The following is a 55,687-nucleotide window of genomic DNA, read 5'->3' on the forward strand; positions in this document are numbered from 1 at the left end:
CCGGGCGGCAAATCGCTGCAGGGCGAGGCGCTGGCGAAATTCGAGGACGAGCGCAAGCGCATCGATACGCTGCTGAACAACCAGACTTCGGATCAGGTGGCGAGCAAGTAATCCCGGCCTGCGCGTCGTCTTGCCCGCCAGACGAAAAATGGCGGCCGAAGCCGCCATTTCTCATTCATCCGGCAGGCCTGTTTACGCCGCTTCGCTCACCGTCTGCCGCGTCCTGAACTGCAGCCGGTCTGAACCGCTCGTCACCTTCACCGTCGATCCATCCGGCACCTGGCCGGACAGGATCTGTTCGGCCAGCGGATCCTGCACGAACTTCTGGATCACCCGCTTCAGCGGCCTAGCGCCGTAGACCGGATCGTAACCCTTGTTCGCCAGCCAATGGCGGGCTTCCTCGTCGAGATCGATAACGATCTTGCGTTCGGAGAGCAACGCCACCAGCCGGTTCAGCTGGATATCGACGATCGCGCCCATCTCCTCACGCTTCAGGCGATGGAAGAGGATGATCTCGTCGATGCGGTTCAGGAATTCCGGCCGGAAATGCCCGCGCACGACCTCCATCACCTGCTCCCGCACCGTGTCGCTGTCGTCGCCGTCCTTCAGCTGCGTCAGATATTCGGCGCCGAGGTTGGAGGTCATGATGATCATCGTGTTGCGGAAATCGACCGTCCGGCCCTGGCCGTCCGTCAGGCGTCCGTCATCCAGCACCTGCAGCAGGATGTTGAAGACGTCGGGATGCGCCTTTTCGATCTCGTCGAACAACACGACCTGATAAGGCCGGCGGCGGACCGCTTCCGTCAGCGCTCCGCCTTCATCATAACCGACATAGCCGGGAGGCGCGCCGATCAGCCGGGCAACGGAGTGTTTCTCCATATATTCCGACATGTCCATCCGCACCATCGCCGTTTCGTCGTCGAAGAGGAAGCGGGCGAGCGCCTTGGTGAGCTCCGTCTTGCCGACACCGGTCGGGCCGAGGAAAATGAACGAGCCGATCGGCCGGTTCGGATCCTGCAGCCCGGCGCGGGCGCGCCGCACCGCCCGCGACACGGCTTGCACCGCATCGCCCTGGCCGATCACCGATTTCGCCAGTTCGTCTTCCATCCGCAGCAGCTTGTCGCGTTCGCCCTCCAGCATTCTGTCGACCGGAATGCCGGTCCAACGGGAAACGACATGGGCGATGTTGTCGGGGATCACCACCTCCTGCACCATCGCGCCGCGTTCGCCATCCTGCTTTTCGGCGTCGACCAGCTGCTTTTCCAAATCCGGGATGACACCGTAGGTCAGTTCGCCGGCACGCTGGAATTCACCCTTGCGCTGGGCGATCGCCAGTTCGTTGCGGGCATCGTCGAGCTGCTTCTTGAGATCGGCGGCAAGGCCGAGTTTCTGCTTTTCCGCCTGCCAGCGGGCCGTCAGCGCATCGGCCTCCTCTTCGAGGCCGGTCAATTCGGTCTCCAGCCGCTTCAGCCGGTCGGCCGAGGCGACGTCGGTTTCCTTCTTCAGCGCCTCGCGCTCGATCTTCAGCTGAATGATGCGGCGATCGAGTTCGTCGAGCTCCTCCGGCTTGGAGTCAACCTGCATGCGCAGCCGTGCCGCCGCCTCGTCCATCAGGTCGATTGCCTTGTCGGGCAGGAAACGGTCGGTGATATAGCGGTTGGAAAGCGTCGCAGCCGCCACTAGCGCCGCATCGGCGATGCGCACCTTGTGATGCTGCTCGTATTTTTCCTTCAGGCCGCGCAGGATCGAGATCGTGTCTTCGACCGTCGGTTCGTCGACGACGACAGGCTGGAAGCGACGGGCAAGCGCCGGATCCTTCTCGACATGTTTGCGATATTCGTCGAGCGTGGTCGCGCCGACGCAATGCAGCTCGCCGCGGGCAAGGGCGGGTTTCAGGAGGTTGGAGGCGTCCATCGCCCCATCGGCCTTGCCGGCGCCGACCAGCGTGTGCATCTCATCGATGAACAGGATGATCTCGCCGTTCTCAGCCTGGACCTCGTTGAGCACCGCCTTCAACCGCTCCTCGAATTCGCCGCGGTATTTCGCGCCCGCAATCAGGGCGCCCATGTCGAGCGCCATCAGCTTCTTGTCCTTGAGCGATTCCGGCACGTCCCCATTGACGATGCGTAGCGCCAGCCCCTCGACGATGGCCGTCTTGCCGACACCGGGTTCGCCGATCAGCACCGGATTGTTCTTGGTGCGGCGGGACAGCACCTGGATGGTGCGGCGGATTTCGTCGTCGCGGCCGATCACCGGGTCGAGCTTGCCTTCGCGGGCTTCGCCGGTGAGATCACGTGCGTATTTCTTCAGCGAATCGAAACCCTGCTCGGCGTTGGACGAATCAGCCGTCCGGCCTTTGCGGATATCGTTGATGACCTGGTTCAGGCCCTGAGCCGTTACGCCGGAATACTTCAGCGTCGAAAAAGTCGAGGCCGAGGATTCGATTGCCAGCGCCTGCAGCAGACGCTCGACGGTGACGAAACTGTCGCCGGCCTTCTTCGCCGCCTCTTCTGCGGTTGAAAGTACCTTGGCGAGCGGTTGCGCCAGATAGATGTTGCCGTTGCCGCCGGAGATTTTCGGCAGTTTGGCTAGCGCCGCATCATTGGCGAGGCGGGCAGCCTTGGCATCGCCGCCGGCGCGCTCGATCAGCGACGCCGCCATGCCCTGGTCGTCGTCGAGCAGGACTTTCAGCACATGTTCGGGCGTGAATTGCTGGTGGCCCTGCGCCAGCGCATAGGTCTGCGCCGACTGGATGAAGCCACGCACCCGCTCGGAATATTTCTCGATATTCATATTCTACCTCCATGGATCGCCCTGCCCTGACGAGGCACAGACCGATGATTGAGATCGGCCCCCTGAAAAGGCAGGCCGCGCTTGGCCCATCTCTGATTTGGGCGAAGCAGTCGAGGAGAATATGGTAGCCTGTTCTGCGAGTTTAAAGAGCCGATAAAACGAAAATCCCCGGCACGAGGCCGGGGATTTTCGGTGCAATTCTAGCAGATGGCATGAGCCTCACGCTTCCCCCGAAGAAGAAGCGAAATCCTCATTCCGATGCGGCGTCGGCCAGCACCGGCGCTTCGCCGGAGGCACCCTCGCCCTCGGCGGCGGCTTCGCCCTCGGCGCCCCGACGCGGGCGGCGGGGACGGCTGCCGGTGCTGCGGCGGCGCGGCTGGCGCTCGCGCGGCTGGCCGGCGGAGCCTTCTTCATCCATCGCGACTTCGGCCGGGATGCCTTCGATCTCCGGCTGCGGGCCGGTTCCGTCGATGACCTCGGCCTGGGGCGCCACCGGCGCCGGGGCGGGAGCCGGCTGAGGCTGGGGCTGCGACTCAGGTCGCGGCCGCGGCTGATGCTGCCGGCTCTGCGGCGGCTGGACGACGACGACATCATCACCGTCATTGTCGTTGTTATCGATCTCGTCGCCGTCGCGGTCTGCGGCGTCATTGTATTCGCCGCGATCGTCGCGCTGGAAGCGTTCCTGCATCTGCGCCTGGGCGCTGGCGATGATACGATTGTAATGTTCGGCGTGCTGGAGATAGTTCTCGGCAATCACGCGGTCGCCGGAGCTTTGAGCATCGCGGGCGAGTTGCGCGTATTTTTCGGCGATATGCTGGGCAGTCCCGCGAATCTTCACATCGGGGCCGGAGCTGTCATAGGTCCGGGTCAGCGGATTGCCGCCCTTGCGGTTGAAATTGTTGTTATTGTTATTTCCACCGCCGCCGTTGTTATTATTGTTGTTACCACGCCCTCGACCGCGCTTGTTCTGCTGTCCTGGCCTCATAGATCGTTCACCTGAATTCTCTGTTTGTGATGGATACATGGCACCAACCGCCATGACCGGAAAACCGGGTCAGGACCTTTGTGCCGCGAGCATACTGCGCCTTTGCGCCGACCTGCCGCTTGGTTCTCAAGTCAGTTTGACTGATTCACGCGTTGGGTCGTGTTCAACCGTTGAAACTCTCGTTTAAAAGAGCGGACCCCCGAGGCAAACCAAGTACCGAACGAATCTCGTTCATTCCTATCTGCCCAACACGTGTCCGCAACCTATATTGCTTCCCTGGGAAATCCAAGCCTTTTCTTCGCAATAACAATAATGTCCCGTTCAGTGCAGCAATTATCGCCTGTCACGCGAGCGCGAACACGAGCACCCTGTCGTTCTGACCATAATCTTTTACGGATTTGAGGCACTTGAAGCCTTTCGCTTCAAAGATCGCCGTCACATCGTTTCGCTGATCGTAACCGATTTCCAGCCCGACGACCCCATCGGGCCTCATGAACCTTGCCGCATCCTTGGCGATAGCGCGGTAGGCGTCAAGCCCATCCGGACCGCCATCCAGCGCCGCGACCGGATCAAATTTCGTCACTTCGGGGGCGAGATCGTGAATGACATTGGAAGCAATATAGGGCGGATTTGAGACAATCGCGTGAAACGAACCCTGGATGCTCTCAAACCATCTCGACTGCACGGCCTGAAAACGCCCCTGCAACCCGTTGCTTTCCGCATTCGATCTTGCTGTGCGAAGTGCATCCGCCGATATGTCGCTGCCGACACCCGACGCATCGGGACATTCGCTCAAAAGCGCAAGGCATATCGCCCCGGTCCCGGTTCCTATGTCAAGGATATGGAGAGGGCCTTGTGTCTTTGCAAGGTCGTTGAGACAGGCAAGCACCGTATCGACCAGGATTTCCGTATCCGGTCGCGGCTCCAGCGTTTCCGCCGAGAGGGCAAGCGGCAGGCCGTAGAACTCCCGTTCGCCGAGAATGCGATGCACCGGCTCATGGCCGAGCCGCCGCTCGAGCGCCTTGGACACCACCTCGGCCTGCTCCGGCGAAAGACTTTCGGCCGATCGCGTCAACAGCTCGGTCGACGATAACTTCAGAAGGCCCGCGACAAGCAGCCGGGCATCGGTCGCCGGATCGACGATACCAGCTTCGGTGAAGCGGCGGCGCGCTTCGGCAAGCGTATCGGCGACCGTCGGCCTCATTGCTGTTCGCCGAGCTGCGCCAGCTGGCTTGCCTGATAGTCGGCCATCAGCGCATCCACCACTTCCTCGATCTCGCCTTCCATCATCCGGTCGAGCTTGTAGAGCGTCAGATTGATGCGATGATCGGTGATCCGCCCCTGCGGGAAATTATAGGTGCGGATGCGTTCCGAGCGATCGCCGGAGCCGACCTGGCTCTTGCGGTCGGCCGAGCGCTCGCTGTCGGCCCTCTGCCGCTCGGCGTCATAGAGCCTGGAGCGCAGCACCTGCATCGCCTTGGCGCGGTTCTGGTGCTGCGATTTTTCCGAGCTGGTGACGACGATGCCGCTCGGCAGATGGGTGATTCGCACCGCCGAGTCCGTCGTATTGACGTGCTGGCCGCCCGCACCCGAAGAGCGCATCGTATCGATGCGGATATCCTCCGGCCGGATTTCGATGTCGATCTCCTCGGCCTCCGGCAGCACCGCAACCGTTGCCGCCGACGTATGAATGCGCCCGCCGGCCTCGGTCTCAGGCACGCGCTGCACGCGATGCACGCCGGATTCGAATTTCAGCTTGGCGAAGACGCCCCGGCCGGTGATCGTGGCGATGATTTCCTTGTAGCCGCCGGCTTCGCCCTCGCTTGCCGAGAGCACTTCCACCTTCCAGCCTTTCTCCGCCGCGAAACGCTCATACATGCGGAAGAGATCGCCGGCAAAAAGGGCTGCTTCCGATCCGCCCGTACCGGCGCGGATTTCGAGGATCGCGCTCTTTTCGTCCGCCGCGTCCTTCGGCAAAAGCAGGATCTGCATCTCCTGCTCGAGCGCGTCGATCTGCTCTTTCACCTCAGGCAGCTCCAGCTCGGCAAGGTCGCGCATCTCGCGATCAACCGTCTTGTCCTCGAGCAGCGTTTCGAGATCGGCAAGCTCGGCATTCGCCTTCTCATAGGCGCGGATCTTGGTCACGACGGGCTGCAGCTCGGAATATTCGGATGCGAGCTTCACATAGACGTCGGCGGCCGGGCCGGCCGACATGCGCGCTTCGATCTCGCCGAAGCGGCGTTCCAGCTCGCGCATCTTTTCAACGGGAAGCTTCGCCACCCTTCACTCCGATTCTTCTTAACGTCTGCCTAAAGGGGAATATTGTGGCTCTCGGCGAAGCGGGCAAGCACCTCGCGCATCGGCACCATGGCGTGGACATCGTCCAGCACCTCATTCATCGCCGTTGCCAGCGCCCCGACATCGAGCCCGAGCAGCATCGCCTTCACCGGCCCGATCGAGGCCGGCGACATCGAGATCGAACGGAAACCGATGCCGAGCAGCGCCATGGCCGAGATGGGTTTGCTGGCGAGTTCGCCGCAAAGCGTCACCGGCGTCTTGTTCCGGTCGGCGCCGCGCACGATATCGCGCAGGATGCGCAAAAACGGTTTGCCGAGCGGGTCGAACCGATCCGAGACCCGCGCGTTGCCGCGATCGACCGCCATCGAGAACTGGAAAAGGTCGTTCGAACCGACCGAGACGAAATCGACCGCCTCCATCAACTCATCGAGCTGCCAGAGCAGAGCAGGCACCTCGAGCATCGCGCCGAATTGCAGCTTGCGCGGCAGCCCATGGCCGAAGCGCGAGAGATGCTGCACTTCCCTCTGCAGCAGTTCGCGCACCATCTTCAGCTCGGAAACCTCGGTCACCATCGGCACCATCAGCTTCAGCTCGGTGTCGGCCGATGCCTTCAGGAGGGCGCGCAACTGGGTGCGCAACAGTCCCGGCCGGTCGAGCGACAGCCGGATGGCGCGCCAGCCGAGTGCGGGATTTTCTTCCTCATGGCCACGGAAATACGGCACGACCTTGTCGCCGCCGATATCGAGCGTACGGAAGGTGACGGTACGGCCCGCCGCCTGTTTGATCACATTGCGATAGAACTGCTCCTGCTCGTCCGCCTTCGGCATGGTGGAGGCGATCATGAACTGCAGTTCTGTGCGGAACAGACCGATGCCCTCGGCGCCCGATTCCGAAAGCTGCGGCAGGTCGACCAGCAGCCCGGCATTCATCATCAGCGCGATCCGCTGCCCATCCTTGGTCACCGGCTCGACGGCGCGCAACGCCCGGAACTGCTCCTGCCGCCTGGCGCGGAAGCGAACCTTTTCCTCGTAGGAACGCCGGTGATCGGCCATCGGCCTGAGATGCACATGCCCCTCATCGGCGTCGATGATCACGGCATCGCCGTTCTCGGCGAGCGCCACGACGCCGGCAGCCTGGCCGATGACCGGAATACCCATGGCGCGCGCAACGATCACCACATGGCTCGTCACGGCGCCTTCTTCCAGCACCAGCCCGCGCACATTGGCACGCGGATAATCGAGCAGCTCGGCCGCCCCCATGGCGCGCGCCAGGATGACCGCGTCGTTGGGGAAACCTTCGGCGGTCGTCCGTCCGGTATACCCGGTCAATTGTCTGAGCAGCCGGTTCGCCAGATCCTCGAAATCATGCATGCGTTCGCGCAGATAAGGGTCGGTCAACCGCATCATCCGCGCCTTGGTGTCGCTCTGCACCTTCTCGACCGCCGCTTCCGCCGTCAGACCGTTGCGGATCGCCTCCTCGAGCTTGCGCACCCAGCCCTGGTCATGCGCGAACATGCGATAGGTTTCGAGCACCTCGCGGTGTTCGCCCTCCATCGACACGTCGCGGCGCGACAGCATGTCGTCGATCGAGATCCTCAGCGAGCCCATGGCTTCGGCGAGCCGCCGGATTTCCTTCTCGGCATCTTCGTTGAGCAGATTGGTGACGACGATGCGCGGCTCGTGCAGCACGACGTAACCAAGGCCGATGCCGTCATTATAGGTGTCGCCGTCGACGGTCACCGAGCGCGTCAGGTCGAGTTCGAGGCCCGGCTTGGTGATCTTTTTCAGCTCGCCGGTGGCGATCATCTCGGCGAGCACCATCGCCGTCGTTTCGAGCGCTTCCAGCTCTTCCTCGCGATAGTTGCGGCTCGCCTTGTTCTGCACGACGAGAACGCCAAGCGACCGCCCGGTCCTGAGGATCGGCACGCCGAGGAAGGAATGGTAGATTTCTTCACCGGTTTCCGGCAGGTAGCGGAAGGCAGGATGCGACTGCGCGTCGGAAAGGTTCAGCGGCTGGGCCGAAGCGGCGATCGTGCCGACGAGACCCTGCCCCATCTTCAGTTGCGCCAGGTGCACGGCCTCACGGTTGAGGCCTTCGGTCGCATAGAGTTCGAGCACGCCGTCGGCGCGCAGCACGTAAACGGAGCAGACCTCGGCCACCATGTTGCCGGCGATCTGGCGGACGATCCGGTCAAGACGATCCTGCGGCTCCAGCGGCTCCGCCATCAACTCGCGCAGCCGCCTGAGCAGCACGCGCGGACCGCCGGAAAGGTCTCTCATGGCGTCTCAAGCTCCCGAAACAACGCACTCAGTCCCGGCGGGCCGGCCCGCGTCTCCTCAACCTGAAGGGGCAGGCCGCCCACTGGGAATCAATTCTTATCCAGACCGTAGCAGGAATGCAAAGTCCTGACAGCGAGTTCTGCATAAGGACCGTCGATCAGGATGGAAATCTTGATCTCGGAGGTCGTGATCGCCTTGATGTTGATGCCTTTTTCGGCAAGTGCACGAAATGCGGTAGCGGCAACGCCGGCGTGGCTGCGCATGCCGATGCCGATGACCGACACTTTCACCAGTCCCGATTCGTTCTGCACGACATCGTAGCCGATCTTCTCCTTATGGTCGCCGAGCACCTTGATCGCCTTGTCGACGTCGCCCGATGGCACGGTGAAGGTCATGTCCGTCTTCGACCCGTCCTCGGAAATATTCTGGACGATCATGTCGACATTGATATGAGATTCGGCGAGCGGCCCGAAAATCGCCGCGGAAACGCCCGGCCGGTCGGCAAGACGGCGAAGCGAGATCTGAGCCTCATCCTTGGCATAGGCGATGCCGGTGACTACTTCCTGTTCCACGATTTCATCCTCGTCACAAATCAGCGTTCCGGGCGGGTTTAGCAGATCGCCCATGCCCGGAGCATCGGGATCTTCGAAAGACGAGCGCACGAAGGTACGCACCTTGTGCACCATGGCAAGCTCGACCGAGCGCACCTGCAGCACCTTGGCGCCGAGCGAGGCCATTTCGAGCATTTCCTCGAAGGCGATCTTCTTCAGCCTGCGCGCCTTCGGCACGATGCGCGGATCGGTCGTGTAGACGCCATCGACGTCGGTATAGATATCGCAGCGATCCGCCTTGACGGCTGCCGCGATCGCAACGGCCGAGGTATCCGATCCACCGCGTCCGAGCGTCGCGAGGCGGTTGTCGGGTCCCAGCCCCTGGAAGCCGGCGATGACGGCGACTTGGCCCTCGCCCATCCGCTTGACGATGTCGGAACCGTCGATCTCCAGGATGCGCGCCGCGCCATGCGCGTTATCGGTGCGGATCGGGATCTGCCATCCCTGCCAGGAGCGCGCATTGATATCCATCGCCTGCAAGGCGATCGCCAGCAGTCCCGAGGTTACCTGCTCGCCGGAAGCGACCACCGCGTCATATTCGCGCGCATCGTAAAACGGCGAATTGGCGCCGATCACCTTCGGCATGCCCTGCACCCAGCCGACGAGCTCATTGGTCTTGCCGGACATGGCCGACACGACGACCGCCACCTCGTGGCCGGCATCGACTTCGCGTTTCACATGGCGGGCGACGTTCTTGATGCGGTCCAGGTCAGCGACGGACGTGCCGCCGAATTTCATTACGATGCGTGCCATATGCCTCTACCACGACTGGCGCCGGGAAAGCGGAAGACCGGACCCGGCATCACGAAAGCTCTGGGGCAGACCGCGTGGCCAGAGAGCCGGCTCCCGACTTCTGGAACCGCTCTAAAGGCCCGGGTCCCCAAGGCCCCAAGTTGCGGCGTCTCTTAGCGAGTTTGGCGGGGGGAGGCAAGCGCGCGCGATAAAAGCGGTTGGCGAGCGGCTTCACACCGATCGGTCCCCTGGTCTGCGCCCCTTGACTTATGCCCCCGATCGTCCGACTTCACCTGTTACGAACGCAAGGAGTGGACGATGAAGGAAGGCGCCAGAAGCACGATCGACCAGGGCGAAGTGGACCGCTTCTCGGCGATGGCGGCGGAATGGTGGAGCCCGACCGGCAAATTCCGGCCGCTGCACAAGTTCAATCCCGTCCGCCTCGCCTATATAAGAGACAAGGCCTGCGAGAATTTCGGCCGTGATCCGAAAAGTGCGCGCCCGCTGGAAGGTCTGCGCGTCCTCGATATCGGCTGTGGCGGCGGTCTGTTGTCCGAACCGGTCGCCCGCATGGGCGCTTCCGTCACCGGCGCCGATCCGTCCGAAAAGAACATCGGCATCGCCTCGACCCATGCCAAGGCCTCAGGCGTTTCGGTCGACTACCGCGCCGTCACCGCCGAGGAGCTGGCGGACGCCGGCGAAACCTTCGACATCGTTCTGAACATGGAAGTGGTCGAACACGTCGCCGACGTCGAGTTCTTCATGACGACCTGCGCAAAAATGGTCCGCCCCGGCGGCCTGATTTTCGTCGCCACCATCAACCGCACGATGAAGGCGGCAGCGCTTGCCATCTTCGCCGCCGAAAACATCTTACGCTGGCTGCCGCGCGGCACCCACCAGTATGAAAAACTGGTGCGCCCGGAAGAGCTAGAAAAGCCATTGACGGCAAGCGGCCTGGAAATCACCGATCGCACCGGCGTCTTCTTCAATCCGCTGTCGAACCAGTGGAACCTGTCCAAGGATATGGACGTCAATTATATGCTGCTGGCCAAGCGCGGGGCGTAGAGCAAGTCCTTACGCCCGCAAAATTGTGATAAGGTGATCCGGTCATCCGAAGGGAAAACCGATGGGCGAAGCCGCAAAAGTTACCGTTACCCTTGAGCCTCGTCTCGAAGAATATGTGCGCGACGAGGTCGCCCGCGGCGCCTATAAATCGAGCAGCGACTATATCGAAAGTGTGCTCCGCGAGCGCTACGATGATGATCGACGCGTTCACGAACTGGAAGACGAGTTACAAAAGGGCATCGCCGATCTGGAAGCGGGACAGGTCATGTCCCTCGACGAGGCGTTCGACAGTGTCTATGCGGAACTTGGTCTGGACAAGCTCCGCGCTCGATGAGGGTTGTTTTTTCGCGAGCTGCCCGCGCCGATCTGCTCACAATTGGTCGATATATTTTTGAACAAAATCCGGCACGCGCTTTGCCATTCATGGAGGAATTGCGCTCCGCATGCATAGAGATTGCAGACATGCCGCATGCCTTTGTCGAACTCCGGTTACCACGGCTGACAGGAGTTCGGAGACGTCCTTTCGGAAACTACCTTATCTTCTATCGAATTGAAGATTCGACCGTGCAGGTGATGCGTATCCTGCATGGCGCACGCGATTACGCGCGCATCCTTCGACGGATGACTTGACGGCTTAATTCACATCCTCGGGCAACACGGGAATGGCAGCAATCTCGATGCCCTCTTCGAGCAGCGCCTGCGCCTCGTCGGCCGTCGCCTGACCGATAATGCCGCGGGCATCCGCCTCGCCATAATGGATCTTGCGGGCTTCCTCGGGAAACTGCGTGCCGACATCCTCGGAATTGGCCTTGACCGCGGCGACCGCTTGCTTGAGCTTTTGCAGCGCCTCCTGGCGCATGGCGTCCATCGCCAGCGTCTGCCTCTCGTCCTTCTTGCGCGCCGTCGACACCGAGGGCGCCATCAAAAGCTTGGAAACGGCGGCGGAATGACAGACCGGGCAGGTCAGGAAACCGGTCGCCACCTGACGATCGAAATCGGCGCTTTCGGAGAACCAGCCTTCGAATTCATGGGCATTGTCGCAAGAGAGGGAATAGCGGATCAAGCGGCGACGCCTCCGGCGACTGCCCCCGCAATCTTCTCGACCGAGAATTCCCGGCCGTTCCTGAGGTTCGGGATCTTGTCATGCGCGGCCTTGACCGCGGCGGGATCGATTTCGGCAACGATGACCGCCTCGCCGGTGGCGCCGGCCGATGCCAGCACCGTGCCCCAGGGATCGACGATCATCGAATGGCCGAAGGTCTCGCGCCCATCCTCGTGCCGGCCGGCCTGCGCGGCGGCGATGACGAAGACGCCGTTCTCGATCGCGCGCGCCCTGAGCAATATCTCCCAATGCGCCTCGCCGGTCTGCCTGGTGAAGGCGGCAGGAACCGTCATCACCTCGGCGCCGGCAACCGCCTGAGCGCGGAACAGCGCGGGAAACCGCACGTCGTAGCAGATGGCAAAGCCCATTTCGGCAAAAGGCAGCGACAGGACGCGCGCCTCCGAGCCGGCCGTATAGGCGGCACTTTCACGCCAACTCTCGCCATTGTCGAGGTCGACATCGAACATATGGATCTTGTCGTAGCGGTTGAGAATCCTGCCGTCGGGACCGAACAGGAAACCGCGATTGGCAATCTTGCCATCGGCAAGCGCAATCGCCGTCGAGCCGACATGCATGTGGATGGCCAATTCCCCGGCAAGCTCGGAGCCGGTCCTGACGATGATGTCATGCGCCTCATCGGCAAGCACGGCGCGCGCCGCCGCACGATCACGCTGCAGCATGCCGGTCATCTCGGGCGTCTGCACATAGGTCGCGCCCTGGGCAGCCGCTTCGCGCACCAGTGCCGCCATGGCGGCGGCATTCTTCACCGGATCGACCCCGGAGCACATCTGGACGGCGGCGGCCTTGAAGCTCATCAGTTCGCCCTCAGGCCGCCAGCATCGGATCGAGCTTGCCGGCCCGATCGAGCGCGAAAAGATCGTCGCAGCCGCCGACATGGTCGGCGCCGATGAAGATCTGCGGAAAGGTGGTACGGCCGTTCGACTTGCCGATCATTTCCTGGCGAAGGTCCGGTGAGTAGGTGGCGTCGTGCTCGACATAGTCGACGCCCTTTTCTTCGAGAAGGGACTTGGCGCGGGTGCAATAGCCGCAGAACTGCCGTGTATAGATGGTGACGGGTACCATAATCTCTCCAGACCGATGCCGGGGTATTTCTGTCATATAGGCTCGGAGAGAGCCCTTGCAAAGGTCAAAACCGTTATCTCGGCGGCGCCTGCCTTGCGCAGCGTCCGGCTTGCCGCGGCGACCGTCGCCCCTGTCGTATAGACATCGTCGACGAGGACGATGCGCTTGCCGAAAATGTTGTTTTCGCAACCCTTGGCAATGGCGAAAGCGCCCCTGACATTGTCCTCGCGCGCCTTCGCGCCAAGGCCGACCTGCTGGCTGGTGCGCTTGACGCGCACAAGCGTGGCGGCAAGCAGCGGCTTGCCCGAAAGCCTTGCCATATGGCGGGCGAGCTCGGCTGCCTGGTTGAATTTGCGCGCCAGCATGCGGGTACGGTGCAGCGGCACCGGGATCAGCGCATCGCAGCTTTCGACCGTCCCGTCGGAAGCGCGCAGCATCCAGGCGGCCATCATCGGCGCCAGATCGGTGCGATCGCGATATTTCAGCCCGTGAACGAGATCGCGAACCGCGTGATCATGGGTCGCAGCCGAGCGCAGTCGATCGAAGGGCGGCGGGTCGGCGATCGCCTCGGCGCTGAGTATGCCGGCGCCGAGATCGTGCGAGAAGGGAATGCCGAGCACTTCGCAATAGGGCCGTTCGATGAAACGGATGCCGGACCAGCACTTTGCACAGAGCCCGCGATGACCGCTGGTGGAAATACCGCAGACGGAACAGGTGGGCGGATAGAGAAAATCGGCAAGCGCCGAAAACGGCCGCAAGAGCTGCGTCCGCAAGAATTCTGCGGGTCTTTCGAAATGGATCGGTCCCATGCAAAGGAGATTAGCCTGTTCTCCTCCAAAGGAAAATCGCCTTGCTGCCGCTACGGCGCGGGACTAAGGACATCGTCATGGAAACGATCTTCGACAAGACCCTGATCGCCGCGCATCGCCATCGCGCGCTTGCCAATAACGACCCGAAAGCCGCCTTTCTGCTCGACATCGCCGCCGAGGAAATGGCCGAGAGGCTTGCCGTCGTCGAGCGGCGCTTCGAAACAGCCGTCGAACTGCATGGCGCGACTGGGGTGGCCGCCCGCGCCGCATTGGCGACAGGCAAGGTCGGCACGATGATCCGCGTCGAGAGCGAAAAGGCCTATGCGGGCCCGGGCGAAACCTTGATCGAGGCGCCGCTCGAGGACGTACCGCTCGAACCGCAATCGGCCAATCTCATCCTTGCGCCACTCAGCCTGCATCTGACCAACGATACACCGGGCGTTTTCATTCAGATCCGCCGCGCTCTGAAGCCGGACGGCCTGTTCCTGGCTGCGATCCCCGGCGCCGGCACGCTGCAGGAATTGCGCGACGTGCTGCTGGCCGCCGAGGTCGAGATGACCGGCGGCGCCAGCCCGCGCGTCATTCCCTTCGCCGATGTGCGCGATATCGGCAGCCTCATGCAGCGCGCCGGCTTCACGCTGCCGGTGATCGACGCGGAAAACTACACGGTACGCTATGATTCGCTGTTTCCGCTGATACGGGATCTGAGAGCCATGGGCATGAGCAATCCGCTTGCCGCCCGCGGCCGGGTGCCGCTAACGCGCGCCTTCTTCCTGCGCGCGGCAGAGATCTATGCCGAGCGCTATTCCGATCCCGACGGACGCATCCGAGCGACCTTCTCGATCATCTATGTCTCCGGATGGGCGCCGCACGAGAGCCAGCAAAAGCCACTCAGACCGGGTTCGGCCAAGGCACGCCTTGCCGATGCGCTGAAGGTGGACGAGCACAAGCTCAGGCAATAGAACACGATGCCGAAAACTGTGAGCGGTTTTCGGACAACATCACGATGCAACTCTTTAAAGCATGTCGCACAAAACTGTGCAGCGGTTTTCCCAGGCAAAGCGCGAAGCGCTTTTGCCGCAACATGCGCAAAAACAAAGAGCTAGAGCGCGAGGAGCAAATCTGAAGGATCGCGACCCGCTTTAGTTGAACCGCCTGCCGCTTCAGTTGACGGTTATATTGTTGTTGATCACGTTGAAAACATTCTGCAGGGCGCCGGTGAAGAAGCCGAGACCGGAGACGAGCGCGGTGCAAATGATGGCGGCGATCAAGCCGTATTCGACCGCCGTCGCACCTTTATTATCTGCAAGAAATGCTTTCAAAAGACGCATTACCCCAACCCTTAGCGCGAACCGACAGCAACGAGCATTCCACGGCCATCAGGCGATGGCCGGCATTCAGCAACCGGCGCCGACGCCGTAACCCTGGACGACGCAAACCGAGCCGGGTGTATCCTGGAGGACGCTGCGGCGGATCGTATAACGCTTGCCGCTTTCGTTCTTCGGGATCGATCCCGTCGTCATCGTATCGAATTCCGCCGGCGCGCTCGCAAAGACGCTCTTCTTCGAGGAATCCGCAAGCATCGGCGTCAGGATAAGCGTCAGGGCGACCACCGCCGTGCCGAACAGAAGGGCGATATTGAGCGCACCCGTCCTGCGCGAGGCAGACGAAACCCGTTCCTTTTCCCGGACAGCTTTCCAGAAATCATCGTCCATGACGTCAAGCCTTTTAATACACGCACGCCAGATGCTTGATTGAGGCCGATCTTTGGCAGAAGGTGTTAAACGATCCATTAATATCCACAGCCGAAAACACCGCGGCTTGATAATAATCAGGTAACGCTAATACATATCATCGGGTGCAATGGTTCCCGTTGAAACGACCTATGCTCAAAATTGAGGGCATGAGGTTCGGGTTACTTGTCCCGCAGCCGCGTGGCCAGGAAATCGATGAGTGCCCGAGCGGCCATTGGAAGGTGCCTTCGGGACACATAAAGCGCATGGATGCCGAGCGTGGTCGGCTCCCAATCGGGCAAGACCACCACGAGCTTGTTCGCCTCAACTATAGGATCGGCAGCAAACCGCGGCAGCATTGCGATGCCGAGATCGGACAGCGCCGCGCACCTGAGGGCGAGAGCGTCATTGGTTTGGAAGCCTCCCATCACCTGCACGACAACCTGTGCTTCATGACGTTTGAGAGTCCATTCCGTTCCGCCGAGGTGTGTGTAGGTGAGACACCTATGGGCGTTCAGATCCTCTGGTCTGGTCGGTATTCCGTACGCCGTCAGATAACGCGGCGAAGCGTAGAGCCGCGACGGGCACTGTCCCAGGCGTTTTGCGATCAGCGACGGGTCAAGGTGGTTGGCGATCCGGATCGCCACATCGATGCGGTCTTGCACAAGGTCGACGGTACGATCTGTAATCTGCAGATCGATCCTGATGCGCGGATAGAGGTCCGCAAAATTTGAAAGGAGCGGGATAAGCTGTACCTCCGCCAGGATGCTTGGCGCCGTCACCCGGAGCAGACCGTGAGGGGTATCGGCACGGCTTGCGACCTCCGTCACTGCGTCGGCGACACGCACTATTTCCCTGCATAATTCGAGAACGCGTTCTCCGGCAGACGTCAAGCTGAGCTGTCGCGTCGTGCGGTGAAGCAGCCGCGTGCCGGACCAGTCTTCCATAGAGGCGATGTAGCGCGATGCCATCGCCCTGGACATGCCCAGTTCTTCAGCCGCGGCGGAGGCGCTCCCTCGCTCGACTGTCTTTAGGAGGACTTGTGCCGCGACCACCCGATCCATTTATTCGCTCGATCCATGCAACATTCTGTGGCGCATGTTGGCCTTTATCTTCGATTTTCGCAACATTACATTCGTCTCAACAAAAGGACGTGACATGAAAACCCACATTGAGCTTCAGTACTATTTCGACCCCTTCTGCGGCTGGTGCTATGCAAGCGCCCCTGCGCTCGCCGGTCTTGCCGAGAATTTCTCGGGTCAACTTAGGATGCTTCCCTCCGGCCTATTCGTCGGAGGCAGGCCGATCTCCTCAATCGCCGACCATGCCTGGCGCAACGATCAGAGAATTCAGGCTCTGACGGGGCAGCGTTTCTCCGAAGACTACCTCCAGAACGTCCTACTGGCACCGAACGGCGTTTTCGACTCGGGACCTGCGACGCGCGCCCTCACTGCACTTGGGGAACATGATGCGATGCTCGAGCCTCGTTTCCTGCACGCCATCCAAATCGCCCGCTATCTCAAGGGGCGCGACACTTCCAACCTTCAGGAGGTGGCGACGGTCGCCGTTCAGGTCGCTGCCGAGCATGACATCGAACTGACTGCCGAGACCTTCGCCGAGCGGCTGCGGAACGACTCCGCTCTTGGGGAGCGCACACTGGAGCGGATGGAAGATACGCAGCGTCAGATGAACATCCTCGGCATTCGCGGGGTCCCACAGCTTGTCGCCCTCATCAACGGCGAGGCCCGCGTCCTCAGCGGCGAAGCCCTGTATCACGGTCCGGCGCATCTCATCGCAGCGCTCGACGAGCTCTGTGCAGACGCATGAAACATCAATCCCAACGAGGAGTAATAGCATGAAAATCGCTCTTATCGGAGCTTCCGGTCAGGCCGGCTCCCGCATCCTGTCCGAATTGTCAGCGCGCGGCCATACCGTCACCGCGATTGCCCGAGATCCCTCTAAAGTCGCATCTCTCCCGAACATCACCGCCGCCTCAGGCGACATCGAGGCACCTGAAGCTCTGGCGGGGATTCTGGAAGGGCATGATGCAGTCATCAGCTCGGTGCATTTCTCCGCCAGCGATCCGGACAAGCTGCTTGGCGCAGTCAAGGCCTCCGGCGTTCGTCGCTACTATGTGGTGGGCGGGGCAGGCAGCCTCGAAGTCGCTCCGGGCGTCCTCCTCGTCAACACGCCCGAGTTCCCGGCGATCTACAAATCTGAAGCGCAGGGCGGCGTCGACTACCTGAACAAGCTCAAGGCTGAAAACGACCTCGACTGGACCTTCTTGTCGCCTTCGGCCGCATTCGTCCCCGGCGAACGGACCGGCACCTTCCGTCTCGGCAAGGACGAACTCCTGACGAACGAAAACGGCAGCAGCATTTCCTTCGAGGACTTCGCCGTTGCCCTCGCTGACGAGATCGAAGCCCCGGCCCATGTCAGGCAGCGTTTCACCGTCGGCTACTAGAACAGGATGATTTTAGGTCGGGTCGGCCTAAAATCTGAATCCTGTTCTACATTAAAGAGTTAGAGCATGATGTCGTCCGAAAACCGCTTACACTTTTCGGCATCATGCTCTAATCCGATCCTCCAAATCTGAACCCCTCATCGCAGCGTGGCCGGCATCCCCACGGTGTCGGCTGCCGCCGGCCCCTTCGCCTTCAGGGCAGGATCGGCTCACCCCACAACCAAGTGAATAAAAAATGATCAACAGACGCACCACCCTCAAGGCGATCGCCGTAACAGCTGCTGTCCTGCTTCCCCTTGCCACATCAGGCGCCGCGCAGCAGGAGAAGTCTGCCCTGTCATGGACGGCGTTCAAAGCCGGCGAAGCGGGTTTCCTGCGCGCTCCAGTCCTTGTAACCGGCAAGACGGAAGCCGTGCTCATTGACTCGAGCTTCAGTTTTTCGGACGGCAAGGTCGTCGCCGATGCCATCAAGGCCAGCGGCAAGCACCTGACGACCATCTATATCACCACCAACGATCCCGACTACTACTTCGGCCTCGCACCCGTCCATCAGGCCTTTCCGGATGCTCGAATCCTCGCTGCTCCCGACACAGTTGCGCTGATGCGGAACAATGCCGAAGGCAAGATCAAGGCTTGGTCGCCTGTTCTGGGCGACAACGGTCCGAAGTCGGTCTCCGATCTCATTTTCCCGGAAGCAAGCGACATCGACACGCTGTCCGTCGATGGCGAGAAGCTGGAAATCGTCACCGCGCCGGGTGTCAAGGATCGCGGCCGCTATATCTGGGTTCCGTCGCTCGATGCCGTGTTCGGCGGCGTGGCGGTCTTCGGCGGCATGTATCCCTGGGTAGCCGATCTTCCCACGGTCGAGGAACGAAAGGCTTGGCGCGCGGCGCTTGACGACATCCTCGCCCGCAAGCCCAAGATCGTCGTACCGGGTCACGGCACGACCACGTGGCCGACGAATGTTTCCGGCGTCAGCTTCACCCGCGATTACCTGATCGCATTTGACGCCGAAGCAGCCAAGGCCGCGGACTCCAAAGCATTGATCGCAGCCATGAAGAAACTCTACCCCAATGCCGCTATGCCGATTTCCCTGGAACTGGGTGCGAAAGTCACCAAGGGCGAAATGACCTGGGGTCAGTAAGAAGAACGACGATACTCGCGGCTATCTAGGCCGCGAGTTTTGTCGCCTCGGCGCGCATGTCGCGGAAATTTCCTTGGTCGTCAACGCTTTGCTTCTATCGAGACACGCTTCGCCACGATTCAGCCTGTCAAAGTAGATCTTGTAGCATCGGGATCAACGGCTCGTCAGCCGGCGGCATCGGGTAATCGCGCAGCGCCTGCGGGCGCACCCATTTCAATGCCTGGCCCTCTTGGCCCTGCGGAATGCCTTCATAACGCCGGCAGATATAGAGCGGCATCAAAAGGTGGAAGGTTTCGTAGGAATGGCTGGCGAAGGTCAGCGGTGCCAGGCAGGCGATCTTGGTCTTGATGCCGAGCTCTTCCTCAAGCTCGCGCACCAGCGTTTCCTCCGGCGTCTCGCCGGGTTCGACCTTGCCGCCGGGAAACTCCCACAATCCGGCAAGCGACTTTCCCTCGGGGCGCTGTGCCAGGAGGATACGCCCATCGGCATCGATCAGCGCGCAGGCAGCGACCAGCAATATCTTCCGGCCTGCCTCGCTCATCGCGGCTCCTTCTGCCAATAGCAATAATGATAGGCGTCGCGAAAACCGAGCCGTTCATAGAGTGCGATGGCCGGACGGTTGGACAGCTTCACCTGCAGCCAGGCCGAACGGGCGCTGCGCATGCGCGCCCAGCGCAGCGCCGAAGTCAGGATCTCGGTGCCGAGCCCCTCGCGCCGCCGCGTTTCGGAGACCGAAAGCGACATGATGCCGGCAAGATCGTTGTCCTGGACGCAGAGCACGGTCGCCAGCGGCCCGTCCGCCGCATTCTCGATCATGAACAGGCCGGACGGCGGTTTGATCGCCGAAATGATTTCAGCAAGCGCCGGCTTCAAGCTGAGTGGCGCCCGCTCGACGGCGAGATTGGCGTCGACGAAACGGCCGACATCATGGGTCGGCAGGTGATCGAGCGTATCCGGCAGCTCGGCCTCGGCCAGGTCGCAGGTCATCACCACCGTCTCGTCGAATTGCTTCCAGTTCTGCGCACGGAGAAGATCGATCAGTACCGGCGAGGCAAGCGGCGTCTGGCGGACCACGGCGGTGCGGCCATAGGCTTCGAATTTCCGGCTTGCCTTTTCCAGGCGTATTTCGACGTCGCGATAATCCGAGGGATCGAGCGGCACGATCGAATTCAGCCGGTTGGACGGGTGGCCGGCCGTCAGCCGCACCTGCCAGCTGCCGTCATATTGGACGGATGCCGCCGGCCAGGCACGAAAGCCGACGGCCTCCAGCCTGCGCACCAGCGGCAGATTCTGTGAAGAGATGGATGTCTGCACCAATGAACGATCAGCTCCGATAGTCGCCATTGATCGCAACATATTCCTTGGTGAGGTCGCAGGTCCAGACGGTTGCCGTGCCGGTGCCGAGACCGATCTCGACTTTGACGGGGATATCCTGCGCTTTCATGACGTTCGTGGCCGCTGCCTCGGAATAATCCGGGTCACGCTCGCCATTGACGGCGACCCTGACATCGCCGAACCAGATGGCGAGCCGGTCGCGGTCGGCCATCTCGCCGGATTTGCCGACGGCCATGACGATGCGGCCCCAATTGGCGTCTTCGCCGGCGGCCGCCGTCTTGACCAGCGGCGAATTGGCGATCGACAGCCCGATACGCTTGGCGGCGGCATCGCTCTCGGCGCCCGTCACGGTGATTTCGAGCATCTTGGTGGCGCCCTCGCCGTCGCGCACCACCTGCAGCGACAGATCCTTCAGCACCGCGTTGAGCGCGGCCCGGAAGGCGGCAAGGCGCGGGTCGTCGGCGCGTTCGATCCGGGCCTGGCCGTCCTCGGCCGCAGCCCCCGTCGCAAACAGCATCAGCGTATCGGATGTGGAGGTGTCGCTGTCGACGGTCATGGAATTGAAGGTCGGCCCGACGCCATCCGACAGCAGCGCCTGCAGCGCGGCGGGCGCAATATCGGCATCGGTGACGACGAAGGACAGCATCGTCGCCATATCGGGCGCGATCATGCCGGCGCCCTTGGCAATGCCGTTGATCGTCACTGCAACGCCGCCGATCTCGGCGCTGCGGGTCGAAACCTTGGGATAGGTGTCGGTCGTCATGATCGCCTTGGCAGCCTCGAACCAGAAGTCGCTGGTGGCTTCGGTCTGCATCCGGTCGAGCACGCCGGCGAATTTGGTGGCGTCGAGCGGCTCGCCGATGACGCCGGTCGAGGCCAGGTAGACCTCGTTTTCGCCGCAGCCGACAGCTGATGCTGCCGACTTCGCCGTCAGCTCGGTCGCCTGGCGGCCCTTCAGGCCGGTAAAGGCATTGGCATTGCCCGAGTTGACGACGACCGCACGCGCGCTGCCATGCGGCAGATTGGCCCGGCAGAAATCCACCGGCGCCGACGGGCACTTCGAGCGGGTGAAGACGCCCGCAACGGCCGCCGGCTTGTCGAAGACCATCAGCAGCACATCGGTTCGGTTCTTGTACTTGATGCCGGCGGAAGCCGTTGCCATGCGCACGCCGCGCAGCGGCGGCATCGAGACGAAGGATTTCGGGGCGAGCGGAGAGACGGAACCGGACATGATGAAACCTGCCAATGGGCATTTCCAGGCGAAATCGGAAACGGTTCGCCGTCCGGAAATGCGACAACAACAACGATATTACAGCGCCGCGCGTCTTTTCAGACGCGCAAAGGACGCTGTAACACTTTAAAATTGCTGCATAATTTTGCCCTCAAATCGATTCCGATTTAAGGAATTATGCAGTAAAGGGCCCGGAAAAACCGGGCCCTGATGTGACTATTACTGCTTCGACGCCGGCGCGACGGGCTCACTGCCCGGCTCCGGCTGCTTGTTGGCTTGTTCGTAACCCTTGCGCAGCGTCTCGTCGCTGATTTCGATCTTGGCCGAGGCCTTCGCCTTGTTCAGAAGTTCAAGATACTTGTCGCGCATGACGAGCTGACGAACCTGATCCTGCACCTGCTCGAAGGGCGGCGGCGGGGCGTCACGCTTATCTTCGACCTTGATGACGTGATAGCCGAAATCGGTTTTAACCGGAGTCTTGGAATAGGTGCCCTTTTCAAGCGCGAAGGCCGCGTCCTCGAATTCCTTGACCATGCGGCCGCGCGAGAAATAGCCGAGGTCGCCGCCCTCGGACTTGTTCGGGTCGGTGGACTTTTCCTTGGCAAGTTCGGCGAAATCCTTGCCGGCGTCGAGCTGCTTGATGATGTCCTTGGCTTCGTCCTCGGTCTTGACGAGGATATGGCGGGCGTGGACTTCCTCCTGCTTCGGCAGCGCGGCGACTTCCTTGTCGTAGCGAGCCTTGACTTCTTCAGGCGTCACGATGTCGACGACATGCTTCTTGAAGTAGGCGTTGTGCAGCTCGCGGTCGGTGAGATACTGCATGCGCTTCTTGAATTCGTCGGTCTGATCGAGCTTCTCGGCCGCAGCATCGGCGGCAAGGAGCTTCACGTCGATGGCGGCGGAAAGGGCTGCGACCTTCTTCTGATCGTCGGGAAGCTGCGCCAGCTGCGGGTCGAGATTGGCGACGGCAAGGTCGAGTTCCGACTGGTGAATCTCCAGATTGCCGACCTTGGCGATGACGGCGTCATCGGCATAGGCCGGGGCCTGGAGCGCAACAAAAGTTGCAAACGCCAGAACGGCAAGTTTGTTGGTGCTCAACATGAAATACCCTTCACAGTTACATCGCCGCTTTCAGCATCGCCTGAATCGGCTCAAAATAGCCATCAACACCGGATTGTGGCCTTTCTGTATCCGCCAAATCCGTTGACATCATTCGACCCCCCTCTTATCTGTCACGCAACCTCGCGTCCAGAACAGTTTCCGGGCGTTTTAGCCGCGCGCCTGATTTTCGGCTGGGCCGCGAACAACAAACGCCGGGGAAGAATATTGAGAAAGGACCAGTCATATGGTCAGCTTTGGCGGTATAGCCCGCAAGTTATTTGGGTCCTCCAATGACCGCCGCGTGCGGTCCTTCCAGCCGAACGTCGCTGCCATCAACTCTATCGAAGAGAAGACCAAGGCCCTGACGGACGAGCAGCTGGCGGCAAAGACCGTCGAGTTTCGCGCTTTGCTCGCCGAGGGCAAGACGCTCGACGACATCCTGATCCCGGCCTTCGCGGTCGTGCGCGAAGCCTCGCGCCGCGTTCTCGGCCTGCGGCCTTTTGACGTACAGCTGGTCGGCGGCATGATCCTGCATTCGAATGCGATTGCCGAGATGAAGACCGGCGAAGGCAAGACCCTCGTCGCGACCCTGCCGGTCTACCTGAACGCGCTTTCCGGCAAGGGCGTGCACGTCGTCACCGTCAACGATTACCTCGCCCAGCGCGATGCCGCGACCATGGGTCGCGTCTACGGCTTCCTCGGCATGACCACCGGCGTCATCGTCCACGGCCTGTCGGACGAGGAACGCCACGCGGCCTATGCCTGCGACATCACCTACGCCACCAACAACGAACTCGGCTTCGATTATCTGCGCGATAACATGAAGTACGAGAAGAACCAGATGGTCCAGCGCGGCCACAACTTCGCGATCGTCGACGAAGTGGACTCAATCCTCGTCGATGAGGCGCGCACGCCGCTGATCATCTCCGGTCCGCTCGACGACCGCTCCGAACTCTACAATACGATCGACGCCTTCATTCCGCTGCTCGTCCCCAGCGATTACGAAATCGACGAGAAGCAGCGCTCGGCCAACTTCTCCGAAGAGGGCACCGAGAAGCTGGAAAACCTGCTCCGCCAGGCCGGACTCTTGAAGGGCAATGCGCTCTACGACATCGAGAACGTCGCGATCGTCCACCACGTCAACAACGCGCTGAAGGCCCACAAGCTCTTCCAGCGCGACAAGGACTATATCGTCCGCAATGACGAAGTCGTCATCATCGACGAGTTCACCGGCCGCATGATGCCGGGCCGCCGTTATTCGGAAGGCCAGCACCAGGCGCTCGAAGCCAAGGAAAAGGTTCAGATCCAGCCGGAAAACCAGACGCTGGCCTCGATCACCTTCCAGAATTATTTCCGCATGTACGCCAAGCTCGCCGGCATGACCGGTACGGCGCAGACGGAAGCGGAAGAATTCGCCAATATCTACAATCTCGACGTCATCGAGGTCCCGACCAACCTACCGATCAAGCGCCTCGACGAGGACGACGAGGTTTACCGGACCTTCGACGAAAAGTTCAAGGCGATCATCGAGGAGATCCTCGACGCCCATAAACGCGGCCAGCCGGTGCTGGTCGGCACCACCTCGATCGAAAAATCCGAACTGCTCGCCGAGCGCCTGCGCAAGCAGGGCTTCGACGACTTCCAGGTGCTGAACGCCCGCTATCATGAGCAGGAAGCCTATATCGTCGCCCAGGCCGGCGTGCCGGGGGCCATCACCATCGCCACCAATATGGCCGGCCGCGGTACCGACATCCAGCTCGGCGGCAACCTCGACATGCGCATCGAGCGCGAACTCGGCGAAGTCGAAGCCGGTCCGGAACGGGAAGCCCGGATCCAGGCAATCGTCGAGGAGATCAAGGAACTCAAGCAGAAGGCGCTTGCCGCCGGCGGTCTCTACGTCATCGCCACCGAACGCCATGAAAGCCGCCGCATCGACAACCAGCTGCGAGGCCGTTCCGGCCGTCAGGGCGACCCCGGCCGCTCGAAATTCTACCTCTCGCTTCAGGACGACCTGATGCGCATCTTCGGCTCCGACCGCATGGACAGCATGCTAACCAAGCTCGGCCTCAAGGAGGGCGAGGCGATCGTCCATCCCTGGATCAACAAGGCCCTGGAGCGCGCCCAGAAGAAGGTCGAAGCCCGAAATTTCGATATCCGCAAGAACCTCCTGAAGTATGACGACGTTCTCAACGATCAGCGCAAGGTGATCTTCGAGCAGCGCCTCGAACTGATGGAATCGACCAATATTTCCGAGACCGTTTCCGACATGCGCCGTGAGGTGATCGAGGATCTGGTCGAAAAGCATATCCCCGAGCGCGCCTACGCCGAGCAATGGGATGCCGCCGGCCTGAAGACCGGTGCCTTGAACATCCTCAATCTCGATCTGCCGATCGAGGACTGGGTGAAGGAAGAAGGCATCGGCGAAGACGATATCCGCGAGCGCCTGACGCAAGCCACCAACGCCGCCTTCACCGAAAAGGCCGAGCGATTCGGCGACGACATCATGCATTATGTCGAACGCTCGATCGTCATGCAGACGCTCGATCATCTCTGGCGCGAGCACATCGTCAATCTCGACCATCTGCGCTCGGTCATCGGCTTCCGCGGCTATGCTCAGCGCGATCCGCTGCAGGAATACAAGTCGGAAGCCTTCGAGCTGTTCACCGGCCTCCTCAACAATCTGCGTGAGGCCGTCACCGCCCAGCTGATGCGCGTCGAACTCGTGCAGCAGGCGCCGGCCGAACCGGAGCCGCCGCTGATGCAGGCCCATCACCTCGATCCGACCACCGGCGAGGACGATTTCGCCCCGGCGGTCTACCAGGCATCGGAAGTCATCGTTTCGCCGGAGAATCGCAATCCGGATGACCCGGCCACCTGGGGCAAAATCGGCCGCAACGAGATCTGCCCCTGCGGTTCCGGCAAGAAATACAAGCATTGCCACGGCGCCTTCGAGCAGGTCTGAGGCAAGCCGCAAAGATCGTGAAAATGCCGCCTTCGGGCGGCATTTTCTTTTCCGCGACCGCGCTGGAAAACCGCACTATCAGCGTCGGTGACAAGCCCGATCCGGAACCGTTTCTTAACCCTGTTCTGTCAAGACTTCGGGACGATTTGCCTGACCTTCAGAGTTTTGCGTGTTCATCATGGCGGTCATAGAAACAGCGGAAAAGATGCTGCCCGCGGGTCTGCGCCCGATCGGCGGCCGTGCGCTGCGCATGCTTGCGGCCGTGCTCACCGAACGTGGTGAGAAGGCGGCCGCTCAGCGCATGGCACTGACGGCCTTTTCGATCCGCACCCTCAGTGCAGCCCTCGCCTTCATCTCGCAGATCGTGCTCGCCCGGCTGATGGGCGAATATGAATACGGCATCTTCGTTTTCGTCTGGGTGCTGGTCGTCGTCTTCGGCGATCTTTCATGCCTTGGGTTCCACACGGCGATCATCCGCTTTCTGCCGCAATACCGGGCAGCCGGCGCCTTCGAGGAAATCCGCGGCCTCACCGGCACGGCGCGCATCTTCGCGCTGCTTTCCGGCACGGCGGTGCTCGCCGCCGGCATGCTCGGGCTGCATTTCTTCGGCCACATGATCCAGGTCTATTATCTCGTCCCGCTCTTCCTCGGCCTGCTCGCCATGCCGATGATCGCGCTCGGCGACATTCTGGAAGGCACGTCGCGGGCAAACCACTGGCCGGTCATGGCGCTTGGCCCGGTCTATATCGTCCGGCCGATCCTGATCATCCTCTTCATGCTGATCGCCATTGCCATCGGCGCCGAGCATACGGCCGTCACCGCGATGCAGGCAGCGCTCGCCGCGACCTTCGTCACCGCGCTCGGCCAGTATGCCGCAACGCTCTATCGCCTTCGCCGGCATTATGACAAAGGCCCGCACAAGGTCGATTTCCTCGCCTGGATCAGCGTCGCCTTTCCGATTTTCCTGATCGAGGGCGTCAGCTTCCTGCTCACCAATTCCGATGTCGTCGTCGTCGGCATCTTCCTCGAGCCGCACGACGTCGCCATCTACTTCGCCGCCGCCAAGACGATGGCGCTGGTGCATTTCATCAATTTCTCTGTCAAGGCCGCCTCCGGCCCGCGCTTTTCCTCGATCATCGCCGAAGGCGACCATGCGCAGCTGGCGGCCGCCGCCATCGACGCTGCCCGCTGGACCTTCTGGCCCGCACTCGGCGTCGGCCTTGTCGTGCTTGCCGCCGGCCATCTTCTGCTGTCGCTTTTCGGCGGCGCCTTTACATCGGGTTATGCGATCATGGCGATCCTGCTCGCCGGCATCCTCGCCAAATCGCTGGTCGGCCCGGCCGAAACGCTGCTGATGATGGCCGGCAAGCAAAACCTCTGCGTCGCGCTCTACGCCGGCGCGCTGGCGGCCAATATCGGCCTCAACCTTACTTTGATCCCGCATTACGGCATCGAGGGCACCGCAATCGCCACGGCTTCGGCCATGGCGGTCGAGGCGATCCTGCTGCATCTTGCCGTGCGCCGCACGCTCGGCATCGTCCTTTTTGCCTTCGCCAGCCCCTCCGCGGCAACGCCAGAAATGAGAGTTCGATAAATGGTGCGTATTCCTCCCATTACCGAAAGCACCGACAGCATTGCCAACCGCATGGTGCATGATCTCGCCGCGCTGCATTTCGAAGCGCCCCGGGCCGAGGCCCGCGCCGAGATCGGCCGGCCGGGGCGCGAACTCTGCGTCTATCCCGGCAAGCTCGGCTATGACCTTCAGGAAGAACTCGACTTCCTCTCCAACCGGGCGATGGAGCCGAACGTCTTCTTCTCCGGCCGCTTCCTCGCGCCCGCAATGCCGCGGCTCGAAGACCGGCAGGTGAACTTCGCCCTGATCCGCGACCACAATGCCGGCCGCAGCCGCATGCGCTTTCTGATGCCGTTTTCGGTCGACAAGCCGGGTTTTGCCGTCGGCCCGTCGATCATCCGCGGCTGGTCGAACAGCTTCGGACCGCTCGGCACGCCGCTTGTCGACAGCGAGGATGCCGCCGAGACCCTCGACAATCTCTTCGAGGGTCTGACCGCGCGCGACCTCAATCTGCCCGGCATCGTGGTCCTGCCGGATCTGAGGCTCAACGGTATCTTCGTGCGCATGGTCAAGGCGGTGGCGCTCAGCCGCAACCTCCCCGTCACCGTCACCAATCCCTATTTGCGCCCGATGCTGCAGAGCGACGAAGAGGCGCCGGCCTATCTCGGCCGCACCATCTCTTCCTCGCACATGCGCGAAATGCGCCGCCAGTGGCGTCTGCTGGAGGAACAGGGAACGACGGTTTATGCCGTCGCCCGCCAGCCCCGCGAAATCCACATCCGCTTCGAGGAATTCCTGGCGATGGAAGCCGGCGGCTGGAAGGGCAAGCGGCGCAGCGCCCTCGTCACCGATCGCTATCATACCGCCTTCGCCCGCGAAGCGGTGTCCAACCTTGCCGCCGTCGATGCCGTGCGAATCCACACGATCGACCTTAACGGCAAGGCGATCGCCGCCATCGTCGTGCTGATGATGGGTGGCGAGGCCTATACCTGGAAGACCGCCTATGACGAGAACTATGCGCGCTTTTCGCCGGGCAAGCTGCTGATGAGCGAACTCACCGAATGGCATCTCGACGACGCCAATATCGTCCGCTCCGATTCCTGCGCCGTCTCGGACCATCCGATCATGAGCCGCTTCTGGCAGGAGCGCGAGGAGATGGGAACGCTGGTGATCGGCCTGACGCAGAACAGCGACCGCGATATGCGCCAGGTCTCAGCCCAGCTCCATATGTACCGCAGCACCCGCAACATGGCGAAGATGCTGCGCGAGAAGATCATGTCGCTCGCCGGCCGGAGCGGCTAACTTTCCGCCGCCGCCTTCTCCCGCAGCAGTCGGCGGATCACCTTGCCGGTGGTCGTCAGCGGCAAGGCATCGATGAATTCCACCTCGCGCGGATATTCGTGCATCGAAAGCCGCGTCTTCACCCATTCTCTGATGTCGGCGGCCAGCGCCTCGCTTGGCTGATGGCCTGGCGACAGCACGATATAGGCCTTGACGATCTCGGTGCGCACGGCATCGGGTTTGCCGACGGCGGCGGCAAGCTGCACGGCGGGGTGACCGATCAGGCAATCCTCGATTTCGGCCGGGCCGATGCGGTATCCCGACGAGGTGATGACGTCGTCGTCGCGGCCTTCGAAAGTGACGTAGCCATCGGCATCCTGCCGGCCGATATCGCCGGTGAGCAGCCAGCCTTTGGCGAATTTTCGCGCCGTCGCCGCCGCATCGTCCCAATAGCCGAGGAACATGACGGGATCGGGACTGGCGATGGCGATCTGCCCCGGTTCGCCGGCTGGTAATTCGTCGCCCGCCTCATTGACGATCGCAACACGATGCCCCGGCACCGCCCGACCGATGGCGCCGGCCTTGGAGACGCCATAGGCAGCGCTCGACGAGAGCACGAAATTGCACTCCGTCTGGCCGTAGAATTCATTGACGGTGATACCGAGCGTGCGCTGCGCCCATTCATAGGTCTCGCGGCCGAGCGCTTCTCCGGCCGAGCCGATGGTGCGCAGCACCAGATCGTATTTCGAGCGCGGATCGGCAACCGATCGCATCAGCCTTAGTGCCGTCGGCGGAATGAAAGCGTTGCGCACCTTCATCTCCGCCATGATGCGGTAGGCCATGTCGGCATCGAATTTCTGCGCCGGCGACGAGACGACGGGAACGCCGAGCAGAAGAGCCGGCAGCAGCGCGTTGAGCAGACCGCCGGCCCAGGCCCAGTCGGACGGCGTCCAGACCTTGTCGCCCGCTTTCGGAAAACCCTCATGGGCAAACTGCATGCCGGGAATATGGCCGGGCAGGACACGGTGGCCATGCAGCGCCCCCTTCGGCGGCCCCGTCGTTCCCGAGGTGAAGATCATCAACGCCGGATCGTCCGGGCCAGTCTCCACGACCTCGAAGACCGGGGAATGGCCGTCCACCAGTTCGCCGAAGCCGGCCGCATCGGCACTCGCCCCGTCGATGCTGACGATATGTTTCAGCATCGGCAGGCGCTCGCGGATCCGGCGAATGCGTTCGAGACCGAAGCCATTGGTGACGACGGCGACCACACCTGCCGCCTTCAGCCGGTATTCCAACGCATCGACGCCGAAGAGCAGCGCCAGCGGCAGCCCGATCGCGCCGGTCTTGTAGATCGCCACATGCGCAATCACCGTCTCGAAGGATTGGGGCAAGAGTAGCGCGACCCGATCGCCACGGTTCATGCCACGCGACACCAGCGCATTTGCAAAGGCCGAGGAGCGGTCGGCGAGCGCGCGATAGGTCAGACTGCGGTGATCGCCATCCGGGCTGAAATGTTCGAGGCAGATGCGCTCCGGCGCCCTCGCCGCCCAGTCGTCGCTGACGGCGCGGCCGATATTGAAATCCTCGGGAATCCGCCACGAGAAATCGCGATAGAGATCGTCGTAACGATTGTGGGACGGCAGTATCATAGTCGAAGTCCAATGAAATGCTGCACCAGCTAACACCTTGTGCTGCAATTGCGCAAGCGACCGGTCCGGAAGGTGATGACAGACCCGGCTTCAAAACCCATCACGCATTGTTGTGCGCATGGCAGAACCAATTCTTCGCCGGACGCCCTGCGACTTTGCCGGTTTCCGCGCTAGATCATGGAAATCGCCGGGCCAGTGGGTCATGGAATCCATCACGGAGTCGTTTCATGGAATATGCTAAATTTGGGAAGACCGGCCTGGAAGTCTCAAAAATTTGCCTGGGCTGCATGACCTTCGGCGATCCCGGCCGCGGCAATCACGCCTGGAGCCTGCGGGAAGAAGAAAGCCGGGCGATGATCCGCCAGGCGATCGACCTCGGCATCAATTTCCTCGACACCGCCAATACCTATTCCAACGGCTCCTCGGAGGAGATCGTCGGCCGCGCCATCAAAGATTTCGCCAAGCGCGAGGACATCGTGCTGGCGACGAAGGTGTTCAACCGCATGCGGCCGGGCCCGAATGGCGCCGGCCTGTCGCGCAAGGCGATCTTCGACGAGATCGACAACAGCCTGCGCCGCCTCGGCACAGACTATGTCGACCTCTACCAGATCCACCGCTTCGACTACACGACGCCGATCGAGGAAACGCTGGAAGCGCTGCACGACGTCGTCAAAGCGGGCAAGGCGCGCTATATCGGCGCCTCCTCGATGTATGCCTGGCAATTCGCCAAGTCGCTCTACGTCTCCAGGCTGAACGGCTGGACCGAGTTCGTCAGCATGCAGAACCATCTGAACCTGCTCTACCGCGAGGAAGAGCGTGAAATGCTGCCGCTCTGCGAAGATCAGAAGATCGCCGTCATCCCCTGGAGCCCGCTTGCCCGCGGCCGCCTGACCCGCGATTGGGACGAGGCGACGGCGCGCAGCGAAACCGACGAATTCGGCAAGACGCTGTACACGCAGTCCGTCGACGCCGACCGCAGGATCGTCGAGGCCGTGGCCGAGATCGCCAAGGCCCGCGGCATCTCCCGCGCTGAGGTCGCAACCGCCTGGATCCTGCAGAAGAGTGCCGTGACCGCCCCGATCATCGGCGCTTCCAAACCGAACCACCTCAGCGACGCGGTTGCCTCGCTCTCGGTCAAGCTCACCACGGAAGAAGTAGCCGCCCTGGAAGCACCCTATATCCCGCACGCCGTCGCCGGCTTCAAATAACCGCCGGCGAGTTTTCCTCTCCGCCCACGCGGAGACGGATATCGAAACGCATCGTCCCGAACTATGCCCGGCAGCCGGGATCGAGCTTGCGGCGCATAGTCACTAGAAATTGCTCGGCAAGCGCCCGGTCCTCGACCGCACGGGCCAGGATGACGGCGCCCATCATCGAGGAGAGCGTGGTGGCGGCATTGGCGCGGCGCTCCTCTTCGCTCTTGCCGGGAACGATATCGGCAAGCGTCTCGACCAGCACGGAGAGCCCGTCGCTGAAGACGGCGCGCACCGCACCGCGGCTACGGCTGACCTCCTGGATCAGCGTCGCGAAGACACAGCTGCCGCCCGGATCGTCGACCGTGCGCCAATGGATATAATGGTCGAGAAGCGATTCCAGCGGCCGGTCGGGAGAATTGGCGATGTGCTCCTTCCAGCGCGTTTCGACCTTGTCGATCAGCTTACGGCTGACCTCGAGCGCCAACTCGTCCTTCGAAGCGAAATGCCCGTAGAAACCGCCATGCGTCAGCCCTGCCGCCTTCATGATGTCGGCGACGCCAACCCCGTCGAAACCGTTCTCGCGAAAGAGCACACCGGCAACGCTCAGGATCTTTTCACGGTTTTCGGCAAATTTCTCGCGGCTGACCCGCATTTCTCATCTCCAGAAATAGTCGCTTGACAAAATATATGACGTCCATCATGAATACGCAAGAAATATGATGACCATCATGTAAATCATTCCCGAACCTGAATCCGAACGGAATCTCGCTCATGGTATCCACAGCGCTCGCCACCACTCTTGCCCGGCGCAACATCCACTACGGCTGGGTCGTCGTTGCCGCAACCTTCCTCACCATGCTGGTCACAGCCGGCGCCATGGGCGCACCAGGCGTGCTGATCAAGCCGCTGCAGGACGAGTTCGGCTGGGAGACCTCGCAGATTTCCTCGGCCCTTGCGATCCGCCTGATCCTTTTCGGTTTCATGGGCCCGTTCGCCGCCGCCTTCATGAATTATTTCGGTGTGCGCAAGGTCATCGTCTTCGCCCTGGCGCTGATCGGCGCCGGCTTTATCGGTTCGCTGTTCATGACCACGCTGTGGCAGTTGCTGGTGCTCTGGGGCATCGTCGTCGGCTTCGGCACCGGTCTGACGGCGATGGTGCTCGCCGCAACGATCTCCACCCGCTGGTTCACCAAACATCGCGGCCTCGTCGTCGGCATGCTCTCGGCGAGTTCGGCCACCGGCCAGCTCGTCTTTCTGCCGCTGATGGCCGAGCTGACGGAGCGCTACGGCTGGCGCTCCACGGTATTTTTCGTCTGCGCCATGATCATGGTCGCAGCTCTCGCCGTGCTCGCCTTCATGCGCGACCGGCCGGCCGACCTCAACCTGCCCGCCCTCGGCGAAACACAGGTCACGCCGCCGCCGGCCAGCACCTCGCTCGGCGTCGCGCTGATGACGCCGATCACCGTGCTCAAGGAAATCTCCAGGACCTCCACCTTCTGGATCCTGTTTGCCACCTTTTTCATCTGCGGCCTCAGCACCAATGGCCTGATCCAGACCCACTTCGTCACCCTCTGCGGCGATTTCGGCATCGTGCCGGTGGCCGCGGCCAGCGTGCTCGCCGTCATGGGCATCTTCGATTTCTTCGGCACCATCGGCTCCGGCTGGCTGTCCGACCGCTTCGACAATCGCTGGCTGCTGTTCTGGTATTACGGCCTGCGCGGCCTGTCGCTGCTCTACCTGCCCTTCAGCGATTTCAGCTTTTACGGCCTCTCGATCTTCGCCGTCTTCTATGGCCTCGACTGGATCGCCACCGTGCCGCCGACCGTCAAGATCGCCGCCGACCGCTTCGGCCGCGAAAAGGTCGGCCTCGTCTTCGGCTGGGTTTTTGCCGGCCATCAGCTGGGTGCCGCAACCGCCGCCTATGGCGCCGGCCTGTCGCGCACGGAACTTTCGAGCTACCTGCCCGCCTTCTTCATCGCCGGCGCCTTCTGCCTGCTGGCCTCGATCCTGGCGATCACCCTGAAGAAGTCCGGCCTGAGCAATCCCGCACCTGCGGCTGCCCATTGATATCGCAAGCCTCCGGCCTCGAAACGAGGCCGGATCTCTCTACCGGATCAGTCTGATAACTTCGCTTGCCCGTCTTGCGCGTGCGGGCGCTCGCATGTTAGACAGCCGCCCGTTCACTCCGTTGCCCCATTGGCGGAATTGGTAGACGCGCTCGACTCAAAATCGAGTTTCGAAAGAAGTGCTGGTTCGACTCCGGCATGGGGCACCAGCCTACAAGGCTAAACAGCTTTAGTTCACTGAAAAAATTGAGCAAATTCGTCCTCCGGGTACTGCGAACGGTACTGAGCGGGGACCAGAGGCCAGCGGCAGAACGATGCCCCATATGAGGGGCTACACGACCACCTCGATATGCTCGGCGAGGGATTTATCTTGTACCGACGTCCACTGAGTAACATCGCGTTCCATCACGAAAAGTAAGCGTCTTTCCCTCTCAGGTCTGTAAATGTTGGGCTTTGTGAAGACAGAGGCGGCCTCAGTTGCCTCTATCAATGCGTCGAGGTGATGTATCGCAGCGTATTCTAGGGCGGCGTCCTTAAGGTCGCCCGTCCCGTTCAACTCGAAGAATTTTTCAGGCAAATCGCTGACGCCTTTGACTATCTTGACGTTTGAATAATTTACGTCTCTGACAGCAAACCTCGTTGCTCCAAGTAGGTTGGCAATTTTCTGAGCGAACGTCGTCACCCGGTTAATTCTGAGGAGCCTGCTACCAAATTTGGCGTGGCGAAGACTTCGTTCGGTCTTACGCGCGTCAGACGAAGTGCATATCACCAGGGAGTTGAATCCAGAATTCGAAATCATCCCGAGAGATTCTTTTGGCGATACTAAGTGGATCATCCCTAGACCTTCGCGGACGTCCACCGCTTCTTCATTCTCGATGGTGTGGTAGAAGTGGAGCGGATTGAGACGGATGCTTCCTTGCAGCCAAAACTCAAGAGCCGCGTTGTCCGTGAATTTGTAGGCAACATCGTCGTCCGCATGCGGAGGAGCTTTGGCCGGCGTCAGGCTAACGCATTTATCAACATTGGTTTCCTCGTCGAGGTCTAACACATAGTCGAAGAGCGCTCCGGCCACACGGAGTAGATTCCTATCGCTGAAGATTGCATTCTCTCCCCAAATCGCGATCATTTTTAGAAGAAGGGATCGACCCTGGTTCGAAAGTTTGAAACCGCCGTTCGCAACAAATTCTACCGTCATGAGAACTGCCTGCTGTGCCCCTAAATGTTAGTCAGTAACGCCAAGCGTAAGGTCCAATCCCCGAGATTGCCATCCCTGATGCGCCCATCTGGTTGGTAAGTTTCGGCTTTAGACGCCGTCGAGTTGCAGAAGGCGTTGCCAAGTTCATGGCCAACCCGACCGAGAAGGCAGCGAAGTACCGTGGCAAACCAGAGAACACCAACTGCAACGAGCTGGTCGCAGAGTTGCTCAAAGCCGACAAGAGCTGGACTGGCGTTCAACAGGCGACGGGCGTAAGTCGCATGACGGGGGCTAAGGTTGCCAACAGGCTGCGGGAGGGGGCTTGAGTGGCGGTGCCCCCCTAGGCGACGAATAGGTTTCCTCTAGGACCAGAGCCGTCCCGACCGGCAGTTAACCCGCGACGTTGACAAGGTAAGTCACAAATGCGGCACATGAGCCGAGCATAAAGATGGCCTCTGCTTCCTCGACCATCGTTTCTTTGTCTCCAACCATAGGGTGCCGGATGCCGTTCGCGTCGCTAGTGTAGCCATAGATGTTGCTGAACCCACTTTTAAGGGCGGGGTGCATGGGGTGTTTTTTGCCTATCTCTGTCAGCGCTTTCTGAAGGCTAGCCTCTCCTGTAAGCGACCGCGCCACCGACTCGACAGCATGAATGCTTTCTCTAACACTGTCCGCGTATTCGCCCGCTGTGAGAGACGAGCCCGCCTTCAGTAGATGGATCCGCGCACCTCCGAGTCCTGGACGGCTCATAGCGTCCAGAGCGGTATATATAGCTTCCCCCTCCTCCTCCGAGGAGATTGGGACCACTGACCCGTCTAACAACCGATATGCGCAACGCTCTTCTTCCATGAGGCGGACAAAGCCATCGGCTAGCATCGGGTCGTTGCAATTCCGGGCAAGCCACTCCACGAGGCCTAATACCTCGTCGTAGCGTCCATTTCGAATACGGGTCTCATGGCGTCCACTAGGTGTTCCAACCGGTTACCAAGGTCATCGACGAAACGTCCCAGTCGCTTCACCGAATAGTCGCGATGCAGCCGTTTCCAGGTGGTGCCTAGGCTGGTGCGCAGCAGTTGGCTGCTTTGCTCGTGCTCTACATGACTGTACACGGTATCCCAGAGACGCGCCCGCAAGACATCAGACACTACTTTGAGCGCCATTTGCGACGGCAGGGGCTGGAGACCTTCCGCTTGTTCGAAGGAAATTTGAGACCTGTCAAAAAGAGTCATGATGCACCAACAGGAAAGAGGTCACCAAAGATGAAAGAGGTTACCGATTCGTACAACTCACGGCGACCGCGCACTTCGAGCAAGCCCCAGTCCCACCCGTGCGTCTACAATTTCAGGGCTGATATTGTTAAGCTGATCACGCTTATTGCTAAGGCCCCCCAACTCAGCCAGGGCTTAAAGAGCATCTCCATCTCGATATTCGCTTCGCGGCGAAGAAGGAGTTTACCCTCGTCAGTGAGATAATACCTGCCGTGAGGATTGCTCCACGACCAGTATTGATCATCATACACAGGCTCTTCCGAGATAGGCCTCTGCGGAATTGGCACTCTCCAAGCCCTTGCCCGCTCGATAGCGTTCCGCGTCTCGATTTCATCGATTTGAGCGTAAACGAACTCTCTGCGAGTGTCATAATCGAAATAGGCCCTGTCCCAAGCGTCGGTCCCGCGCCCCAGCTTCTGCTCCTGGACTTTGCTCCGGAATTCGTTTTCCGCGTCCTCTAGATCAAATCGCAACTGCGCGAGCCGATAACGATCATCACGCCTTCGTAGTATTTCGGCGACGAGCCCCATCTACCCTCCGAGACCTTCGTGACTTCTATCTAGCGGCGCGATCATCCAACGCAATAATTAGAGCTTTCATGAACTCGACCCGACGCTGGGAAAGGCAATCTGGAGACGCGGCCGCGATCTCAAGCGTTGCGAGGCCCCTAATTGCTTGAGATATTCAGTAGGCGTTACAGCTTCATGTGTAACGAATTGAAGTTAAAGGTGAATTTCCCCATACTGCACCGGTTCGATAATAGCCGAAGCTCACAGAGCGTAAGCTGTCGCTGCAGTTCCGCAGGAACGATGGCGGACGGGTTCGATTATGCTGCGATAAGCAGAACCATGCTCCCGAATATAACCATCTCGCGCCTCCGCATCGACAAGCTGACGCGGAAGCGCGGACCGAATTCACATCCGAACCTACTTGTTCTTCAGCAGCCACATCTTGCCGGCCATGGTGATGCCGTAGACGTCTTTCGTGACATCGTCATCGAGGTGCCGCCGCTCGAGGAAACCCGGTTCCTTCAGCTCGCCCAGCGTCTTGGCGGTGACCGATTTGATTTTCTGCGGCCGCTCTTTCCAACGGTCGTTTTTCGCGTAGGTCACCGTCGCGTTCTGATGCGTCCATTTATTGGCCGGCTGAGGGTAAAGGTCTCCATCCCGGGCGAGTTTCAATGCGGCGATCTGGGACGGCGTAAGTTCAATCATACTCAAAAATCCTGTGCAGGCGGTGTTTGCGCTGGGAATGCGCTTCTACCAAAGGCGTGCTCATAACACCGACGGACGAGTTTCACCACTGCATTGCGATATCAGCGCCATGAAAGGCGAAAACCCGGCTCTGTGAACCGGGCTTCGTCCTTGTCGAGAATGTTTCGTTAGTTGCAACGCCGGACCGTTTTGGTCACTTCGCCGTCGTCGGTCTGGCGGGTAACGCTTCTGGTTTCGCAGCCATTGTCGCGATAGCGGCGGTGTTCGCGTTCGCGCACCGCACCGAAAGTGACGCCGCGCTCGCTGATGGTAATGCCGGGTCTGACCCGCTCATGACGATAACCGTCATCATAGGAACGTTCCCTGACATAGACGCTGTCGGCGAGAACAGGCGCTGCAAACGAGCAGGCGGCAAGGGCCGCCACAGTACAATTCAGGATGATCTTCCGCATGTCGTTTCTCCTTTCTTGATGAAAGGGCAACGAGACAAGACGCAACTGGTTCCAACATTGCCGGCCGCCCGGCCGAGCCGCAGACGACAGCAGATAAGTTCCGCGCTTCATCGCACGGATTGAGAACAAGGCAGCGCCATCCGCTAAATCGACTGTTTAATTTTGCCTGCACTTCGTACAGAGTGGCCGCCGCTATTACAGGAAGGTTCGGACGTGCATCAGGAAGTAGGGCTCATCGCGACGGTTGCCGTCAGTTTCGTTTTCGCGGCGATCCTGGGTTATGGCGCCGACCGGCTGCGGCTGCCGCCGCTCGTCGGATACCTGATGGCCGGCATTCTGATGGGGCCGTTCACGCCGGGCTTCGTCGCCGATTCCGCCCTTGCCGGCCAGCTCGCCGAAATGGGCGTCATCCTTTTGATGTTCGGGGTCGGCCTGCATTTTTCCGCCTCCGATCTGCTCGCCGTGCGGGGGATCGCTGTGCCGGGCGCGATCGGGCGGATCATCCTCGCCACCCTTCTCGGCATCGGCCTTTGCAAACTCTGGGGCTGGAGCCTCGGCGCCGGCATCGTCCTCGGCCTCAGCCTGTCGGTGGCCAGCACCGTCGTTCTGCTGAAGGCGCTGGAGGAGCGCAATCTCGTCAACGCGCCGAGCGGGCGCGTCGCGGTCGGCTGGCTGATCGTCGAGGATCTGGTGATGGTGCTGGCGCTGGTGCTGCTGCCGGCGCTGGCGGAGCTTCTCGGCGGCAATGCCGCCACGACCACCAATCACGGTCTCGGCGAGCTGCCGCTGGTGCTGACGCTCGGCCTGACGCTGTTGAAGGTGGCCGGCTTCGCCGCCATGGCGATCTTCCTCGGGCCGCGCATCGTGCCCTGGCTGCTGACGATGATCGCCCGCACCGGCTCGCGTGAACTGTTCACGCTGACGGTCTTGGCGATCGCACTCGGCATCGCCTTCGGCTCGGCGGCGATCTTCGGCGTCTCCTTTGCGCTCGGCGCCTTCTTCGCCGGCGTCGTCATGAGCGAATCCCAGCTCAGCCACAGGGCGGCAGCCGATTCGCTGCCGCTGCAGAATGCCTTCTCGGTGCTGTTCTTCGTCTCCGTCGGCATGCTCTTCGACCCTTCGATCCTGGTGCGCCAGCCGCTGGCGGTGATCGGCGCGCTGGCGCTCGTCATCCTGGGTAAGGGCATCATCACCTTTGCGATCGTCATATTGCTGCGCTATCCGATCGGCCTCGGGTTGACATTGGCCGGCGGCCTTGCCCAGATCGGCGAATTTTCCTTCATTCTCGCCGGCCTCGGCGTCACGCTCGGGCTGCTGCCGCGTGAGGGTCAGGATCTGATCCTCGCCGCCGCGATCCTGTCGATCACGCTCAACCCGATCGTGATCCTGGCGACCGACGGGTTGAAGACATATGCCCATGCGACATGGCCCACCCTCTGGGAGAGCTACGGCAGAAAGCGGCAGAAGGTGCTGGGCAGGGAGCTGGAAAAAATCAGGGCGCTCGGCGAGGAGCGCGAACGCGAGCATCAGCTGAAAATGCAGCAGCTGATCGAGACGTTCCCGTTGTTCTCCGAGGTCGACGAGGACGCGCAGGAGGAGCTGCTGCTGCTCTTCAAGGCGAAATCCGCGCCCCCCGGCGAACGCGTCATCCGCCGCGGCGACCGCGGCGACGGCATGTATTTCATTTCTTCGGGCGCAGTGGAAGTCCGGCTCGCCAGCGGCGCGATCCGCCTGGAGCCCGGCGCCTTCTTCGGCGAGATGGCGCTCTTGAGCGGCGGGCGGCGCACCGCCGACGTCATCGCCGTCGACTTCTGCCAGTTCGAGGTGCTCGAACGGCGCGACTTCAACATGTTCATGTCACGTCATCCCAATCTGCGCGCCGCTGTCAGCGAAATGGCCCAGAAGCGCACCGAGATGAACGACCTGCGTCAGCAGTGGGAAAAGTCGATGGACCTCTCCTGACGCAAAGGCCGATACATGCCGCGGCATTGCGGCAGCACGATCGCCTCAGCCCGCCGGCCAATAGCCGTCGGCGCGGAAATCCTCCGGGATCGGATCGAGCCGGGATAAGCTCTCGGCGGCGAAATCGATCTGCAGCGACAGATATTTAAGCGAGGCCCGCATCGGCACTCCGGTCACAAATTCCCGGATGCGCGACGGATGATAGCCGCTTTCGTTCAGCCGCCGCGCCGCCTCCCGGCGTACATCGTCCCGGCTCGGCCTGCCGCCCTCTTCGGGCCGCTCAACCATCTGCGCGGCCAGCCCGCGGCCGCCTTCGATCACTTTGAACATTCCCATGCCACCCTGCACGTCGCCTCACATCAGCTCGAGCATGATGTCGTCCGCCCACATTTTCGGCATCATGCTCTGAGACAGCTTGCGGCAGAATGGCCGATTCGCCATCCCGTGAAATCTTGGGAGAGGCGGCAGGAGCCCGCATCACGAAATTTTTAGGCGGCGGGTGGCACGAAGGACACGGGCGAGCATTTACAGCGCCGCGCATGGCCCCTAAAGCTTTTTGCACCGCAACAGGAAGGGAATGGAATGCTTCGCAGACTTTACGACTGGACCATGTCTCTGGCCGCGCGCAAATCGGCCGAAGTCTGGCTCGCCGTCATCGCCTTCGTCGAAAGCTCCGTCTTTCTCGTCCCCGCCGATGTGCTGTTCCTGCCGATGGCGCTTGCCAAGCCGGAACGCTCCTATCGCTACGCCGTGATTGCCACAGTCGCTTCCGTGCTCGGCGGCATAGCCGGCTGGGCGCTCGGCTTTTACGCCTTTGAGACGGTGGCGCGGCCGGTTCTCGAATTCTACGGCAAGCTCGACGCCTTCGAGCAGATGAAGGCCTATGTCACCTACGAGTGGATCCTGCTGCTGCTTGTCACATCAGGTCTTGCGCATCTGCCGCCGATCAAGATCGTCACGATCCTCTCCGGCGTCATTCACGTCAATCTGGGCCTTTTCATTGTTTCGGCGATTATTGCCCGCGGCGCGCGTTTCCTCTTCCTCGCCTGGCTGCTGCGCCGCTACGGCGAACCGATCCGTGACTTCATCGAGAAGCGCCTCGGCCAGATCGTCGGCATCGGCGCCACGGCGGTGATCGTGCTGTATGTCGGCTACCGCTCTTTCGCCCACTAAAGCATCTTTACTGTTCCGCAATTCCAGACGCAAAACCGCTTCACATTTTTGCTGGAATTGCACCAATCCAAACTCTCGCGGAGCTCCGCCATGACTGCCAACGCCTCGCCGCTCGCCCGCCCCGGCCTCGTCTATTCCATATTGCTCGCCATCGGCATGGCGGCGGCGGTCGGCACGGCGCTTGGTTTCCAATATATCGGCGGCTATATTCCCTGTGCGCTCTGCCTGCTGCAGCGCCAGCCCTATTACTACGCCATCCCGATCGCCATCCTCGCGGCAATTTCGGAACTTGTCGGCCTGCCGAACTGGATCACCCGCGCGCTCATTCTCGCCGCCGGCATGCTGATGCTGGTGACGGCCGGCATGGGCGTCTATCACGCCGGCGTCGAATGGCATTTCTGGGCCGGCCCGGCGACCTGCTCGACGACGGCAAGCAGCATGACGACCAATGCCGGCGATCTGCTCGGCGAACTCAACACGATCAAGGGCCCGTCCTGCACCGATGCGGCGCTCCGGGTGCTCGGCCTGTCCTTTGCCGGCTGGAACGTGATTGCCGGAATTCTGCTCGCAGCCTTCGCTTTCGTCGGCGTTCGCAAGGCGGCCTGATCAGGGCTGCAGTTCGGTATCCCAGTAGAGATAGTCGAGCCAGCTGTCGTGCAGATAGTTCGGCGGAAACAGCCGGCCGTTATTGTGTAGATCCTGCACCGTCGGCTGATAGGGCTTCTGCGCCGGGAACATGCTCGCCTGCTTGGGAAGCTTGCTGCCCTTGCGCAGATTGCAGGGCGAACAGGCGGCCACGACATTCTCCCAGGTGGTTTCGCCGCCATGGGCGCGCGGGATGACGTGATCGAAGGTCAGATCGTCATGGGCGCCGCAATACTGGCACTCGAACCGGTCGCGCAGGAAGACGTTGAACCGGGTGAAGGCCGGATTGCGGGACGGCTGAACGTAAGTCTTGAGGCACACGACGCTCGGAAGCCGCATCGAAAAACTCGGCGAGGAAACCGAATGTTCATACTCGGCGATGATGTTCACACGGTCGAGAAATACCGCCTTGATCGCGTCCTGCCAGGACCACAGCGACAAGGGGTAATAACTCAGCGGCCGGTAGTCAGCGTTCAGAACGAGCGCTGGCAGGGCCTGGGGGGAGACTGCAATCGTCAAGGGACTCTCCTGATCGATTCGGCATCTGCACCTGTATATTAGGCCGGTTGTTACAGGATTGTGAAGTCCAATAAATTCAGAGGATAAAGGCAATTTGAAGAGTATTGCCGATCAGCCGGTCGGCACCATGTCGCGGCGCGTTTTCGTGGCGTAATAGGCCCAGAAAAGCCGGGCCGCCACCGAGCGCCATGGCGACCAGGTTTGCGCCAGGGCAGTCAGCGCCTTTATCTGCGGCCGGGCCGCGAGACCGAATGCCGCACCGACGGCACTCTGCAGCGCGACGTCGCCGGCCGGGAAGACATCGGCATGGCCGCCGCAGAACATCAGATAGACCTCTGCCGTCCACGGACCGACGCCCTTCAGCGCGATGAGTTCGCCAAGCGCTTCTTCAGGCGGCTTCAGGCAGAGCCCGGCAAGATCGAGTTGGCCGGAGGCAACGGTTTCGGCGATCCGCGACAGCGTCTCGGCCTTGGCGCGCGACAGGCCGAAGTCGCGCCAGGCTTCGGCGTGAAGCAGCACGTAGCCTTCGGCGGTCAGGAGGCCGTCGGCCGGCAGCATGCGCCGCCAGATCGCCTCGGCACTGGCGCGCGACACCATCTGCGAGACGATGATATGGGCAAGGCCGGCAAAACCCGGTTCGCGCAGCCGCAGCGGGAGAGGGCCGGCCTGCGCCGCGATCGGCACAAGGCGCGGATCGAGACGGAGCAGCGCTTCGAGCCCCAACCTGACGTCGTCTTCGTTGCGGATGATCTGCACATCGCCTCGCAGTGGTTCGAAACCCAAATCCATGGCAGAAGAAAGCATGACCACGAGCGAGCGTCAAAAACCTGTCTTTCGTTTTGCGCCGAGCCCCAACGGTGAGCTGCATCTCGGCCATGCGCTCTCGGCCTTCTTGAACCGCGACATGGCGGAGGCCGAGCAGGGCCGCCTGCTGCTGCGCATCGAGGATATCGACCAGACCCGCTGCACGCCGGAATTCGAGGCCGGCATCCTCAGCGATCTCGACTGGCTGGGGATTGGCTGGGAAAGCCCGGTGCGGCGCCAGTCGGAACATTTTCCCGAATATCAGGCGGCACTTCACGCGCTGATCGAGCGTGGGGTGGTCTATCCGGCCTTCCTGACGCGCGGCGAGGTGAAGACGCGCGTCACGGCCTATGAGGCGGCGGGTAAAACCTGGCCGCGCGATCCCGACGGCACCCCGCATTATCCCGCAATCGATCGCGAACGCCCGGAAGACGAATGGCGGGAGATGCTGACCTCGGGAAAAAAACACGCCTGGCGGCTCGATATGCGCAAGGCGCTCGACCTGATCGGCGAGCTGCTGTTCTGGACGGAAACCGGCGACGGCAGATCGGGCGAGATCGCCGCCGAGCCGGACGTCTGGGGCGACGTCATCCTGTCGCGCTCCGACGCCCCGTCGAGCTATCATCTTTCGGTGGTGGTCGACGACGCGATCCAGGGCATCACCCATGTGGTGCGCGGGCTCGATCTGTTCCACGCGACATCGGTGCACCGGCTGCTGCAGGTGCTGCTCGGCCTGCCGCAGCCGGTCTATCATCATCATCGCCTTGTTCTCGACGCTGCCGGCCGCAAGCTTTCGAAAAGCCAGGGCGACAGCGGCATCGGCGAATTGCGCGCCCGCGGCCTGTCAGGGGCCGATATTCGCCGCCTTGTCGGGCTCTGATGGCCTTTCGACCCGCTGCCTGCCGACAATCGAAAGCGTGTGGGAAAACATCCGGAAGACCCGGAATTTGATCAGCGCCGCGTTGATCTCGGCGCCGATGATGAAGATGACGCCGACCATGTAGAGGAAGATCAGCACGATCATGACGGAGGCGAGACCGGCATAGGTTGCGGTATAATTGGCGAAGGTCGCGAGATAATAGGCAAAGATCAGCGCCCCGGCGAGCCAGAGCAGCAGGGTGAGCAGCACGCCCGGAATGACGTCGAAGACCCGCCGTTTGCCGGCCGGCAGCCAGAGATGCATGACCAGCAGCCCGACGGTCAGCACCACAAGCGTGCCATAGATACGCCAGCTGAAGACGATCTCGAGCGTATCGGCAAACAGCGGAAACCAGTTCCTGGCATAGTCGAGCGCCAGCGGCACGGCGACCAGCAGGATGCTGATCGCCGCAAAGATGATCACTGCGATCAGCACATAGCCGAGGCTGGCGAGGCGGGTGAAATACCACGGCCGCGTTTCCTGCACCCGGTAGGCGCGGTTGAGCGAAATGCGCAGCGCCTCGACGCCGTTCGAAGCGAAATAGGCGGCCGCCAGCACCGAGATCGTCAGCAGCCCGCCGCGCGGAATGGTCAGCACCTGCAGCACCTGGTCGGCGAGCGGCTTGGCGATCGCCTCGGGCCAGGTGTCGAAGATCAGATGAATGGCGGTCGAGGAAAACTGATCGGCGCCGAGGAAGCTTGCCAGCGCCGTGCCGAAGATCAGGAAGGGGAAAACCGCAAGCAGGCTCGACAGCGCCACATGGCTCGCCATGGCGAAGCCGTCATCCTCGACCATGTGACAGATCGCGTCATAGACCACGTCGTATATCGTGCGCAGTGGCTTCGGCATTCCGTCTCCGGCTTTCCAGATTGTATCCTCTGGCCGAATATGGGAAACGAGTCCCATTTTGTACAGGAATCATTCCATGGCGGGAGAGCGCAGCATCGTCGTGACTGGATGCTCGTCCGGTATCGGCGCTCATTGCGCCCGGGCGCTGAAAGCCGATGGCTGGCGCGTCTTCGCGACGGTGCGCAAACCGGAAGACCTGCCGGGCCTGGAGGCCGATGGCATCGAAGCCTTCCTGATGGACTATGCCAGGAGCGAAACGATCTCGGATCTGGTCGGCGCGGTTCTGGAACGCAGCGGCGGCCGCATCGATGCGCTCTTCAACAATGGCGCCTACGGCCAGCCGGGCGCCGTCGAGGATCTTTCGACGGCAGCGCTGCGCGCCCAGTTCGAGGCGAATTTCTTCGGCTGGCATGAATTGACGCGGCAGGTGATCCCGGCGATGCGCAAACGCAAGGAGGGCCGGATCGTGCAGTGCTCGTCGATTCTCGGCGTCGTGCCCTATCGCTATCGCGGCGCCTACACCGCTTCCAAATTCGCGCTCGAAGGCCTCAGCATCACGCTGCGCATGGAGCTGCAGGGCAGCGGCATCCATGTGAGCCTGATCGAGCCGGGACCGATCGCCACACGTTTCACCGCCAACGCGCTCGCAAAGATCAAGGAGCATATCGACCTTGAGAATTCGCCGCACGCGGCCGACTATGTCAGGCAACTGGCGAGACTCGATGGATCCGGCCCGGTCAGCCGCCATAAGCTCGGCCCGGAAGCGGTCTATTCCGTATTGAAACACGCATTGAACTCGAAAAACCCAAGGCCACATTATCCTGTAACGACACCGGCTAAACAGGGCATGTTCCTGAAGCGGCTGCTTCCGGCAGACCTCTTCTACCGCCTGATGCGCTGGACGGACTGAGAAAGCTGAATGCCATGTCCACCGTCACCTATATCCTTGCGATCATCGTCATGGGCCTCGTCGCCCTCGTCCTGATCCGCGGCCTCTTCAACATGATGAAAGGCGGCGACGCCAACCGTTCCAACAAGCTGATGCAGCTTCGCGTGCTGTTACAGGCAATCGCCGTCATCCTGATCATGCTGACACTCTGGATCACCGGCGGCGGCCGGCCGACGTGAGAAGACCGTGGGAGGGGTATTTTTAAATGACGGACACGGACAGAAATAACGGAGGAGAGGCGAGCGCCGGTTTGAGGAAGCACCTCGAAACGGTGTGCATCAGTATGCCGGGGCGAGTTTGGCGAAAGGGCCAACCCCAACCTCCGTCATCCTCGGGCTTGACCCGAGGATCCATCCCCGTAGCCGCTGGTGAATGCGGTGTGGATGCTCGGGTCAGGCCCACGGCTGTCCGGTTCGTACCAATGGCTGCCCCTCACCCTAACCCTCTCCCCGTTCTGACGGGGAGAGGGGACGTGCCCTGCGAGACGTGGGTGAGGAGCGGAGAGGGTGCGGCATATTCCCTTCTCCCCGTCAAAACGGGGAGAAGGTGGCGGCAGCCGGATGAGGGGCGTGGTGAGACGCCGCCCGACGCGGTTGCTCCCTACGCACGGGCAAATTTGGCGACAATGCCAACCCCACCCTCCGTCATCCTCGGCCTTGAGCCGAGGATCCATGCCACGACCGCTGGTGAATGCGGTGTCGATGTTCGGGTCAAGCCCGAGCATGACGGAGGATGGGGTGGTTCAACCCTCCCCCCGTCAGGCGGTGCAGCATGGTGAAACTCAACAAAATCTACACCAAAACCGGCGACGACGGCACGACCGGGCTGGTTGCCGGCCCGCGCCGGACAAAGGACGATCTGCGCGTCGATGCCTATGGCACGATCGACGAGGCCAATTCCGCGATCGGCCTGGCGCGGCTGCATACAGCAGGCCTGCCCGAACTCGACGCCATGCTGATGTCGATCCAGAACGATCTCTTCGATCTCGGCGCCGATCTTGCCACGCCCGATACCGGCGGGCCGCCGGCCTATGAGCCGCTGCGGATCGTCGAGGCGCAGGTCGCCCGCGTGGAGCGCGACATCGACCAGTTGAACGCCGGCCTCGAACCGCTGAAATCCTTCATTCTGCCGGGCGGCAGTCCGGCCGCCGCCCAGTTGCATCTGGCCCGCACGATCGCGCGGCGCGCCGAACGTTTGATGGTGGCGCTTGCCCGCACCGACGGCGAGATCCTCAGCGAGCCGGCCAGGAAATACGTCAACCGGCTCTCCGATTTCCTCTTCGTCGCCGCACGTCATGCAAATGACCGAGGCCATGCGGATGTGCTTTGGGTTCCGGGAAAAAACAGATAGGCTTGCCGCGATTACGATCGCCGGGGGGCTTGATGTTCATACCATTTCACGACGCCAATACGCTGAAACATATCAAGGCCCAGTGGGTGACGCTCTCACTGATCGCATTGAATGTCGCCGTCTGGCTTTTCACCAGCCTGGAGAGCGAGCAGGCAGCGCAGGCAACGACGGTCGGGCTCGGCTATATCCCGGCGATCGCCTTTGGCGACGCAGTGCTGGCCCAGGGGCTGGAAATCGTGCCGGCGCCGCTGACTTACCTCACCTATGCCTTCGTCCATTCCGGCTTCTGGCATCTGGCATCCAACATGATCTTCCTCTGGGTCTTCGGCGACAATGTCGAGGACGCGATGGGACATCTGCGCTTCCTGATTTTCTATCTGCTCTGCGCGGCCGCCGGCGCACTCTGCCACGGCCTGCTGACCATGACGTCGCAAGCGCCGCTGGTCGGCGCCTCGGGGGCGATCTCCGGCGTGGTTGCCGCCTATGTCATGCTGCATCCGCGCGTCAGGGTCTGGGTTCTGGTCTTCTTCCGTCTGCCGCTGCCGCTGCCGGCCTTCGTGCCGCTGCTTTTATGGATCGGCCAGCAATTCTTCATGCTGGCGATGGCACCCGACGGCGACGTGTCCTGGGGCGCCCATGTCGGCGGCATCCTTGCCGGGGCGCTTCTGATCCTGGTGCTGCGCCGGGAAGGCGTGCCGCTTTTCGACCGGGAGATCGTCACGCCCCGGGCTGTGAAAGACGATCCCGGCGCCGGTCCGGCCATCACTGTCGATGCCGCCGGGCGAAAGATCCAACGCCTTCCCTGGGGCCGGCGCAGACAAGAATATTGACGTGAACGTCAACGTCCATATATTGCCCGGCAAATTGCCGCCAGCGACATGGAAGCGTTGAATTTGGAGGAAAAGCGCGTATCCATGTCGCCATTCGACAATCGAAATGGCGCGCGAACGCGCATTTTCGCTCCAGCTAGTTTCTCCTGAAGGAAGGACCACCATGAAGATTCTCGTGCCCGTCAAGCGCGTCGTCGACTACAACGTGAAGATCCGGGTGAAGCCGGATGGTTCCGGTGTCGAGCTTGCCAATGTGAAGATGTCGATGAACCCGTTCGACGAGATCTCGGTGGAAGAGGCGCTGCGGCTGAAGGAAGCCGGCAAGGCTGAGGAAGTGGTGGTGGTGTCGATCGGTCCGGCCAAGGCCGAGGAGACGCTGCGCACCGCGCTGGCCATGGGTGCCGACCGGGCGATCCTGGTCGAGACCGATGATGCCGTCGAGCCGCTGGCTGTCGCCAAGATCCTCAAGGGCGTGGCCGATGCCGAGCAGCCGGGATTGGTCATCGTCGGCAAGCAGGCGATCGACGACGACAGCAACCAGACCGGCCAGATGCTGGCCGCCCTGCTCGGTTCGGCGCAGGCGACCTTCGCCTCGAAGATCGAGATCGGTGACGGCAAGGCAACGGTCACCCGCGAGGTCGATGGCGGCCTGCAGACGATCGAGATCAAGCTGCCGGCGGTGATCACCTCGGATCTGCGTCTCAACGAACCGCGTTATGCCTCGCTGCCGAACATCATGAAGGCGAAGAAGAAGCCGCTCGACAAGAAGAGCCCGGCTGATTTCGGCGTCTCCACCACGCCGCGGCTGAAGGTGCTGAAGACCGAGGAGCCCTCGGGCCGCAAGGCCGGCGTCAAGGTCAAGTCGGTCGCCGAACTCGTCGACAAGCTGAAGAACGAAGCCGGCGTGCTTTAAGGCAGGAAAGAGAGAACACCATCATGACCATTCTTCTTCTGGCCGACCACGACAATGTCAGCCTTTCCGACCAGACCGCCAAGGCGCTGACGGCCGCAAGCCAGATCGGCTCCGATATTCATATTCTCGTCGCCGGCAAGGGCGCCAGGGCTGCGGCCGATGCCACGGCCAAACTCGCCGGTGTCTCCAAGGTGCTGCTCGCCGAAAGCGACGAACTGGCTAACAATCTGGCCGAGCCGCTCGCCGACCTGATCGTCTCGCTCGCCGGCGCCTACGACACCATCCTCTCGGCCGCCACCTCGGTCGGCAAGAACGTGCTGCCGCGGGTCGCCGCCCTGCTCGATGTCGCCCAGGTCTCGGAGATCATCGAGGTCGTCAGCCCCGACACCTTCAAGCGGCCGATCTATGCCGGCAATGCCATCCAGACGGTGCAGGCAAGTGATGCCAAGAAAGTGATCACCGTGCGCACCGCCTCGTTTGCCTCAGCCACGGAAGGCGGCTCGGCAACGGTGGAGGCGATCGCGGCAATCTCCAATCCGGGCCTGTCGCGTTTCGTCGACGATGCGCTGTCGGCTTCCGATCGTCCGGAACTGACCTCGGCGAAAATCATCCTTTCCGGCGGCCGGGCACTCGGCTCGGCGGAGAAGTTCCGGGAAGTCATCCTGCCGCTTGCCGACAAGCTCGGGGCTGCCGTCGGCGCCAGCCGTGCGGCCGTCGACGCCGGTTATGCGCCGAACGACTGGCAGGTCGGTCAGACCGGCAAGGTCGTCGCGCCGCAGCTTTATATCGCCGCCGGCATCTCCGGGGCGATCCAGCATCTGGCCGGCATGAAGGATTCGAAGCTGATCGTCGCCATCAACAAGGACGAGGAGGCGCCGATCTTCCAGGTTGCCGACTACGGTCTGGTCGCCGATCTGTTCGAGGCTCTGCCGGAACTGGAAAAGGCGCTCTAAGCACGTCGCGCAAAGACCGAAAGCGCGAGATGCGAATCTGAAAGCGCGCAGCGCGCTTCAAACGCGTCAAATGCTTTTCTTTCGCACTTGCGAATGACTGGAAAATTATCTTTTATCGGTCTACTACTGCTGCCGGGCGATCATTCGTCCGGCAGTATTGCTAAAAAATGCGGCGGCGCGGGGGCGAATGCCGTGCGGGGGTTTGGAGATGAATGCGGTGTTGAAGAATATTGGTATTATCGGTGCCGGCCAGATGGGCTGCGGCATCGCGCATGTTTCGGCCGCCGCAGGTTACAGGGTTCACATCTACGATCTCTCGCAGGATCGCATCGAGTCCGGCCTTGCCACCATCAACGGCAACCTGGCCCGTCTGGTGACGAACGGCAAGATGACCGAAGAGGAACGCAAGTCGACCTTGTCGCTCATCACAGGCTCGTCCGATGTCAATGATCTCGCCCCGTCCGATCTCGTTATCGAGGCTGCCACCGAGGATGAGAGCGTCAAGCGCAAGATCTATGCGCAGGTCTGTCCGGTCCTGAAGCCGGAAGCGCTGCTTGCCACCAACACCTCTTCCCTTTCCATCACCCGGCTTGCTGCCGCCACCGACCGCCCCGAACGCTTCATGGGCATTCATTTCATGAACCCGGTGCCGGTGATGAAGCTGGTCGAACTGGTGCGCGGCATCGCCACCGACGAGAAAACCTTCTCCGCCGCCAAGGAATTCGTCGGCACGCTGGAAAAGACCATTACCGTCGCCGAGGACTTCCCGGCCTTCATCGTCAATCGCATCCTGCTGCCGATGATCAACGAAGCGATCTACACGCTCTATGAAGGCGTCGGCACGGTCGACGCCATCGATACGGCGATGAAGCTCGGCGCCAACCATCCGATGGGACCGCTGCAGCTTGCCGATTTCATCGGCCTCGACACCTGCCTGTCGATCATGCAGGTGCTGCATGACGGCCTGGCGGACTCGAAATATCGACCCTGCCCGCTGCTGGTGAAATATGTCGAAGCCGGCTGGCTCGGACGCAAATCCGGCCGCGGCTTCTACGACTATCGCGGCGAAGTGCCGGTCCCGACCCGGTAAGTAAGCAGGTCTCATCAGAACGGGCGAATAGACCGGACGCCGGTGAAATGCTTTCCTTGCCGTGAATGGGAGGAAACGCCATGTCGACCGAAACCCCGATGTTCCTGCTGCAATGCTGCGTCCTTATCGGAATTGCCGGCGTTTTCCTGATGAGAGGAGATGGCGACTCCTGACTGATATTCTTACGATCCGATCGCACCCTTGATCAAACTCTTGGCGTCCTCGCTGTCCCAGGCGGCGGGTCCGTTCATGGCGGAGATCAGGCAGCCCTTGTCGTCGAGCAGCAGCGTCACCGGTAGGCCGAAGGCGAGACCTTCCTTCTTCAGGCTATTGAAGACGCCGATCGTATTGTCGCGATAAAGCTGCAGCGCATCGACGCCGGTCTCGGCGAGGAAAGTCTTCGGCTTCTCGTCGTCCCCCGTATCGATATTGACCGGCACGACCTGGAACTTGTCGCTGCCCATCTGCTTTTCCAGTGCGTTCAGCGCCGGCATCTCCTCGCGGCAAGGCACGCACCACGTCGCCCAGAGATTGAGCAGCACGGTCTTGCCGGCGAAATGGTCGAGCGTCAGCGGTTTGCCGTCAGGGCCGTTGAAGGACACCGCGGTCAGCTTGCGCGGCTCGTTGGCGGCGACCATCGCGGCAACCTGCCCCTTCATCAGCGGCGTCAGATTGGCGGCGCGTTCCCTGGCCAGCGGGCATTCGACTGACGCCGTATCGCCGATGCCATTGCCAATCCCCGTCTCCTTCACGTATACCGCTGCCGCACCGGCAACAACGCCTGCAACGGCGGCAATTGCGATCAGTTTTACGGACGGCAGACCGAAGAGTTTTTTTGTCGTCATTTCATTCTCCAGGACGGGCATCCATGGCCGAGAGCAACACGGACACCAAATCCTCCAATCAGATGTGGGGCGGGCGTTTCGCCTCCGGCCCGGACGCGATCATGGAGGAGATAAATGCCTCGATCGGTTTCGACAAGAAGCTATTCGCGCAGGATATCCGTGGGTCCATCGCCCATGCGACGATGCTCGCCCACCAAGGGATCATTTCATCCGAGGATAAGGACAAGATCGTTCACGGGCTAAACACGATCCTGTCAGAAATCGAAAGTGGCAATTTCGAATTCTCGCGTCGGCTCGAAGACATCCATATGAACATCGAGGCACGGCTGGCGACGCTGATCGGACCGGCGGCCGGCCGGCTGCACACCGCTCGCTCGCGCAACGACCAGGTGGCGCTCGACTTCCGCCTCTGGGTGAAGGAAGAGCTTGAGAAGACCGAGAAGATGCTGACCGGCCTGATCGCCGCCTTCCTCGACCGCGCCGAAGAACATGCCGAAAGCGTCATGCCGGGCTTCACCCATCTGCAGACCGCCCAACCCGTCACCTTCGGCCATCACTGCATGGCCTATGTCGAAATGTTCGGCCGCGACCGCTCGCGCGTGCGCCACGCCATCGAACATCTGGACGAAAGCCCGATCGGCGCGGCTGCCCTTGCCGGCACCGGTTATCCGATCGACCGCCATATGACCGCCAAGGCGCTCGGTTTCCGCGAGCCGACCCGCAACTCCATCGACACCGTCTCCGACCGCGACTTCGCTATCGAATTTCTGTCGATCGCCGCAATCACCGGCATGCACCTGTCGCGCCTGGCCGAAGAGATCGTCATCTGGTCGACCCCGCAATTCGGCTTCGTGCGCCTCTCCGACGCCTTCTCGACCGGCTCGTCGATCATGCCGCAGAAGAAGAACCCGGATGCCGCCGAGCTGGTGCGCGCCAAGACCGGCCGCATCAACGGTTCGCTGGTAGCCCTTTTGACGATCATGAAGGGTCTGCCGCTCGCCTATTCCAAGGACATGCAGGAAGACAAGGAACAGGTCTTCGACGCGGCCGAGAGCCTGGAACTGGCGATCGCCGCCATGACCGGCATGGTGCGCGACCTGACCGTCAACACCGCGCGCATGAAGGCGGCGGCCGGCTCCGGCTTCTCGACGGCGACCGACCTTGCCGACTGGCTGGTGCGCGAAGCCGGCCTGCCCTTCCGCGATGCCCATCACGTCACCGGCCGGGCCGTGGCGCTTGCCGAAAGCAAGGGCTGCGATCTTGCCGAACTGCCGCTCGCCGACCTGCAGGCGATCCATCCTGATATCACCGACAAGGTCTATGACGTGCTGACGGTCGAAGCCTCGGTCGCCAGCCGCAAGAGCTTCGGCGGCACCGCACCCTCCGAAGTACGCCGGCAGATCGCCTTCTGGCGCGCCCGAAACTGAGAGATATCAGGCGGCATAAGCCGCCGCGGCCTTGCCGCATAGGCGGCAAGACCGTCCAACAATCAGGGTGCACAAGGCGGATAAACTTCGCTATGACAATGTCCATCGCAATGCCGCCGAAGAGGATATCCATGCAGAAGAGCTTGCCGCACCTCATCCGCCTGACGGCGGTGCTCGCCGTCATCGGCCTTGCCGTTGCCGGATGCGGGCGCAAGGGCGATCTCGATCCGCCGAGTGCTGCGGCAACCAAGGAAGGTGACGTTTCCAAACCGACGAAACAGCCGGGAACCGTCGACAAGCCCTTCCTTCTCGATCCCCTTCTTTAAGGCATAAGCCCGTGAACCATTTCGAGTACCGCGACGGCGTCCTGCATGCCGAAAACGTCCCCGTTCCCGAGATCGCCAAGGCGGTCGGAACGCCCTTCTATGTCTATTCCACTGCAACGCTGGAGCGCCATTACCGGGTCTTCTCCGAAGCCTTCGCCGATATGGACTCCATGGTCTGCTATGCGATGAAGGCGAATTCGAACCAGGCGGTGCTGAAGACGCTCGGCCGCCTCGGCGCCGGCATCGACGTCGTCTCAGAAGGCGAACTGCGCCGCGCGCTCGCCGCCGGCATTCCGGCCAGCCGCATCATGTTTTCAGGTGTCGGCAAGACGCCTCAGGAGATGGATTTCGCTCTCGAGGCCGGCATCTACTGCTTCAATGTCGAATCCGAGCCCGAGCTTGAAATCCTCAACCAGCGAGCCGTCAGCGCGGGCAAGAAAGCGCCGGTCTCCTTCCGCATCAACCCCGATGTCGATGCAAAGACCCATTCGAAGATCTCGACCGGCAAGAAGGAAAACAAGTTCGGCATCTCCTGGGAGCGTGCCCGCGCCATCTATGCCCATGCCGCCAGGCTGCCGGGCATCGAGGTCACCGGCATCGACATGCATATCGGCAGCCAGATCACCGAATTGCAGCCCTTCGACGACGCCTTCAAGCTGCTGCACGATCTTGTCGCGACGCTGCGTGCCGACGGCCACACCATCGATCACGTCGATATCGGCGGCGGCCTCGGCATCCCCTATAAGGACGACAACAATCCGCCGCCGCTGCCCGACGCCTATGCGGCGATCGTCAAGAACCAGCTGCGCGGCCTCAACTGCAAAATCATCACCGAGCCCGGCCGCCTGATCGTCGGCAATGCCGGTATCCTGGTGACCGAAGTCCTCTATGTGAAGGATGGCGGCGAGAAGACCTTCGTCATCGTCGACGGCGCGATGAACGATCTGATCCGCCCGACCCTTTATGAGGCCTATCACGAGATCCGGCCGGTGACGATTTCGGCGGCGAACGCCCCGCGCATCCGCGCCGACGTGGTCGGCCCCGTGTGCGAGACCGGCGATTACCTGGCACTCGACCGCGAGATGGCGATGCCGAAGCCCGGCGACCTGATGGCCGTCAGCACGGCCGGCGCCTATGGCGCGGTGCAGGCCGGCACCTATAACAGCCGGCTGTTGGTGCCCGAGGTCCTGGTCAAAGGCAGCGATTTCCATACGATTCGCCCGCGCAGAACCTATGCGGAGCTGATCGGCCTCGACTCGGTTCCCGCCTGGCTCGACTAAGCAGCCATCACTTTTTGGCGAATTAATGTGAAAAGCCGGTATTGCCGGCCGCTCGCCCTCGCCTTCGCCACAAAGAGTGTTATCCTTGTCAATGATGAGCGTATTGCCCTGCAATCGCCGGAAGCGCCCTCTGTTCCAAAACGCCAGATCGCGGAGACCGGATCGATGACAAGCCCCTCAAGGCAGAGGAAAGGTGCGTTTGCGCTCCGCCCCTCGCTTGCCCGGCTGGTGACGACAAAACGTCTGCTAGCGCGTGTGGTGCTGTTTTTCGAGCAGGTGCTTCCGTCCTTGATGCCGGTCCTGGCCGTCATCGCCCTTTATCTCTCAGCCTCCTGGTTCGGGGTCTTCCGCAGCGTGCCGGACTGGCTGCGCATCCTGCTGCTGATCGCCTTTGCCGCCGCTGTTCTCGTCTCGCTCCTGCCCTTGCGCGGCCTGCGCTGGCCCGGGGTCGCCGAAGCCGACCGCATGCTGGAAGAGCGCAACGGCCTGTCGCACCAGCCGGTCACCGTCCAGGAAGACGAGCCGGCCTTCGATACGCCTTTCGCCCAGGCGCTCTGGCGCGAGCACCAGACCCGCATGGCCGAAAAGATCGCAGCCCTCGATGCCGGGCTGCCGCGGCCGGATATCGCCGCGCATGACCGTTTTGCGCTGCGCGCCGTGCCGGCGCTGCTGCTGGTCACCGCCTTTGCCTATTCGCTGTCCATCAACGGCGGCTCGCTCGGTGACGCGTTTCAGGCGGCGCCCGAGCAGGTGACGGTCGATCCCGCGGTGCGCATCGACGCCTGGGTGACGCCGCCCGCCTATACCGGCCGCGCCCCGGTCTACCTGACCGCCGACGGCAGCGAGCAGGCGCCGATCGGCATTCCGCAGTTTTCGGGCCTCACCGTTCGTGTCAACGGCGGCAAGACCGCCGAAAAGGTCGTGTTCCGCAAGGCGAACGGCCAGGCGCAGGATATTGCCGTGCAGACGGACTCCAAGCCGCAGCAGGCGGCAGCAGCAGGCGGCGAGCAGCCGAAGACGGCCCCGGCCGGCGAGGCGCCCACCGGCCAGGCGCCCGCCAGCCAGGCACTTGTCGCGCAGACGCATGTGATGAAGCTCGAAGAGAGTGGCGCCCTCGAAGTCAACGGCCGCCGCTGGAGCTTTAACATCCTCCCGGACAAGGCGCCGGAGATCGCCTTCGACGGATTGCCGAAGCCCAGCGTCAACGGCGCGCTTGAAATCGGCTTCACCGT

The 55,687-nt window shown here is 61.7% G+C and carries 57 protein-coding genes and 1 tRNA gene (2 of these 58 only partly in view); 29 read left to right on the forward strand and 29 right to left on the reverse strand.

From position 1 onward, the window contains the following. A protein-coding gene (locus tag AMK05_RS20160; protein ID WP_064840847.1) for a M23 family metallopeptidase crosses the window boundary here: on the forward strand, positions 1-111 show its end. The gene continues 1,830 nt to the left of window position 1, outside the view; the window shows 111 of its 1,941 coding nt (coding positions 1,831-1,941); its start codon lies beyond the left edge, outside the window; it ends in the stop codon at positions 109-111. Positions 112-192: 81 nt separating this feature from the next. Here AMK05_RS20160 and clpB read toward each other — a convergent pair whose 3' ends face one another. From clpB to AMK05_RS20190, 6 genes are all read right to left on the reverse strand, one after another. Further along, complete coding sequence (gene clpB, locus AMK05_RS20165) at positions 193-2,793, reverse strand: ATP-dependent chaperone ClpB (protein ID WP_064840848.1); 2,601 nt, start codon at positions 2,791-2,793, stop codon at positions 193-195. Positions 2,794-3,043: 250 nt separating this feature from the next. Beyond that, complete coding sequence (locus AMK05_RS20170) at positions 3,044-3,778, reverse strand: DUF4167 domain-containing protein (protein ID WP_064840849.1); 735 nt, start codon at positions 3,776-3,778, stop codon at positions 3,044-3,046. 343 nt (positions 3,779-4,121) lie between these two features. Further along, positions 4,122-4,982, reverse strand: a complete 861-nt coding sequence (gene prmC, locus AMK05_RS20175) for a peptide chain release factor N(5)-glutamine methyltransferase (protein WP_064840850.1) — start codon at positions 4,980-4,982, stop codon at positions 4,122-4,124. Next, positions 4,979-6,058 carry a peptide chain release factor 1 gene (gene prfA / locus AMK05_RS20180; protein WP_064840851.1) on the reverse strand — a complete coding sequence of 360 codons (1,080 nt, stop codon included), beginning with the start codon at positions 6,056-6,058 and terminating at the stop codon, positions 4,979-4,981. Before prfA ends, prmC begins: the two co-directional genes overlap by 4 nt. A gap of 29 nt (positions 6,059-6,087) precedes the next feature. Further along, positions 6,088-8,355, reverse strand: coding sequence for a phosphoenolpyruvate--protein phosphotransferase (gene ptsP / locus AMK05_RS20185; RefSeq protein ID WP_064840852.1), 2,268 nt, complete (start codon positions 8,353-8,355; stop codon positions 6,088-6,090). Between the two features lie 89 nt (positions 8,356-8,444). Next, a complete protein-coding gene (locus tag AMK05_RS20190; protein ID WP_064840853.1) occupies positions 8,445-9,719 on the reverse strand; it encodes an aspartate kinase in 1,275 nt (424 codons plus the stop codon). A gap of 297 nt (positions 9,720-10,016) precedes the next feature. On the opposite strand from AMK05_RS20190, the gene ubiG reads away from it, so the two are divergent. The 3 genes from ubiG to AMK05_RS33490 all read left to right on the forward strand — a co-directional run bounded on the left by ubiG (position 10,017) and on the right by AMK05_RS33490 (position 11,393). Then, entirely contained in the window at positions 10,017-10,763 is a 747-nt protein-coding gene (gene ubiG / locus AMK05_RS20195; RefSeq protein ID WP_064840854.1) for a bifunctional 2-polyprenyl-6-hydroxyphenol methylase/3-demethylubiquinol 3-O-methyltransferase UbiG, read from the forward strand. A 61-nt stretch (positions 10,764-10,824) separates the two neighbouring features. After that, on the forward strand, positions 10,825-11,097 hold the full coding sequence (locus tag AMK05_RS20200) for a type II toxin-antitoxin system ParD family antitoxin (RefSeq protein WP_064840855.1): 273 nt from the start codon (positions 10,825-10,827) through the stop codon (positions 11,095-11,097). Next, the gene (locus AMK05_RS33490; RefSeq protein WP_082935694.1) at positions 11,094-11,393 is read left to right on the forward strand and encodes a type II toxin-antitoxin system RelE/ParE family toxin; all 300 of its coding nucleotides are present in this window, start codon (positions 11,094-11,096) and stop codon (positions 11,391-11,393) included. Before AMK05_RS20200 ends, AMK05_RS33490 begins: the two co-directional genes overlap by 4 nt. A 4-nt stretch (positions 11,394-11,397) precedes the next feature. Here AMK05_RS33490 and AMK05_RS20205 read toward each other — a convergent pair whose 3' ends face one another. The 4 genes from AMK05_RS20205 to AMK05_RS20220 are packed head-to-tail and all read right to left on the reverse strand — an operon-like array spanning position 11,398 to position 13,757. Beyond that, positions 11,398-11,826 carry a DUF1178 family protein gene (locus tag AMK05_RS20205; RefSeq protein WP_064840856.1) on the reverse strand — a complete coding sequence of 143 codons (429 nt, stop codon included), beginning with the start codon at positions 11,824-11,826 and terminating at the stop codon, positions 11,398-11,400. Beyond that, complete coding sequence (locus tag AMK05_RS20210; protein ID WP_064840857.1) at positions 11,823-12,680, reverse strand: carbon-nitrogen hydrolase family protein; 858 nt, start codon at positions 12,678-12,680, stop codon at positions 11,823-11,825. The genes AMK05_RS20205 and AMK05_RS20210 overlap by 4 nt, the downstream gene beginning before the upstream one ends. A gap of 10 nt (positions 12,681-12,690) precedes the next feature. After that, the gene (gene grxC / locus AMK05_RS20215) at positions 12,691-12,948 is read right to left on the reverse strand and encodes a glutaredoxin 3 (protein ID WP_003590021.1); all 258 of its coding nucleotides are present in this window, start codon (positions 12,946-12,948) and stop codon (positions 12,691-12,693) included. Between the two features lie 32 nt (positions 12,949-12,980). Further along, positions 12,981-13,757 carry a ComF family protein gene (locus AMK05_RS20220; RefSeq protein ID WP_064840858.1) on the reverse strand — a complete coding sequence of 259 codons (777 nt, stop codon included), beginning with the start codon at positions 13,755-13,757 and terminating at the stop codon, positions 12,981-12,983. A 77-nt stretch (positions 13,758-13,834) separates the two neighbouring features. Between AMK05_RS20220 and AMK05_RS20225 the strand changes: the two genes are divergently transcribed. Beyond that, on the forward strand, positions 13,835-14,719 hold the full coding sequence (locus tag AMK05_RS20225; RefSeq protein WP_064841462.1) for a methyltransferase domain-containing protein: 885 nt from the start codon (positions 13,835-13,837) through the stop codon (positions 14,717-14,719). A gap of 201 nt (positions 14,720-14,920) precedes the next feature. Here AMK05_RS20225 and AMK05_RS20230 read toward each other — a convergent pair whose 3' ends face one another. The 3 genes from AMK05_RS20230 to AMK05_RS20240 all read right to left on the reverse strand — a co-directional run bounded on the left by AMK05_RS20230 (position 14,921) and on the right by AMK05_RS20240 (position 16,473). Continuing rightward, on the reverse strand, positions 14,921-15,088 hold the full coding sequence (locus AMK05_RS20230; RefSeq protein ID WP_064840859.1) for a Flp family type IVb pilin: 168 nt from the start codon (positions 15,086-15,088) through the stop codon (positions 14,921-14,923). Positions 15,089-15,154: 66 nt separating this feature from the next. Then, positions 15,155-15,472 carry a hypothetical protein gene (locus AMK05_RS20235; RefSeq protein WP_064840860.1) on the reverse strand — a complete coding sequence of 106 codons (318 nt, stop codon included), beginning with the start codon at positions 15,470-15,472 and terminating at the stop codon, positions 15,155-15,157. 200 nt (positions 15,473-15,672) lie between these two features. Beyond that, positions 15,673-16,473, reverse strand: coding sequence for a LysR family transcriptional regulator (locus AMK05_RS20240; protein WP_237352147.1), 801 nt, complete (start codon positions 16,471-16,473; stop codon positions 15,673-15,675). 175 nt (positions 16,474-16,648) lie between these two features. Here AMK05_RS20240 and AMK05_RS20245 point away from each other — a divergent pair, with 175 nt between their 5' ends. The 3 genes from AMK05_RS20245 to AMK05_RS20255 all read left to right on the forward strand — a co-directional run bounded on the left by AMK05_RS20245 (position 16,649) and on the right by AMK05_RS20255 (position 19,098). Then, on the forward strand, positions 16,649-17,317 hold the full coding sequence (locus AMK05_RS20245; protein ID WP_064841463.1) for a DsbA family protein: 669 nt from the start codon (positions 16,649-16,651) through the stop codon (positions 17,315-17,317). 28 nt (positions 17,318-17,345) lie between these two features. Next, on the forward strand, positions 17,346-17,954 hold the full coding sequence (locus AMK05_RS20250) for an NAD(P)-dependent oxidoreductase (RefSeq protein ID WP_064840862.1): 609 nt from the start codon (positions 17,346-17,348) through the stop codon (positions 17,952-17,954). A gap of 235 nt (positions 17,955-18,189) precedes the next feature. Continuing rightward, the gene (locus AMK05_RS20255) at positions 18,190-19,098 is read left to right on the forward strand and encodes an MBL fold metallo-hydrolase (RefSeq protein WP_064840863.1); all 909 of its coding nucleotides are present in this window, start codon (positions 18,190-18,192) and stop codon (positions 19,096-19,098) included. A 127-nt stretch (positions 19,099-19,225) separates the two neighbouring features. On the opposite strand, the gene mutT is transcribed toward AMK05_RS20255, so the two are convergent. From mutT to AMK05_RS20275, 4 genes are all read right to left on the reverse strand, one after another. Beyond that, positions 19,226-19,639, reverse strand: coding sequence for an 8-oxo-dGTP diphosphatase MutT (mutT, locus tag AMK05_RS20260; RefSeq protein WP_064840864.1), 414 nt, complete (start codon positions 19,637-19,639; stop codon positions 19,226-19,228). Beyond that, positions 19,636-20,442, reverse strand: coding sequence for a GNAT family N-acetyltransferase (locus tag AMK05_RS20265; RefSeq protein ID WP_064840865.1), 807 nt, complete (start codon positions 20,440-20,442; stop codon positions 19,636-19,638). Before AMK05_RS20265 ends, mutT begins: the two co-directional genes overlap by 4 nt. Then, positions 20,423-21,664, reverse strand: coding sequence for a bifunctional glutamate N-acetyltransferase/amino-acid acetyltransferase ArgJ (gene argJ / locus AMK05_RS20270; protein ID WP_064841464.1), 1,242 nt, complete (start codon positions 21,662-21,664; stop codon positions 20,423-20,425). The genes AMK05_RS20265 and argJ overlap by 20 nt, the downstream gene beginning before the upstream one ends. Positions 21,665-21,883: 219 nt before the next feature. Further along, entirely contained in the window at positions 21,884-22,765 is an 882-nt protein-coding gene (locus tag AMK05_RS20275; RefSeq protein WP_064840866.1) for a peptidylprolyl isomerase, read from the reverse strand. Between the two features lie 244 nt (positions 22,766-23,009). Between AMK05_RS20275 and secA the strand changes: the two genes are divergently transcribed. The 3 genes from secA (at position 23,010) to AMK05_RS20290 (ending at position 28,602) form a co-directional block, all read left to right on the forward strand. After that, positions 23,010-25,727 (forward strand): preprotein translocase subunit SecA, encoded by a 2,718-nt coding sequence (secA, locus tag AMK05_RS20280; protein WP_064840867.1) that lies wholly within the window; start codon positions 23,010-23,012, stop codon positions 25,725-25,727. A 178-nt stretch (positions 25,728-25,905) separates the two neighbouring features. Further along, a complete protein-coding gene (locus AMK05_RS20285; RefSeq protein ID WP_064841465.1) occupies positions 25,906-27,321 on the forward strand; it encodes a lipopolysaccharide biosynthesis protein in 1,416 nt (471 codons plus the stop codon). Continuing rightward, on the forward strand, positions 27,322-28,602 hold the full coding sequence (locus tag AMK05_RS20290) for a GNAT family N-acetyltransferase (RefSeq protein WP_064840868.1): 1,281 nt from the start codon (positions 27,322-27,324) through the stop codon (positions 28,600-28,602). Here AMK05_RS20290 and AMK05_RS20295 read toward each other — a convergent pair. Beyond that, a complete protein-coding gene (locus AMK05_RS20295; RefSeq protein ID WP_064840869.1) occupies positions 28,599-30,230 on the reverse strand; it encodes an AMP-binding protein in 1,632 nt (543 codons plus the stop codon). The two genes, AMK05_RS20290 and AMK05_RS20295, sit on opposite strands and share 4 nt — an antisense overlap. 227 nt (positions 30,231-30,457) lie before the next feature. Here AMK05_RS20295 and AMK05_RS20300 point away from each other — a divergent pair, with 227 nt between their 5' ends. After that, the gene (locus AMK05_RS20300; protein ID WP_064840870.1) at positions 30,458-31,438 is read left to right on the forward strand and encodes an aldo/keto reductase; all 981 of its coding nucleotides are present in this window, start codon (positions 30,458-30,460) and stop codon (positions 31,436-31,438) included. A 61-nt stretch (positions 31,439-31,499) separates the two neighbouring features. On the opposite strand, the gene AMK05_RS20305 is transcribed toward AMK05_RS20300, so the two are convergent. Continuing rightward, entirely contained in the window at positions 31,500-32,078 is a 579-nt protein-coding gene (locus AMK05_RS20305) for a TetR/AcrR family transcriptional regulator (RefSeq protein ID WP_064840871.1), read from the reverse strand. Positions 32,079-32,197: 119 nt separating this feature from the next. On the opposite strand from AMK05_RS20305, the gene AMK05_RS20310 reads away from it, so the two are divergent. After that, positions 32,198-33,493, forward strand: a complete 1,296-nt coding sequence (locus AMK05_RS20310) for an MFS transporter (RefSeq protein ID WP_064840872.1) — start codon at positions 32,198-32,200, stop codon at positions 33,491-33,493. A gap of 123 nt (positions 33,494-33,616) precedes the next feature. After that, a tRNA-Leu gene (locus AMK05_RS20315) sits at positions 33,617-33,701 on the forward strand. 122 nt (positions 33,702-33,823) lie between these two features. On the opposite strand, the gene AMK05_RS20320 is transcribed toward AMK05_RS20315, so the two are convergent. From AMK05_RS20320 to AMK05_RS20350, 5 genes are all read right to left on the reverse strand, one after another. Beyond that, positions 33,824-34,687 (reverse strand): hypothetical protein, encoded by an 864-nt coding sequence (locus tag AMK05_RS20320; protein ID WP_064840873.1) that lies wholly within the window; start codon positions 34,685-34,687, stop codon positions 33,824-33,826. 390 nt (positions 34,688-35,077) lie between these two features. Next, positions 35,078-35,596 (reverse strand): hypothetical protein, encoded by a 519-nt coding sequence (locus AMK05_RS20330; RefSeq protein WP_143535853.1) that lies wholly within the window; start codon positions 35,594-35,596, stop codon positions 35,078-35,080. Positions 35,597-36,020: 424 nt separating this feature from the next. After that, on the reverse strand, positions 36,021-36,485 hold the full coding sequence (locus tag AMK05_RS20340; protein ID WP_064840877.1) for a hypothetical protein: 465 nt from the start codon (positions 36,483-36,485) through the stop codon (positions 36,021-36,023). A 396-nt stretch (positions 36,486-36,881) separates the two neighbouring features. After that, a complete protein-coding gene (locus tag AMK05_RS20345; RefSeq protein ID WP_049732769.1) occupies positions 36,882-37,169 on the reverse strand; it encodes a hypothetical protein in 288 nt (95 codons plus the stop codon). A gap of 167 nt (positions 37,170-37,336) precedes the next feature. After that, complete coding sequence (locus AMK05_RS20350; protein ID WP_064840878.1) at positions 37,337-37,621, reverse strand: hypothetical protein; 285 nt, start codon at positions 37,619-37,621, stop codon at positions 37,337-37,339. Between the two features lie 213 nt (positions 37,622-37,834). On the opposite strand from AMK05_RS20350, the gene AMK05_RS20355 reads away from it, so the two are divergent. After that, positions 37,835-39,583, forward strand: coding sequence for a cation:proton antiporter domain-containing protein (locus AMK05_RS20355; RefSeq protein ID WP_064840879.1), 1,749 nt, complete (start codon positions 37,835-37,837; stop codon positions 39,581-39,583). Positions 39,584-39,628: 45 nt separating this feature from the next. On the opposite strand, the gene AMK05_RS20360 is transcribed toward AMK05_RS20355, so the two are convergent. Then, positions 39,629-39,919: a hypothetical protein gene (locus AMK05_RS20360; protein ID WP_171899836.1), complete on the reverse strand. Its 291-nt coding sequence runs from the start codon at positions 39,917-39,919 to the stop codon at positions 39,629-39,631. Positions 39,920-40,165: 246 nt separating this feature from the next. On the opposite strand from AMK05_RS20360, the gene AMK05_RS20365 reads away from it, so the two are divergent. Further along, a complete protein-coding gene (locus AMK05_RS20365; protein ID WP_064840881.1) occupies positions 40,166-40,756 on the forward strand; it encodes a YqaA family protein in 591 nt (196 codons plus the stop codon). Between the two features lie 90 nt (positions 40,757-40,846). Beyond that, positions 40,847-41,362, forward strand: a complete 516-nt coding sequence (locus tag AMK05_RS20370; protein WP_064840882.1) for a disulfide bond formation protein B — start codon at positions 40,847-40,849, stop codon at positions 41,360-41,362. On the opposite strand, the gene AMK05_RS20375 is transcribed toward AMK05_RS20370, so the two are convergent. Together AMK05_RS20375 and AMK05_RS20380 are read right to left on the reverse strand one after the other, a co-directional pair. Next, complete coding sequence (locus tag AMK05_RS20375; RefSeq protein WP_003567029.1) at positions 41,363-41,920, reverse strand: HNH endonuclease; 558 nt, start codon at positions 41,918-41,920, stop codon at positions 41,363-41,365. Positions 41,921-42,031: 111 nt separating this feature from the next. Beyond that, positions 42,032-42,724, reverse strand: coding sequence for a DNA-3-methyladenine glycosylase family protein (locus AMK05_RS20380; protein WP_064840883.1), 693 nt, complete (start codon positions 42,722-42,724; stop codon positions 42,032-42,034). On the opposite strand from AMK05_RS20380, the gene gluQRS reads away from it, so the two are divergent. Next, entirely contained in the window at positions 42,723-43,604 is an 882-nt protein-coding gene (gluQRS, locus tag AMK05_RS20385; protein WP_064840884.1) for a tRNA glutamyl-Q(34) synthetase GluQRS, read from the forward strand. The genes AMK05_RS20380 and gluQRS overlap by 2 nt on opposite strands. Here gluQRS and AMK05_RS20390 read toward each other — a convergent pair. Then, entirely contained in the window at positions 43,569-44,492 is a 924-nt protein-coding gene (locus AMK05_RS20390; protein WP_064840885.1) for a YihY/virulence factor BrkB family protein, read from the reverse strand. The genes gluQRS and AMK05_RS20390 overlap by 36 nt on opposite strands. A 76-nt stretch (positions 44,493-44,568) precedes the next feature. On the opposite strand from AMK05_RS20390, the gene AMK05_RS20395 reads away from it, so the two are divergent. From AMK05_RS20395 to AMK05_RS20425, 7 genes are all read left to right on the forward strand, one after another. Beyond that, entirely contained in the window at positions 44,569-45,402 is an 834-nt protein-coding gene (locus AMK05_RS20395; RefSeq protein ID WP_064840886.1) for an SDR family oxidoreductase, read from the forward strand. 14 nt (positions 45,403-45,416) lie between these two features. Then, on the forward strand, positions 45,417-45,620 hold the full coding sequence (locus tag AMK05_RS20400) for a twin transmembrane helix small protein (protein WP_064840887.1): 204 nt from the start codon (positions 45,417-45,419) through the stop codon (positions 45,618-45,620). 592 nt (positions 45,621-46,212) lie between these two features. Beyond that, complete coding sequence (locus tag AMK05_RS20405) at positions 46,213-46,791, forward strand: cob(I)yrinic acid a,c-diamide adenosyltransferase (RefSeq protein ID WP_064840888.1); 579 nt, start codon at positions 46,213-46,215, stop codon at positions 46,789-46,791. Positions 46,792-46,823: 32 nt separating this feature from the next. Beyond that, positions 46,824-47,621: a rhomboid family intramembrane serine protease gene (locus tag AMK05_RS20410; protein WP_064840889.1), complete on the forward strand. Its 798-nt coding sequence runs from the start codon at positions 46,824-46,826 to the stop codon at positions 47,619-47,621. 163 nt (positions 47,622-47,784) lie between these two features. After that, positions 47,785-48,534, forward strand: a complete 750-nt coding sequence (locus tag AMK05_RS20415; protein WP_064840890.1) for an electron transfer flavoprotein subunit beta/FixA family protein — start codon at positions 47,785-47,787, stop codon at positions 48,532-48,534. A 23-nt stretch (positions 48,535-48,557) separates the two neighbouring features. Then, on the forward strand, positions 48,558-49,487 hold the full coding sequence (locus tag AMK05_RS20420) for an electron transfer flavoprotein subunit alpha/FixB family protein (protein WP_064840891.1): 930 nt from the start codon (positions 48,558-48,560) through the stop codon (positions 49,485-49,487). A 208-nt stretch (positions 49,488-49,695) separates the two neighbouring features. After that, entirely contained in the window at positions 49,696-50,577 is an 882-nt protein-coding gene (locus AMK05_RS20425) for a 3-hydroxybutyryl-CoA dehydrogenase (protein ID WP_064840892.1), read from the forward strand. Between the two features lie 182 nt (positions 50,578-50,759). On the opposite strand, the gene tlpA is transcribed toward AMK05_RS20425, so the two are convergent. Further along, positions 50,760-51,422 (reverse strand): thiol:disulfide interchange protein TlpA, encoded by a 663-nt coding sequence (gene tlpA, locus AMK05_RS20430; protein ID WP_064841466.1) that lies wholly within the window; start codon positions 51,420-51,422, stop codon positions 50,760-50,762. A 23-nt stretch (positions 51,423-51,445) separates the two neighbouring features. Here tlpA and argH point away from each other — a divergent pair, with 23 nt between their 5' ends. From argH to AMK05_RS20450, 4 genes are all read left to right on the forward strand, one after another. Continuing rightward, positions 51,446-52,849 (forward strand): argininosuccinate lyase, encoded by a 1,404-nt coding sequence (argH, locus tag AMK05_RS20435; protein ID WP_064840893.1) that lies wholly within the window; start codon positions 51,446-51,448, stop codon positions 52,847-52,849. Between the two features lie 131 nt (positions 52,850-52,980). Beyond that, complete coding sequence (gene lptM, locus AMK05_RS20440) at positions 52,981-53,175, forward strand: LPS translocon maturation chaperone LptM (RefSeq protein WP_003582619.1); 195 nt, start codon at positions 52,981-52,983, stop codon at positions 53,173-53,175. Between the two features lie 11 nt (positions 53,176-53,186). Further along, on the forward strand, positions 53,187-54,455 hold the full coding sequence (lysA, locus tag AMK05_RS20445) for a diaminopimelate decarboxylase (protein WP_064840894.1): 1,269 nt from the start codon (positions 53,187-53,189) through the stop codon (positions 54,453-54,455). 165 nt (positions 54,456-54,620) lie between these two features. After that, positions 54,621-55,687 carry the 5' portion of a TIGR02302 family protein gene (locus tag AMK05_RS20450; protein WP_064841467.1) on the forward strand. It continues 1,618 nt past the right edge of the window, so 1,067 of the gene's 2,685 nt are visible here — the first part of the coding sequence; it begins with the start codon at positions 54,621-54,623; the stop codon falls past the right edge of the window.

This window comes from Rhizobium sp. N324, from assembly GCF_001664485.1.
Classification (GTDB): domain Bacteria; phylum Pseudomonadota; class Alphaproteobacteria; order Rhizobiales; family Rhizobiaceae; genus Rhizobium.

Excerpts from the sequence above, each read along its gene's own strand:
- grxC (WP_003590021.1), bottom strand. The coding sequence starts at position 12,948 with ATGGTACCCGTCACCATCTATACACGGCAGTTCTGCGGCTATTGCACC.
- AMK05_RS33490 (WP_082935694.1), top strand. The coding sequence starts at position 11,094 with ATGAGGGTTGTTTTTTCGCGAGCTGCCCGCGCCGATCTGCTCACAATT.
- AMK05_RS20410 (WP_064840889.1), top strand. The coding sequence starts at position 46,824 with ATGTTCATACCATTTCACGACGCCAATACGCTGAAACATATCAAGGCC.
- clpB (WP_064840848.1), bottom strand. The coding sequence starts at position 2,793 with ATGAATATCGAGAAATATTCCGAGCGGGTGCGTGGCTTCATCCAGTCG.
- AMK05_RS20400 (WP_064840887.1), top strand. The coding sequence starts at position 45,417 with ATGTCCACCGTCACCTATATCCTTGCGATCATCGTCATGGGCCTCGTC.
- AMK05_RS20350 (WP_064840878.1), bottom strand. The coding sequence starts at position 37,621 with ATGCGGAAGATCATCCTGAATTGTACTGTGGCGGCCCTTGCCGCCTGC.
- argJ (WP_064841464.1), bottom strand. The coding sequence starts at position 21,664 with ATGTCCGGTTCCGTCTCTCCGCTCGCCCCGAAATCCTTCGTCTCGATG.
- AMK05_RS20390 (WP_064840885.1), bottom strand. The coding sequence starts at position 44,492 with ATGCCGAAGCCACTGCGCACGATATACGACGTGGTCTATGACGCGATC.
- AMK05_RS20250 (WP_064840862.1), top strand. The coding sequence starts at position 17,346 with ATGAAAATCGCTCTTATCGGAGCTTCCGGTCAGGCCGGCTCCCGCATC.
- AMK05_RS20220 (WP_064840858.1), bottom strand. The coding sequence starts at position 13,757 with ATGGGACCGATCCATTTCGAAAGACCCGCAGAATTCTTGCGGACGCAG.
- prmC (WP_064840850.1), bottom strand. The coding sequence starts at position 4,982 with ATGAGGCCGACGGTCGCCGATACGCTTGCCGAAGCGCGCCGCCGCTTC.
- AMK05_RS20275 (WP_064840866.1), bottom strand. The coding sequence starts at position 22,765 with ATGTTGAGCACCAACAAACTTGCCGTTCTGGCGTTTGCAACTTTTGTT.
- mutT (WP_064840864.1), bottom strand. The coding sequence starts at position 19,639 with ATGAGCGAGGCAGGCCGGAAGATATTGCTGGTCGCTGCCTGCGCGCTG.
- ptsP (WP_064840852.1), bottom strand. The coding sequence starts at position 8,355 with ATGAGAGACCTTTCCGGCGGTCCGCGCGTGCTGCTCAGGCGGCTGCGC.
- AMK05_RS20380 (WP_064840883.1), bottom strand. The coding sequence starts at position 42,724 with ATGCTTTCTTCTGCCATGGATTTGGGTTTCGAACCACTGCGAGGCGAT.
- AMK05_RS20370 (WP_064840882.1), top strand. The coding sequence starts at position 40,847 with ATGACTGCCAACGCCTCGCCGCTCGCCCGCCCCGGCCTCGTCTATTCC.
- secA (WP_064840867.1), top strand. The coding sequence starts at position 23,010 with ATGGTCAGCTTTGGCGGTATAGCCCGCAAGTTATTTGGGTCCTCCAAT.
- AMK05_RS20345 (WP_049732769.1), bottom strand. The coding sequence starts at position 37,169 with ATGATTGAACTTACGCCGTCCCAGATCGCCGCATTGAAACTCGCCCGG.
- AMK05_RS20300 (WP_064840870.1), top strand. The coding sequence starts at position 30,458 with ATGGAATATGCTAAATTTGGGAAGACCGGCCTGGAAGTCTCAAAAATT.
- AMK05_RS20425 (WP_064840892.1), top strand. The coding sequence starts at position 49,696 with ATGAATGCGGTGTTGAAGAATATTGGTATTATCGGTGCCGGCCAGATG.
- AMK05_RS20405 (WP_064840888.1), top strand. The coding sequence starts at position 46,213 with ATGGTGAAACTCAACAAAATCTACACCAAAACCGGCGACGACGGCACG.
- AMK05_RS20310 (WP_064840872.1), top strand. The coding sequence starts at position 32,198 with ATGGTATCCACAGCGCTCGCCACCACTCTTGCCCGGCGCAACATCCAC.
- argH (WP_064840893.1), top strand. The coding sequence starts at position 51,446 with ATGGCCGAGAGCAACACGGACACCAAATCCTCCAATCAGATGTGGGGC.
- AMK05_RS20235 (WP_064840860.1), bottom strand. The coding sequence starts at position 15,472 with ATGGACGATGATTTCTGGAAAGCTGTCCGGGAAAAGGAACGGGTTTCG.
- AMK05_RS20285 (WP_064841465.1), top strand. The coding sequence starts at position 25,906 with ATGGCGGTCATAGAAACAGCGGAAAAGATGCTGCCCGCGGGTCTGCGC.
- AMK05_RS20305 (WP_064840871.1), bottom strand. The coding sequence starts at position 32,078 with ATGCGGGTCAGCCGCGAGAAATTTGCCGAAAACCGTGAAAAGATCCTG.
- AMK05_RS20415 (WP_064840890.1), top strand. The coding sequence starts at position 47,785 with ATGAAGATTCTCGTGCCCGTCAAGCGCGTCGTCGACTACAACGTGAAG.
- AMK05_RS20360 (WP_171899836.1), bottom strand. The coding sequence starts at position 39,919 with ATGGGAATGTTCAAAGTGATCGAAGGCGGCCGCGGGCTGGCCGCGCAG.
- AMK05_RS20265 (WP_064840865.1), bottom strand. The coding sequence starts at position 20,442 with ATGGCGACTATCGGAGCTGATCGTTCATTGGTGCAGACATCCATCTCT.
- AMK05_RS20210 (WP_064840857.1), bottom strand. The coding sequence starts at position 12,680 with ATGAGCTTCAAGGCCGCCGCCGTCCAGATGTGCTCCGGGGTCGATCCG.
- ubiG (WP_064840854.1), top strand. The coding sequence starts at position 10,017 with ATGAAGGAAGGCGCCAGAAGCACGATCGACCAGGGCGAAGTGGACCGC.
- AMK05_RS20420 (WP_064840891.1), top strand. The coding sequence starts at position 48,558 with ATGACCATTCTTCTTCTGGCCGACCACGACAATGTCAGCCTTTCCGAC.
- AMK05_RS20255 (WP_064840863.1), top strand. The coding sequence starts at position 18,190 with ATGATCAACAGACGCACCACCCTCAAGGCGATCGCCGTAACAGCTGCT.
- AMK05_RS20170 (WP_064840849.1), bottom strand. The coding sequence starts at position 3,778 with ATGAGGCCAGGACAGCAGAACAAGCGCGGTCGAGGGCGTGGTAACAAC.
- AMK05_RS20295 (WP_064840869.1), bottom strand. The coding sequence starts at position 30,230 with ATGATACTGCCGTCCCACAATCGTTACGACGATCTCTATCGCGATTTC.
- AMK05_RS20240 (WP_237352147.1), bottom strand. The coding sequence starts at position 16,473 with ATGTCCAGGGCGATGGCATCGCGCTACATCGCCTCTATGGAAGACTGG.
- AMK05_RS20365 (WP_064840881.1), top strand. The coding sequence starts at position 40,166 with ATGCTTCGCAGACTTTACGACTGGACCATGTCTCTGGCCGCGCGCAAA.
- AMK05_RS20225 (WP_064841462.1), top strand. The coding sequence starts at position 13,835 with ATGGAAACGATCTTCGACAAGACCCTGATCGCCGCGCATCGCCATCGC.
- AMK05_RS20190 (WP_064840853.1), bottom strand. The coding sequence starts at position 9,719 with ATGGCACGCATCGTAATGAAATTCGGCGGCACGTCCGTCGCTGACCTG.
- AMK05_RS20230 (WP_064840859.1), bottom strand. The coding sequence starts at position 15,088 with ATGCGTCTTTTGAAAGCATTTCTTGCAGATAATAAAGGTGCGACGGCG.
- tlpA (WP_064841466.1), bottom strand. The coding sequence starts at position 51,422 with ATGACGACAAAAAAACTCTTCGGTCTGCCGTCCGTAAAACTGATCGCA.
- AMK05_RS20320 (WP_064840873.1), bottom strand. The coding sequence starts at position 34,687 with ATGACGGTAGAATTTGTTGCGAACGGCGGTTTCAAACTTTCGAACCAG.
- lptM (WP_003582619.1), top strand. The coding sequence starts at position 52,981 with ATGCAGAAGAGCTTGCCGCACCTCATCCGCCTGACGGCGGTGCTCGCC.
- AMK05_RS20340 (WP_064840877.1), bottom strand. The coding sequence starts at position 36,485 with ATGGGGCTCGTCGCCGAAATACTACGAAGGCGTGATGATCGTTATCGG.
- AMK05_RS20245 (WP_064841463.1), top strand. The coding sequence starts at position 16,649 with ATGAAAACCCACATTGAGCTTCAGTACTATTTCGACCCCTTCTGCGGC.
- AMK05_RS20290 (WP_064840868.1), top strand. The coding sequence starts at position 27,322 with ATGGTGCGTATTCCTCCCATTACCGAAAGCACCGACAGCATTGCCAAC.
- gluQRS (WP_064840884.1), top strand. The coding sequence starts at position 42,723 with ATGACCACGAGCGAGCGTCAAAAACCTGTCTTTCGTTTTGCGCCGAGC.
- AMK05_RS20200 (WP_064840855.1), top strand. The coding sequence starts at position 10,825 with ATGGGCGAAGCCGCAAAAGTTACCGTTACCCTTGAGCCTCGTCTCGAA.
- AMK05_RS20395 (WP_064840886.1), top strand. The coding sequence starts at position 44,569 with ATGGCGGGAGAGCGCAGCATCGTCGTGACTGGATGCTCGTCCGGTATC.